This window comes from Promicromonospora sp. MEB111 (assembly GCF_030209445.1).
Taxonomy (GTDB): domain Bacteria; phylum Actinomycetota; class Actinomycetes; order Actinomycetales; family Cellulomonadaceae; genus Promicromonospora.
In genome coordinates this window covers 114,928-161,120 of record NZ_JARVSD010000006.1, presented here as the reverse complement: position 1 = coordinate 161,120, position 46,193 = coordinate 114,928, and the positions used below count along the sequence as shown (strand labels likewise).

The following is a 46,193-nucleotide window of genomic DNA, read 5'->3' as shown; positions in this document are numbered from 1 at the left end:
CCGCCATGGCCGGGCTGGACGCCCTGCGCACCCTCGAACCCGCCGTCACCACCGGTCCCACCCGGACGGGTGCGTGATGTCGAACTCCTTCCCCACCGCACGCCTCACCCTGGGGCAGATGCGCCGCAGCACCGGACGGCTCACCGCCGCCGGTGTGGCCATCCTGATCAGCACCGCCTTCGTCACCGTGACCCTCCTGGCCGGCGGCGTCATCAACGGCACCACCCACGACATGGTCGCGGCCGGGTACGCGCGGGCCGACGTCGTGGTGACCAGCCCGAGCACCGAGACCGACGGGATCGCCGACCGTGACGTCCAGGCCGTCGCCGCGCTCGACGGCGTCGCGGCCGTCCAGCCGGTCACGACCTGGTTCGGCGACCTGCGCAACGGCGGCAAGGGCGGCTTCCAGGCCTTCGCCCCGGTGCCCGCCGACCCGCGCCTGTCCCCGCTGGAGCTGACCGACGGCGCCTGGCCGACGGCAGACGGCGAGGTGGCCCTGTCCACGACGGTCGCCGAGCGGATGGAGGTCGCCGTCGGCGACACCGTGACGCTGAACCGGACCGTCTACCCCGACGGCTGGGCCGAGAGCCAGGCCGACGACCCGGCCGCGGAGCTCGGCGACCCGAAGGACGTCACCGAGACGCTGACCGTGACGGGCATCGCCGAGGACCCCTACGGCGCCTACACCTCCTACGGCGGCGCCGCCGCGGTCCCGGCCGCGACCCTCGACGCCTGGAACGCGGCCGAGCCCTACTCGGACCCGGTCACCGAGCTGCTCGTCGCGCTCGACACCCCGCTGGAGAGCGACGAGGTCCCGGCAGGGCTGCGCGAGTCGCTCCAGGGTGCCCTCTCCGACGGCGCGGGCGACGCGACCGTCCAGACGGTCGAGCAGGTGGCGACCGAGCGGACGGCGGAGCAGACCGGGGGCCAGGACCTCGTCTTCCTGGTGTTCGTGCTGACGTTCGCCGCCATCGCGCTGCTGATCGCGGCCATGGTCATCACCAACACGTTCCAGGTGCTCGTGGCCCAGCGCACCCGCACCCTGGCGCTGCTGCGCTGCATCGGCGCGGACGCCGGCCAGCTCTACCGCAGCGTGCTGCTGGAGGCCGCGATCCTCGGCGTCGTCGCGTCGGCGGCGGGCATCGTGGCGGGCGCGGCGCTGGCGCAGATCGCGCTGCTCGTCGCGCCGTCGTTCGACCTCGGCGTACCGCTGCCCACGACCATCGCCCTGACCTGGCAGGCGGTCGTGCTGCCGCTGGCCGTCGGCGTGGGCGTGACGGTCCTGGCCGCGCTCGCCCCGGCCCGCTCGGCCACGCGCGTCGCGCCGCTGGCCGCGCTGCGCCCCTCGGACGCGCCCACGCTGCGCGCCCGCACCGGCCGGGCCCGCCTGGTGATCTCGATCCTGTGCGTCATCGGCGGCTTCGCGGGCCTCGCGATCGGCGTGGCCCTCGGCATGAACGGTGGCCCGCAGTTCGGCCTGATCGCCGCCGTGGGCGGCGGTTCGCTCGCGTTCTTCGGCGTCGTGCTGAGCGCCGTGCTGTGGCTGCCGCGCGTCGCGGCGGGCCTGGGCGGCCTCGTGGCCCGCACCGGCCCGGCGGCCCGCCTGGCCGTCGCCAACACGCTGCGCAACCCGCGGCGGACGGCGGCCACCTCCACCGCGCTGCTCATCGGCGTCACGCTGGTCACCATGATGTCCACGGGGGCGGCGAGCGCACGGATGTCCGCGGACAGCCTGCTCGACGAGACGTTCCCGTACGACGTGAGCGCGTCGCCGTCCGACCCGAGGTACGTCGAGGACGTGCACGGGGCCGTCGCGGGCACCGACGGCGTCACCGACACCGTGCTGGTGACGAACACGACCGTCACGCTCGCCGGGGCGGAGGACATGTCGGTCGCAGGCGCCGACCCGCACGACCTGGCGGCCGTCGTGAACGTGGCCGAGGAGGCGGAGCGGCTGACCGAGGGCTCGATCCTGCTGACGCAGGACGCCGCGGACTCGCTGGACCTCGCCGAGGGCGACCGCACCACCGTCGAGGGTCCCGGCGGCGCCGTCGACCTGACGGTCGTCATCACCACGGCCGACCCGCTCAGCAGCATGATCACGGCCGCGGACCTGGACCGGGTCGTCGGTGAGGACGCGTGGAGCGACGTCTGGGCCCACATCGACGGCTCCGACCCCGCGGCGGTGCTCACGGACGTGCAGGACGCCGTGGCGGAGGTCGACGGCGCGGCGTTCGTGATGGGCCCGGCGGCCCAGGCCGCGCAGTTCCGGCAGGTCGTGGACGTGATCCTCGGCATCGTGGTGGGCCTGCTCGCCGTGGCCGTGGTGATCGCCCTGATCGGCGTCACGAACACGCTGTCCCTCTCGGTCATCGAACGCACCCGGGAGTCCGCGACCCTGCGGGCGATCGGGCTCGGCAAGGACCAGCTGCGTGCCATGCTCGCGGTCGAGGGCATGCTGATCGCCGGCGTCGGCGCGGTGCTCGGCATCGTGCTCGGGCTGGTGTTCGGCTGGGCCGGCGCGGCCACCGCCCTGTCGCTGATGGGTGACGTGCGGTACGCCGTGCCGTGGACGGACATCGCGCTGGTCCTGGCCGTGGCCCTCGTCGCCGGCCTCCTCGCCTCCGTGGTCCCGGCGCGGGCGGCCGTCCGCACGTCGCCGGTCGCGGCGCTCGGCGTGGAGTGAGCGCCCCTCGCTGACGACGGCGCCCGGGCACGGTACGACCGTGCCCGGGCGCTCAGTCGTCCGGCATGCTGCGGCGGTCCCCCACCGGGCCGGCCGCGAGCGGGAACGCGAGCGAGCCGGCGGCGACCCACCACTCCAGCACGTCGTGGACGAGCCGGCCCGCCGCGACGGACGGGTCGCCGTCGGACAGCCGGGCGGCCTCGTCCGGGGAGCACGCGAAGATCGACATCCCGCGGTACGACGGGTCGCTGCGGAGGTCGAACGGCCCGTTCACCACGAGCACGCCCCGGCGCCGCAGGTCGGCCCGGTAGGCGAGGTGGCGCGCCTGGAGCTCGGTGAGGGCGTCGTCCGTGATGTCGGGGGCGTCGGGCGGACGCCGCAGGACCACGACCGTGTACACGTCGAAGGCGTCGGGGACGTCGGGGTCGCTCGCCATGTCCTCAGGCTACTGAGGCCCAGCGCTCCCGGCCTCCGGCGGAGCCCAGTCCCCACCGCACGCCCCGGACCGCGACCGCCCCGGCGGGTCCGCCGAGGTTCCGGCTGAACCAGGTCTCGACGCCCAGCTCGGCGCGCGCCCAGGCGGGCAGCAGCGCCACCGACCCGGCGGCGAGCAGGCGGTAGGGGCCGCGGGCGGCCCGGGGCAGCGGCGGCTCGCGCAGCAGGAAGTGGGCGGTGTCGAGGGCCTCGGGCGTGGCGACGAGCTCGTCGCGGTAGGACCGCAGGCACTCGGCCAGCTCGGCGACCGTCTCCGGGACCACCACGGCGCCGAGCGCGCGGGCCACCCGGCCGGACTGCGCCACGTACTCGTCCGCCTCGGCCGGGCTGAGCGGCCGCTCGCCGTAGCGCTGGTGGGCGGCCAGGAACGAGTCGGCCTCGGCCACGTGCACCCAGGTGAGCAGGTGGGGGTCGCTCGCGCGGTAGGGCCGGCCGTCGGGCGCCCGGCCCCGCACCCGGTCGTGCACCGCGCGCACGCGGTCGACCATCTCCTGGGCGTGGTCCGCGGTCGCGAACGTGGTGGTCGCCAGGAACGTGGAGGTGCGGGCCAGCCGCCCCCAGGGGTCGCCGCGGTAGCCGGAGTGGCCGGCCACCCCCGCCATCGCCAGCGGGTGCAGCGACTGCAGCAGCAGCGCCCGCAGGCCGCCCGCGAACGTCGCCGAGTCGGCGTGCACCCGGCGGATCGGGCTGCCGGGCGCGAACCAGCGCGGGCCGGGCGTGAGGTGGATGCGGTCGCGCGCCTCGTACCCCCGGGGCCCGGCGACCCGCGTGAACAGGGCGTCGCCCACCCGGGCGCGCAGGCGCTCGACGGGGCTCGTGACAACGGGCATGCCGCCAGTATCCGCCCGGGACGTCCTCGGTCGGCCATGCGGTGCGGTATCAGCCGGCCGCGAGGTGGGGCATGAGGTCCAGGCGCTCCAGGATCACGCCCTCGCGCAGCGCCCACGGGCAGATCTCCAGCTCCGGCAGGTCGAACACGTCCATGCAGGCCTCCGCCACCAACGCGCCGGGCGCGATCTGGTGGGCCCGGCTCGGCGAGACGCCGGGCAGCCCGGCCAGGTCGGCGGGCGCCGTCCGGACCAGCTCGCCCATCCGTTCGCGCAGGTCGTCGAGCCGCAACGTCCTCGGCACGAGCGGCCCGTCCCCCGCGGGCGCGGCGCCGCAAATCCGGGCGAGCGACCGGAACGTCTTCGAGGTCGCGGCCGCGCGGTCGGGGCGGCCGGAGCGCAGCAGGTCACCGGCGTTGCGCGCGATGTCCGCGCGCAGGTCTCGGCGCAGGGCGCGCAGCGCCCCGGCGTCGGGTGCCGCGCCGAAGTGCGTGCGGGCCAGGCGCGCGGCGCCCAGCGGGAGCGACCAGGCGGCGTCGGGCGCCTCGTCGGCGCCGCCGGCGATCTCCAGGGAGCCGCCGCCGATGTCGAACACGGCGAGCCGGCCGGCCGACCAGCCGAACCACCGGCGCACCGCGAGGAACGTGAGCCGGGCCTCGTCCGCGCCGCTGAGCACCTCCAGGAGCACCCCGGTGCGCTCCTGCACGGTCCGGAGCACCTCCTCGGCGTTCACCGACTCGCGCACCGCGGACGTCGCGAACGCCAGCGTCTCCGCGCAGCCGCGGTCCTCCGCGACACGCACGGCCTGCGCCGTGAACTCCACGAGGGCGTCCACGCCCGCCGGGCCGACGGCGCCGGCGTCGTCCAGGTGCTCCGCGAGCCGCAGCGGCTCCTTGTACGACGACGCGGGCAGCGGCGCGGCGCCGCCGTGGGCGTCGACCACCAGCAGGTGACCCGTGTTGGAACCGATGTCGAGGACGCCCAGACGCATGGACCGAACGCTACCCGGCGTCCTGCGCCGGACGGGGTCCGGTCCACCGGTCCGCGAGCGCCTCCGCACCCCGGGCGAGCAGGGCGACGTCGGCCCCGACGAGCACGAACGACGCGCCGTCGTCCAGGTAGGCCTGGGCGACGGCGGGGTCGAAGGCGTTGACGCCCACGGGCTTGCCCGCGCTGCGCACGGCGTCGAAGGTGCGGTGCACGGCGGCGATGACGGCCGGGTGGGTCTGCTGCCCGAGCACGCCCAGGGACGCGGCCAGGTCGGAGGGGCCCACGAACACGCCGTCCACCCCGTCGACGCCGGCGATCCGCGCCGCGTTCTCGACGCCCTCGACCGACTCGACCTGCACGAACAGCGAGACGTGCCGGTCGGCGTCGGCGAGGTAGTCCTCGACGCGGTTCCAGCGCGCGCCGCGGGACAGCGCGCTGCCGACGCCGCGCACGCCGCGGGGCGGGTAGCGCACGGCCCGCACCACGTCGTGGGCCTGCTCGGCGGTGTCGACCATGGGCACCAGCACGTTCTGCGCGCCCAGGTCGAGGAGCTGCTTGAGCACCACGGGATCGCCCGACGGCGCCCGCACCACCGGGGTGACCGGGTACGGCGCGACCGCCTGGAGCAGGGCCGTGGTGGTCTCCAGGCCGATCGGCGAGTGCTCGCCGTCGATCAGCAGCCAGTCCAGTCCGCCGCCCGCGCAGATCTCGGCGACCACGGGGCTGCCGGAGCACACCCACATGCCGGCCAGCGGCCGGCCGGCGGCCTCGATACGGTCCCGGAACGTGGGCGGGAGGGTCAGACGAATCGGCACGAGACGGTCCCCAGCTCTCGGTAGTCGGCCAGCACGGTGTCCCCCGGCTCCACCCACATCGGTCGTGTGAAGGAGCCGGCCAGGATGATCTCGCCGGGCTCCAGCGCCGCGCCGTGCCGGGCGAGCTTGTTGGCGAGCCAGGCCACGCCGGCAGCAGGGTGGTTCAGCACCGCTGCGGCGACGCCCGACTCCTCGATGACCTCGTTGCGGTACAGCAGCGCGGCGACCCAGCGCAGGTCGGTCTCCCCGACGCGCACCGGGTTGCCGCCGTAGACCATGCCGCCCATCGCGGCGTTGTCGCTGATGGTGTCGACGATGGTGCGGCCGGTCAGCTCGATGCGCGAGGACAGGATCTCCAGCGCGGGCACCACGTACTCGGTGGCCCGCAGCACGTCGAACACCGTGGCGTCCGGCCCGGCCACGCGCTCGCCCAGCACGAAGGCGAGCTCCACCTCGACCCGCACGTTCGAGAACCGGGCATGCTCGATGACCGACCCGTTCTCGAACACCATGTCGGCGAAGATCGCGCCGTAGTCCGGCTCGGTGATGCCGGTGGCCGCCTGCATGACCTTCGAGGTGAGCCCGATCTTGCGGCCCACCGGGCGCCGTCCGGCCTCGATGCCGCGCCGGCGCCAGGTGTTCTGCACGGCGTAGGAGTCCTCGATCGTCATGCCGGGGTGGCGCGCCGTCAGGAGCGGCACGGTGGTGCGTTCGGCCTCCGCGCGGGCCAGCTCGTCGGCGATCGCGGTGACGGTCGCGTCGTCGAGCACGCGCTCCCCCGTCACAGCTGGTGCCCCAGCTTGTACTCGCCCTGCTTCCAGGAGGGCAGCACGTCGGCGTCGTCCTGCGCGCGGGAGGCGTCCTCCGGGCGCGTGTAGGAGAACCCGTCCGCGCCGATCGTCACGGCCATCTCGGAGGTGTCGGTGCGGGCGACGACCGGTTGCGGGACGCCGTCCAGGTCGAGCACGGGCGACGCCTCGGTGTACCAGGAGGGCACCACGGGGTTGCCCCACCAGTCGCGGCGCTGGTTGTCGTGCACGTCCCAGGTGACCACGGGGTTGTCGGGGTCGCCCGTCCAGTAGTCCTGCGTGTAGATCTCCACGCGGTGCCCGTCCGGGTCGCGCAGGTACAGGTAGAAGGCGTTGGACACGCCGTGCCGGCCCGGCCCGCGCTCGATGCGGTCGCTCAGGCGCAGCGCGCCGAGCTTGTCGCAGATCGCGATGATGTTGTGCTTCTCGTGGGTGGCGAAGGCGACGTGGTGCATCCGGGGGCCGTCGCCGCCGGTCATCGCGGTGTCGTGCACGGTGGGCTTGCGGCGCAGCCACGCGGCGTAGGTGGTGCCCTCGGCGTCCTGGATGTCCTCGGTGACGCGGAAGCCCAGGTCCTCCATGAACCTCACCGCGCGCGGCACGTCCGGGGTGACCTGGTTGAAGTGGTCCAGGCGCACCAGCGCACCCGGGGTGTGCAGGTCGTACCGCCACGCGAGCCGTTCGACGTGCTCCACGTCGTAGAAGAACTCGTACGGGAAGCCGAGCGGGTCCACCACGCGCACCGCGTCGCCGATGCCGCGGGTGAAGCCCTCCGGCGCGCGGCGGACCTCGCAGCCGAGCTCGGTGTAGAACGCGACGGCCCGGTCCAGCTCCTGCGGGCTGCGCACCCGGTAGGAGAAGGCGGCGACGGCGGCCACCGGACCCTGGCGCAGCACGAGGTTGTGGTGGATGAACTCCTCGATGCTGCGCAGGTACACGGCCTGCTCGTCCTCCTCGGTGACCACCAGGCCGAGCACGTCGACGTAGAAGTTCCGGGAGGCGGCCAGGTCGGTGACCACGAGCTCCATGTAGGCACACCGCAGGATGTCCGGCGGCGGCGCGACAGGGGTCGGAATCGGTTCGGTCGGGGTCGGTCCAGGCATGGCGTCAGGCTCCCTTGCCGAACGTGGGGTGGTGCGCCGCGCCGAGCGTGACGTGCACGGCCTGCTGGTGGGTGTAGAAGTCGATCGAGCGGTAGCCGCCCTCGTGCCCGAGGCCGGAGGCCTTGACCCCGCCGAACGGCGTGCGCAGGTCGCGCACGTTGTTCGAGTTGAGCCAGACCATGCCCGCCTCGATCGCCTGGCTGAAGGTGTGCGCGCGCCGCAGGTCGTTGGTCCACACGTAGGCGGCCAGCCCGTACCGCACGCCGTTGGCCAGCGCGAGCGCCTCCTCGTCGGTGTCGAACGGCGTGATCGCCACGACCGGGCCGAAGATCTCCTCCTGGAAGATCCGGGCCGACGGCGGCACGTCCGCGAAGACGGTCGGCGCCACGTAGTTGCCGCTCTCCAGGCCCGCCGGGCGCCCGCCGCCCGCCACGAGGCGGCCCTCGCCCTTGCCGATCTCCACGTAGCCCATCACTTTGGCAAAGTGCTCGGGGTGCACCAGCGCGCCCACCTCGGTGGCCGGGTCCTGCGGGTCGCCCACCACCACACGCTTGGCCTGGTCGGCGTACCGTTCGACGAACTCGTCGTAGACCGCGCGCTCGACCAGGATGCGGCTGCCCGCGGTGCAGCGCTCGCCGTTGAGCGAGAAGACGCCGAAGATCGTCGCGTCGATCGCGGCGTCCAGGTCGGCGTCGGCGAACACGACGGCGGGCGACTTGCCGCCCAGCTCCATCGACAGCCCCTTGAGGTGCGACGCGGCGTTGGCGAAGATCAGCTCGCCGGTGCGGCTCTCCCCCGTGAACGAGATGAGCGGCACGTCGGGGTGCCGGACCAGCGCGTCGCCCGCCTCCTCGCCGAGGCCGTTGACGAGGTTGAACACCCCTTCGGGCAGCCCGGCCTCCTCGAAGATGCCCGCCCACAGCGACGCCGACAGCGGCGTGAACTCGGCCGGCTTGAGCACCACCGTGTTGCCGGTCGCGAGCGCGGGCCCGAGCTTCCAGGACTCCAGCATGAACGGCGTGTTCCACGGCGTGATGAGGCCCGCGACGCCGATCGGCTTGCGGTTGACGTAGTTGAGCTGCCGGCCGGGCACCTTGAACGCGTCGTCCGCCTGGGCCACGACCAGGTCGGCGAAGAACCGGAAGTTCTCCGCGGCCCGCCGGGCCTGGCCCAGCGCCTGGGTGATCGGCAGGCCGGAGTCGAAGCTCTCCAGCTCCGCCAGCCGCGCGTCGCGGGACTCGACGAGGTCGGCGATCCGGTGCAGCACGCGGGAGCGCTCGCGCGGCAGCATCCGGGGCCACGGCCCGTCGGTGAACGCCGTGCGCGCCGCGGCGACGGCGCGGTCGACGTCGGCGGCCTGGCCCGCCGCCGCCCGCACGTAGACCTCGTTGGTCACCGGGTCGAGCACGTCGAACGTGCGGCCGTCGAGCGAGTCGACGAGCGCGCCGCCGATGTAGTGCTGGATGCGGCCCGGCAGGTCGGCGGGCACGTGGCGGGTGGGCTGGTCGGTCACGGTGTCTCCGGGGTTCGGGTCGAGTCGAGGAAGGCCTGCATGGTGGCCCAGCGGTGGTCGCGCGCGGCGATCTCGATCTCGAGCGGGTCGGCCCTGCGGCCGATCAGGTCGAGGATGTGGGCGTGCTCGGCCACGGAGTCGTGCGCCCGCCCCGGCACGAACGCGAACGTGGAGTCGCGCAGCCCCGAGAGCTGGGCCCAGCCGCGGTGCACCATGTCCAGCAGCAGCGTGTTGGGGCACGACTCGAACAGCACCGAGTGGAACTGCCGGTTCAGGGCTGTGAACGCGTGCGGGTCGAAGTGGTCCAGCAGCGAGCGCAGCCGGTCGTTCACCTCGGCGGCCCGGTCGAGGTCCGCGGCCGAGATGGCGGGGGCCGAGAGGCCGGTCGCGGCGCCCTCGACCACGCCGAGCGCCTGCATGGCCTCGACGTATCCCCGCTCGTCGATCATCGCGACGCGCGCCCCGACGTTGCGCTCGAAGGTCACCAGCCCTTCGGCCTCCAGCCGCCGGATGGCCTCGCGCACGGGGACCACGCTCATGTCGAGCTCGTCGGCGATGCTGCGCAGCACCAGCCGGTAGCCCGGGCCGAGGTCGCGGCGGGCGATCCGGTCGCGCAGGTAGGTGTAGGCCGCCTGGGACTTGCTGATCTCGCCGGCGAACGCGGTCTCGACGGCCGACGCGGTGCCGCTCTCGGCCGTCATCGCGTCGCCCGCCAGGCCTCGTAGCGCGCCCGCCAGGTCGCGTCCGGCGGGAACAGCCCGTCGATCGGGTGCCCCGCGGCGACCTGCTGCGCCACCCAGGCGTCCTGCTCCTCCTGGGCGACGGTCGCCGCGGCGACCTCGGCGACCAGGTGCGGCGGGATGACGACGACGCCGTCCGCGTCGCCCACCACGACGTCGCCGGGCAGCACGGTGGCGCCGCCGCAGGCCACGGCGACGTCGGTGTCCCAGGGCACGTGCCGGCGGCCGAGCACCGCGGGGTGCGGCCCGCGGCTGAAGACGGGCAGCCCCGTGGCGGCGACGGCGTCGTGGTCGCGCACGCCGCCGTCGGTGACCACGCCCGCGGCCCCGCGCACCTTGGCGCGCAGCGCGAGGACGTCGCCGAGCGTGGCCGACCCGGTCTCGCCGCGCGCCTCGATGACGATCACCTCGCCGGGGCCCACGGCGTCGAACGTGCGCTTCTGCGCGTTGTACCCGCCGCCGTGGGACGCGAAGAGGTCCTCCCGGTTGGGGACGAAGCGCAGGGTGCGGGCGCGGCCCACGACCGTGGCGCCCGGCACGGTGGGCCGCACGCCCTCGATGATCACGTTGTCGAGGCCACGCCTGCGGAGCTGGGCGGAGAGCCCGGCGACCGGTGCGCGGCGCAGCAGGTCGAGCAGCTCGTCGGTCAGCACGAACGGTTCGGGCTCGGGGGCCAGCCCTGCCGCCTCCCGGCTGCCCCACGCGTCGGCCCGCTGGGCGTCGTCCACCCGGGGGCCCGCGCCGACGTCGGTGAACGGCACCTCGCCCTGCACCACCGTGGTGACCAGGCGGCCGGACGTCGGCGCGCCGGGCGCCGTCGGGGCGTCGACCTCCACCTCGACCACGTCGCCGGGCACCACGACGCTGGACCCGGCGGGCGTGCCGGTGAGGATCACGTCGCCCCTCTCCAGCGTGAGGTGCTGGGACAGGTCGGCCACGATCCGGGCGAACGGGAACAGCAGCGCGTCCGGGCCGGTCGTGTCCTCCTGCACCAGGTCGCCGTTGACCCAGGTGCGCAGGCGCAGCCCGGCCGGGTCCACCGCGCGCGCGTCGATCAGCGCGGGGCCGAGCGGCGTGTACCCGTCGCGCCCCTTGGAGCGCACGTTGGAGCCCTTGTCGGCCCAGCGCAGGTCGTAGACGCCGAGGTCGTTCGCCGCGGTGACGGCGGCGACGTGCGCCCAGGCGTTCTCGACGGCCACGTGCCGGGCGGGCTCGCCGATCACCAGCGCCACCTCGCCCTCGAAGGCAAGCAGCTCGGTGCCCGCGGGCCGCTCGACCACGCCGCCCGTCGTGGCGAGCGAGCTCGCGGGCTTGAGGAAGTACGAGGGGGCGGCGGGCCGTCGTCCGCGCTGGTCGGCACGGGAGGCGTACGCGAGGTGGACGGCGACGATCTTGCCCGGCCGGCGGTCGAGCGGCGCCTGCGCTTCGGTACCCATGAGCTCCCTTGCTCTCTGGTGCTTCGTATCACAGATCGTATATGGTCTGGATGGGCCCGGCAACGTCGCCGACCACGGGCAGAACGGACGAACGATGCAGTTCCACCACCACGGCTACGTGACCGGAGACCCGCACGTGCTGCCGGCCGCCGGGTACGGGATCGACCGGCCCGCCGAGCTGCCGGACGAGGTCGACGTGCTGATCGTCGGCAGCGGGCCCGCGGGCATGATCGCGGCGGCGCAGCTCGCGCAGTTCCCCGGCATCCGCACGCACGTCGTGGAGCGGCGGGCCGGGCGCCTGGAGATGGGCCAGGCCGACGGCATCCAGGCGCGCAGCGTCGAGACGTTCCAGGCGTTCGGGTTCGCCGAGCGGATCACCGCCGAGGCCTACCGCATCACCGAGATGGCGTTCTGGAAGCCGGACCCCGCCGGCCCGCGCAACATCGCGCGCGCCGCCGTGCCGCCCGACGACCCCGACGGGATCAGCGAGTTCCCGCACCTGATCGTCAACCAGGCGCGGGTGCTCGACCACTTCGCCGAGGTGGCGGCCCGGGCGCCCGCGCGCGTGACCCCCGACTACGGCCTGGAGGTCACCGGGCTCACCGTCCCCGAGACACCCGCCGAGCCCGTCGCCGTGACGCTCCGCCACACGTCCGGGCCGCGCGAGGGCACCGAGCGCACCGTCCGCGCCCGCTACGTCGTCGGGGCCGACGGCGCGCACAGCGCCGTGCGGCAGGCCATCGGCCGCAAGCCGGTGGGCGACAAGGCCAACCACGCCTGGGGCGTGATGGACGTGCTGGCCGTGACCGACTTCCCCGACGTGCGCACCAAGTGCGCCATCCAGTCCCACGACGGCGGGTCCATCCTGCTCATCCCCCGCGAGGGCGGGTTCCTGGCCCGCTGGTACGTCGACCTCGGCGAGGTACCGCCCGGCGAGGGCGCCCGCGTCCGCGCCACCACGCTGGACGAGATCATCGCGCGGGCGAACCGCATCCTCCACCCCTACTCGCTGGACGTGAAGGACGTGCCCTGGCACAGCGTCTACGAGGTGGGCCACCGCGTCACCGACGGGTTCGACGACGTGCCCGCCGGCCTGACCGGCACGCGCACGCCGCGGGTGTTCCTGACCGGCGACGCCTGCCACACGCACAGCGCCAAGGCCGGGCAGGGCATGAACGTGTCCATGCAGGACGGGTGGAACATCGCCTGGAAGCTGGCGCACGTGCTCACCGGCCTGGCCCCCGAGGCGCTGCTGGCCACGTACTCGGCCGAGCGGCAGGTCGTTGCCCAGGAGCTCATCGACTTCGACCGGGAGTGGTCACGTCTCATGGCGACACGGCCCGAGGACCTGCCCGACCCGACCTACCTCGAGGACTTCTACGTCAAGACCGCCGAGTTTCCCTGCGGGTTCATGACGCAGTACCAGCCCTCCATGATCGTGGGCGACGCCGAGCACCAGGGGCTCGCGACCGGCTTCCCGGTCGGCAAGCGGTTCAAGTCGGCCCCCGTCGAGCGCGTGGCCGAGGGCAACCCCGCCCACCTGGGCCACCACGCCCGCGCCGACGGGCGGTGGCGCGTCTACGCGTTCGCCGACGCCGCCGCGCCCGCCGAACCCTCGGCGCTGCGCGACTGGGCGCACTGGCTCGGCACCGCGCCCGGCTCGCCCCTGCTGCGGCACACCCCGCCCGACGGCGACCCGGACGCCGTGCTCGACGTCAAGGTCGTCTACCAGCAGGACCACTTCGGCGTGGAGTTCGCCGACGTGCCCGAGGTGTTCCGGCCCCGGGTCGGCCCGTTCGGGCTGGTCGACCACGAGAAGGTCTACGCGACCGACCCGAGCCACGACATCTTCGAGCTGCGCGGGATCGACCGCGGCGGCGCCGTCGTCGTGGTCCGGCCGGACCAGTACGTGGCCGCCGTGCTGCCGCTGAGCGCGCGCGACGAGCTCAGCGCGTTCCTCGCCGGGGCGCTGCTGCCGCAGCACACCCCGACGACCCCGAAGAACGCCTGATAAATCCTGCGGGTGAATTCGTCCACCAATGGACGAAAACATCAGGATTTGCTTTCTTTATAGGTCGATTTCCGGTAGGCATGCGGGCGCCGCCACTTTCCCGTGGCCTTCTGCCTCTGCCGTCGCACACCCCTGTCGACGGCCTGACCTGGGAGAAAGCATGAGAACACCTACACCCCGTGCGCTGCGGCGTACGGTGGCCGCGATACCCGTGCTCGCGCTCACCGTCGCCGGGCTCGCCGCGACCGGAGGCACGTCGACGGCATCGGCCGCCAGCGATGCGCCCTCCATCGGAAGCTCCGAGCACTACATCAACTACGCGGACGTCGCCGCACAGCCCGAGATCGACGACGACGTCGAGCTCACGGCCGACGGCAGCACCGTCGTCCACCGGGCCAGGGGGAAGAACGGGGTCGGAGTGGACGCCTCCGTCCAGGCCGCCTCCGACGAGATCGACGAGAAGTTCGCCGGCGGCAACCCGGCGGCGGCAGGGAAGCTGGCGGAGCTCGAGAACGAGGCGGTCGTCACCGGCTCGAGCCCCCGGGACATCAAGCACTCGCGGTACAAGCGTGCTCCGCAGACCCAGGAGGCCAAGCTCCTGACGATCCTGGTCGAGTTCGACGAGAACGCGAACGACGACTTCACCGACCAGATGGTGCCCACCTACTGGGGCTCCTCGGAGTGCATGCCGGGCAACGTCCAGAACGGCCCGCTGCACAACAACATCCCGAACCCGGCCGACGCGTCGCAGCCGGACAACAACTCGATGTGGGTCGCGGACTTCTCGTCCGAGCACTTCAACAAGATGCTCTTCACCGACAGGGGCATCACCCAGCGTGTCCGCCCGGACCTCAGAGGGCCGGACGGCAGGCGTGGCATCGACATCTCCGGCTACACCATGAAGAACATGTACGAGGAGATGTCGCGCGGCGCCTACACCGTCTCGGGCGAGGCCACGCCGTGGGTCAAGGTGCCGCACTCCGAGGGGTACTACGGCGCGCAGCGCTGCTTCCTGAACGACGAGGGCGAGTGGGAGGCCGGCGCCTACCAGTCCATGAACGGCCACCCCGACAACCCGCTCGGGGCGGGCCAGCTGCCCATCGACGCCGTGGCGGCGCTCGCCGAGCTGCAGCCCGACTTCCCGTGGGCCGACTACGACATCGAGGACCAGGCCGACCGCGACGACGACGGCAACGTCTACGAGCCGGACGGCGTGATCGACCACGTGGTGCTCGTCCACGCGGGTGAGGACAAGTCGGGCGGCGGTGGCGAACAGGGCACCTACGCCATCTGGGCCCACTCGTCGGCCGTCGCGGGCGGCGCCGACATCCCGGGCACCGACCTGAAGCTCTCCAACTACATCGTGCAGCCGGAGGACTCCGGCGTCGGCGTGTTCGCCCACGAGTACGGCCACGACCTGGGTCTGCCCGACCTGTACGACACGGGCAGCGGCGGCGACTCCGACGTCGACTTCTGGGACCTGATGAGCTCCGGCTCGCACTCGGGCCCCATCTTCCAGTCGATGCCCACGCACATGGGCATCTGGGACAAGTGGGTGCTGGGCTGGGTGGACCCGGTCGAGGTCAACCCGGGAGACGACCGGACCACGATCAAGGTGGGCCAGGCGTCCCGCCCGCTGAAGGGCACCGAGGACGGCGTCAAGGTCAACCTGCCGGACAAGCAGATCACGCTGGGCACGCCGCACAGCGGCGAGAACATGTGGTACTCCGGTGCCGACCAGGACTGGGCCGACGCACGCCTCTCGCGCACCGTCGAGGTCCCGGCCGACGCCACGTTCTCCTTCTGGGCCGACTACGTGATCGAGGAGGACTGGGACTACGGCTTCGTCGAGGTCTCGACCGACGGCGGCGCCACCTGGGCGGAGCAGAAGATCGTCGACGACGCGGGCGTCGAGGTCACCACACCGGACGGGTACGCGGACCCGAACGGCCGCATGGCCGACTTCGGCGACAAGAAGTACGGCCTGACCGGCTCCACCGACGGCTGGGCCCACCTCAACGTGGACCTGTCGCAGTTCGCCGGGACCACGGTGGACGTCCGTCTGCGCTACGCCACGGACGCCGCCTTCCAGGAGCGCGGATGGTTCTCCGACGACTTCGAGCTCACGAGCGGTGACACGGTCGTGTGGAGCGACGACGTGGAGACGACGGACCCGGGCTGGACCGCCGAGGCGACGACGTTCGTCGACACCACCGGTGCCGGCTGGCACACCACGTCCGGCTCGTCGGTCCAGGCGCAGTACTACCTGGTGGAGTGGCGCAACCTGGACGGCTTCGACAAGGGCCTGAAGTACGGGTACGACTCCACCTACGCGGCGCCGCAGACCGACGCGTGGAAGGTCGAGAAGATCGCGTACAACGCGCCCGGCATGCTCGTCTGGTACCGGGACACCACGTACGGCAACGCCAACCTGGTGCTGAGCAACCTGTCGGCGCTCCCGAGCACCGGGCCGAAGGGCGGCCTGCTGCTGGTGGACAGCCACTTCGACCCGCTGCGCCGCGACGACTCGGCCACGCCGGACACGTCGGTGCTGAAGAACATCCCGTCCCGCGCGCAGTCGTCGAACGTGGCGTTCGGCCTCAAGCCGACGTACCCGTTCACCGAGTGCATCACGGGTACGGACACCACCGAGGAGTTCTGCACGGACTTCCGGGCCCAGGCGCCGGTGCGCACGTTCACCGACGACCACGGCTGGTACCCCGGCCTCGAGCTGAACGACAACGGCAGCCTGTACTACCGGGACAACGACGCGTCGACAGTGGTGCCGTCCGTCGACAACTCGCCCTACACGGTGCGGATGGTCGACGAGCGCGGACGGCTCCTGCCGGAGCTGTTCGGGCAGGACTTCGGCATCGGCGCCATCACGGGCACCGGGGACCCGGAGGACGACGGTGTCGGCTACGGCACCGTGATCCACCTCAAGAAGGCCCTCCAGAACAACACCTCGGCCCTCATCCAGATCACGCCGCCGCTCTCGGGGCGGTGACCCCACAGCAGTGATCCTGCCGTCCGGACAGGGACCATCCCCGTCCGGACGGCAGGAAGGCCCCGCCGCGTGGATATACTCCACATCGTCAAGGCGGACAGCACCGACAACACCGCCTGCGCTCGAAAAAGGGGCGCGCGACGGGCCCTTGGCCGGGCCCGCCCGGGACACATACGGACCGCACCACTCATCCGTCACTGTTTCCCTGGAGGCTCCGTGCCCACCGTGTCCGCACACGTCGCCCGTACCGTCGCACGCCACGTCGACCATGTCTTCGGCGTCATGGGCAACGGCAACGCCTGGTTCCTCGACGCGCTCGAACGCTCCACGACCGCGCGGTTCACCGCCGTCCGGCACGAGGCCGGCGGTGTGGTCGCCGCCGACGCCCACTTCCGCGCGTCGGGCCGCATCGCCGCCGCCACCGCCACCTACGGCGCGGGCTTCACCAACGCCCTGACGGCCCTCGCCGAGGCCGCCCAGGCCCGGGTGCCGCTGGTGCTCCTGACGGGCGACGAGCCGACGTCGGGGCCGCGCCCCTGGGACGTCGACCAGATCGCCCTGGCGGCCGCCGTCGGCGCGCGCACCTATACGGTGGGCCGCGCGGACGCCGCCGCCACCAGCGTGATCGCCATCGAGCACTCCCTGACCTACCGGGTGCCGGTGGTGCTGGCGATCCCCTACGACGTCGCCGCCCTGGACGCCGGGCCGATCCCGGACGCACCCGAACCCGTGCTCCCCCGGCCGCTGGCCCCGGCCGGCCCGTTCGACGCCGCCGCCATCACCGACCTGGCCCGGCACCTGGCCGACGCCGAGCGGCCCCTGCTGCTCGCGGGCCGCGGCGCCTGGCTCGCCGGGGCCGGCGCCGTGCTCGGCGAGCTCGCCGAGACCACCGGGGCACTGACCACCACCACGGCCCTGGGCCGCGGCGTCTTCCCCGACGGCCGGTACGACCTCGGCGTCGCGGGCGGCTTCGGCGCGCAGGGGGCGATGGACCTGGTCCGCGAGGCCGACGTCGCCGTCGTGCTGGGCGCCTCCCTCAACCAGTTCACGATGCGGTTCGGCGAGCTGTTCGCACCCGGCACGCGCGTGGTCCAGGTGGACATCGCACCCGCCGCCACGCACCGGCACGTCGGCGGGTTCGTCCGCGGCGACGCGGCCCTCGTGGCCCGCGCCCTGATGGACGAGCTGCACGCCCTGGGCGCCAAACCCTCCGGCTGGCGCGAGACGGTCGACGTCGCCGCCGCCCGCACCTACGAGACCGGCCCCGCGGACGGGATCGCGCCCGACGGGCGCCTCGACCCCCGCACCGTCGCGCACCGCCTCGCCGGCCTGCTGCCCGCCGACCGCGTGGTCGTCTCCGACGGCGGGCACTTCATCGGCTGGGCCAACATGTACTGGCCCGTCGCCTCCCCCGACCGCATGGTCATGGTGGGCACCGCCTACCAGTCCATCGGGCTGGGCTTCCCCAGCGTCGCCGGCGCGGCCGCGGCCCGGCCCGACGCCGCCGTGGTGCTCACCACCGGCGACGGCGGCGGGCTGATGGCGCTGGCCGACCTGGAGACCGCCGTGCGCACCGCGCGCGGCCGCGGCATCGCCGTCGTCTGGAACGACGCCGCCTACGGCGCCGAGGTGCACGTGTACGGGCGGCAGGGCATCACCGAGGAGCCGATGCTCATCCCCGAGACGGACTTCGCGGCTCTCGCCGGGGCCGTGGGCGCCGAGGGCGTGGTCGTGCGCTCGCTGGCCGACCTGGACCGGGTGGCGGCCTGGGCCGCCGAGCCGGTCACCGACCGGCGCTTCCTGCTCCTGGACTGCCGCGTGTCGGGGTCCGTCGTCGCGCCGTACCAGGAGGAGATCCTGGCCGCGAACCGCACCCGATAGCGCCCTGACCTCAACGAACGGGACCAAGGTCCCCTCCGCGTGGGCCCGGCGACCCTGCCGGCGGACGGCCGGCCGGCGGGATGGTGGAGACAGGCGCCGGAAGAGGTCCGGCGCATCCACCGGGAGGACATCATGAGCTCCGTCAGCCACAGCTCCGCCGAGTGGGCGCACGGGTCGGGCGCACGGGGAGAAGCCGCCGCCGCAGCGACCACGCACGTCACGAGCGAGGCCGTCGCCCGGTACGCCTTCGCCGGCGTCCGGCTGCTGCTCGCCGTCGAGTTCCTGTGGGCGTTCGGCGACAAGCTCTTCGGCTGGGGCCGCTCGACCCCCGCCGAGAACGCCTGGATCAGGGGCGGCTCCCCCACCGACGGATTCCTCGGCGGCGTCGAGGGCACCTTCGCCGGGTTCTTCAACCCCATGGCCGGCAACCCGGTCGTCGACTGGCTGTTCATGCTCGGCCTGCTCGGCATCGGCCTGGCGCTCGCCCTGGGCATCGGCATGCGGATCGCGGCCGGCGCCGGCGCCGTGCTCATGCTGCTGATGTGGATGGCATCGCTGCCGCTGGAGAACAACCCCTTCGTGGACTACCACCTCGTCGACGCGGTCCTGCTCATCGGCCTGGCCGCCTTCCTGGCCGGTGACACCATCGGCCTCGGCCGGTGGTGGTCGCGCCGGCGCATGGTCGAGCGCTTCCCCGCGCTGCGATGACGACGCACCCCGCGGTGCCCGTCCCGGCCGTGACCGGGACGGGCACCGCGGCTACGGTGGGGCACATGGACGTACGGGTGTTCCTCGTCGACGACCACGAGGTGGTGCGTCGCGGCGTGGCCGACCTGCTGGAGTCCGAGCCGGGCGTGCGCGTGGTGGGCGAGGCCGGGACCGCGCGGGAGGCACTGGCCCGGGTGCCCGCCACCGAGCCCGACGTCGTGGTCCTGGACGTGCGGCTGCCCGACGGCGACGGCGTCACGGTCTGCCGGGAGCTGCGCTCGCAGATGCCGGACCTGGCCTGCCTCATGCTCACCTCGTTCGCCGACGACGAGGCCCTCTACGACGCGATCCTCGCGGGGGCCGCCGGCTACGTGCTCAAGCAGGTGCGGGGCACCGACCTGGTCAAGGCCGTGCTGACCGTCGCCTCGGGCGGGTCGATGCTCGACCCGCGCGCCACGGCGCGCGTCATGGAGCGGCTCCGGGCCGACGCCCACCACGCGCCCGACCCGCTCGCCCAGCTCACCGACCAGGAGCGGCGCATCCTCGCGCTCATCGGGCACGGCCTGACCAACCGGCAGATCGGCAGCGAGCTGTTCCTCGCCGAGAAGACCGTCAAGAACTACGTCTCCAGCATCTTCGCCAAGCTGGGCCTCGAACGGCGGGCCCAGGCCGCCGTGCTCGCCGACCGGTTGGAGCAGGACAAGCGCCACCACCCGTGACGGCCTCGTGCGGCCCGGCCAGGGGCGGCGGGGTCAGGGCTCCGGCGTCTCGTCCCGGGGCAGCGGTACCCGCCACTCCAGGCGGGTACCGGTCTGCACGGCCGACGGGTTCACCGGTGTGACCACGAGCACGCCGCCCGACTCGGCCGCGCGCCGGGCGAGGTTGAGCAGGCCGCTGCGCGTCGCGTCCGGCGGGATGCCCACGCCGTCGTCGCTCACCGTGAGCACCACGTCGTGCCCCACGCCGAGGCACACCTCCGCGCGCGACGCGTGCGCGTGCCGGCCGACGTTCGACAGGGCCTCGCGCAGGACGGCGACGACGTGCTCGGCGACGTCGGGCGGGACCAGGGTGTCGACCGCTCCCTCGAACCGCAGCCGGGCCGTGAACCCGAGCGCGGCCGTCGTCGCGTCGACCTCCGCGATCACGCGGGCGCGCAGGCCCACCCGGCGGGCGTGCGCGCCGCCGGGCTGCTCCCCCGACTGCAGCCGGTAGATCGTCGTCCGCACCAGCGAGATGGTCTCGTCCACCTCGTCGACCGCCTTGGTGAGCTGCTCGGCGACCTCCGGGGTCGCGCTCCGGGCCACGCGCTCGAGCGACAGGCCCGTCGCGTACAGCCGCTGGATGGCCAGGTCGTGCAGGTCGCGCGCGATGCGCTCCCGGTCGCGCAGCAGGGAGACCCGTTCGGCGTCGGCGCGCCCCTCCGCCAGCTCCAGCGCGACGGCCGCCTGCGCGGCGAACGCGCCCAGGGCCTCGACCACCACCGACGAGAACGGCAGCCGGCCACGGAGCCGGCCCGCGGCCAGGACGCCCCGGGCGCTGCCCGGCTGGCCGAGCGGCCAGACGGCGAGCGGGCCGAGCTCGCCGGGGAGGTCCAGCGCCAGGCTGGCGCGCTCGTCCGCCGTCGCGTCGTCCGTCACCATCAGCACGCCCGTGCGCAACGTGAGGGTGGCGAACGTGCCATCGGCGGCGAGCACCGACCCCACCTTCGCCTCCGTGTCGAGCCCGGAGGCCGACTGCAGCACCAGGCGGCCGGTCGTGGGGTCGGGCACCGCGGTCGTCGTCACGTCCGCGTCGGCCACCTCCCGCGCCTCGCTGGCGATCAGGGTCAGCACGTCGTGCGGCGAGGACCCGGCCAGGACGTGGCGCGAGATCCGGTCGTTGGCCCGCGCCCAGCGCTCGCGCAGCCGCGCCACGTCGTACAGCCGGGCGTTCTCCACCGCCACGCTCGCCGCGGCCGCGAGCGCCTCGAGCACCCGCTCGTCCTCGGCGGTGAACTCGCCCCCGCCGCGCTTGTCCGTGAGGTAGAGGTTGCCGAACGGGGAGCCGTGCACCCTCAGCGGCATGCCGACGAAGGTGCGCATGGGCGGATGGTGGGCGGGGAACCCGACCGACGCGACGTGCGCGGACAGGTCCCCCAGCCGCAGCGGCACGGGGTGGCGGATCATCTCGCCGAGCACGCCGCGGCCCGTGGGGTACGGGCCGATCGCCGCCACCTCGTCGTCGGTCAGGCCGACCGTGAGGAACCTGGCGATCCGGTTGTCGGCGCCGAGCAGCCCGAGGGCGCCGTAGCGGGCGTCGACGAGCGAGACGGCGGCCTCGACGATGCGGTGCAGCAACGACTCGAGGTCCAGGCCGCGGCCGACGCCGACGACCGCCTCGAGCAGCACGTCGGTGCGGTCGCGTGGAGCACTCACCGGGTCCATCGGCACCTCCCGGGGCCACGCTAGCGCGCGGGCGCGGGGAGCGGCACGCGGGACCTTCGTCCCGGGACGGCGGGGTCTCCCGGCTCTGCCGGGCGCAGCCGGCGGCTGGTGTGCTGGTGGTGAGCACAGGAAGTGCGAGGGGTAAGGAGCACGATCATGACCATCACCTGGTACCGGGGCATCGTCGTCGGCGTCGACGGGTCCCAGGAGAGCCTGTCCGCGCTCGACTGGGCGGCCCACGCCGCTGACGTGCACGAGGCGCGTCTGACGGTGGTGGCGACCCATGCCACGCCGGCCGCGCCCGTACCCGGGTTGGGCGACCCGATCCGGGACGGCCGCGACGAGGCCCAGCGGGCCGCGGGAGCGGCACGCGCCCGGCTCGGCGGGCGCCGGCCGGGCGGCCGCGACGTCGAGGTGCTGGTCCTGCCCGGCACCGCGGCGCACGTGCTGAGCCAGCGGTCGCGGACCTGCGACCTCGTGGTGGTGGGCCGCCGCGGGCTGGACTCGTTCGACCGGGTGCTGCTCGGCTCCACGTCGTCGGCGCTGGCGGCGGCGTCCCCGGGGGCGGTGGTCGTGGTGCCGGCGGGCGCGACGACCGGCGACCCGCGCCGGATCCGCGTGGGCATCGCCCGGGACGACGAGCCCGACGTGCTGGGCGCGGCGTTCACCGAGGCCGCCGCACGCCGCTGCCCGCTGGAGGTGGTGCACGTGACGGGCACGGACCCGATCAGCTCGGCGCTCTACCAGGCGGACCCCGTCGCAGCGACGTGGCACGAGGCGGCCCGGGCCGAGGTGGCCGACCAGGTGGCCCGGTGGTCGGAGAAGTACCCGCAGGTCACGTCCACGACGGCGATCCGGCGCGGCGACCCGGCGGGCGCGCTGCTCGAGGACCTGGCCCCGGACGACCTCGTCGTCGTGGGCGGGCGCCGGCACCCCTCGGTGCTGGGCCGCATGCTGCGCAGCGTGCCCGACGCCGTGCTGCGGGCCGCGCCGTGCCCCGTCCTGGTCGTGCACACCCGCCCGGTGGGGTGACCGGGGCGGGCCGGGCGGCAGCCGGAAAAGCGCACGTTTGCGGGAGGTCTTGTCATGGGCTTCCGGATCGGCGCGGCCCGGCCGTAGCGTCAGCACCGTGAGAGCACGAGCTGGGGCCGTCGTCTGCGCGGCTGCGTTGCTGTTGGCCGCCTGCTCCCCGGGCGGGAGGACGTGGCCCGAGGTGCTGGAGCGGGACTACCCGCCCGCGCCGGCGCAGCGGGTGCCCGTGTCCGGCGAGAACGGTGGGTCCGGGGCCTCCGGCGGGGACGGGAGCACCGTCCCGGTCGCCGACCTGGCCGACCCGGAATGGCTGCGCGACACCGCGGAGCGCACGGGGATCCCGCGGCGGGCGCTGGCCGCCTACGCCGGGGCGTCGCTCCGGCTGGCCGAGACCCTCCCGGAGTGCGGCCTCGGCTGGAACACGCTCGCCGGCATCGGCGCGGTGGAGTCGATCCACGGCAGCTACCTCGGGGCGAGCACCGATGCCGACGGACTGGTGAGCCCGCCGATCATCGGCATCGCACTGGACGGCAGCGAGGGGGTCATGGAGATCCTCGACACCGACGAGGGCGAGCTCGACGGCGACGTGCGGTGGGACCGCGCCGTCGGCCCGATGCAGTTCATCCCGACCACCTGGGGCGACCACGCGCAGGACGGGAACCTGGACGGCCGGGCCGACCCGCACCAGATCGACGACGCGGTGCTGACCGCGGCGCACTACCTGTGCGAGAGCGGCGGCGACGTGACCACCGACGACGGCTGGACCGCGGCGCTGGGGGCCTACAACCGCTCGGTGTCCTACGCCCACGACGTGGCGGACCTGGCGACGTCCTACGGCGCGGAGCCCGACGGCGCGGAGCCGGACGGCAACGCCGGGCCGAGCGCCTAGCGGCTCGGCGCGGGCGGCAGGTCGCGACCGATCAGCCGGACGATCGCCAGCTCCGTGGCCTGCGCCATGTCGACCGAGCCGGGCTCCAGCAGCCACTGGAGCTGCAGGCCGTCCATGGTCGCCACGATCACCCGGGCGGTCGTCGCGGTGTCCACGTCGTCCGCGATCTCACCCAGGGACCGGGCCTCCTCCAGCGCCTCGACCACGAGGGCGAGCAGCCCCTGGTACCGGTCGCGGAAGTACTCCTGCGCCGGGTGCTCGGCCGTCACGCTCTCCGCGGCGAGCACGGTGTAGAGCCGCACGATCCCCTCGCGCGTGGTGTTGCGCCGCGTGGTCTCCACGAGGTGGCGCAGGAACGCCAGGCCGCGGGGGCGCTCGTTGCCGAGCTCCTCGATGTCGGTCGAGTCGCGCAGGTCGAGCACGCCGGTGAGCAGCCCGGCCTTGGACGAGAAGTAGTGCAGCACGCCGGCCTGGGTCAGCCCGACCCGCGCCGAGATCTCCGCGAGCGACGCGCTCTGGTACCCGCGCTCCGCGAACGTCTCCATGGCGATGCGCAGGATCTCCGCCCGGCGCTCCGCGGGCGGACGCCGCGTCCTGGTGCTCCCGGCTTCTCGTGTCATCCGAGCGAGTCTACGGGTACGAGGAACCCCTACCTACCGAGTGCTTGGTAGGTAGGGATAGGGTGGCGCTCACTGTCCACCCACCGAGGGAGTCGCAATGACGCGCACCACCCGCACCGGGCCCGTCCGGACGGCGCTCGCCACGCTGAGCGCCCTGGCCGTCGGCGCCGTCGGCATCGGCCCGGCCGTGAGCTCGGCCGCCGCCGCCCCGACCAGCGCACACGTCTGGGTCACCACCGCCGACGGCAGCCGCAGGCTGACCGACGGCGGCACCATCGCGTTCGACACCGGCCCGCAGGCCACCGACATCCGGGTGAGCCCGGGCCAGGTGTCCCAGCGCTTCACCGGCGCCGGGGCGTCCGTCACCGAAGCGTCGGCGTCGCTGATCAGCGGCCTGCCCGCCGGCACCCGCGACACGCTGCTGCGGTCGCTGTTCTCCCGCGCCGGCGACGGCATCGGGCTCAACTACCTGCGCCAGCCGCTCGGCAGCACGGACTTCAACTCCGGTGGCTTCTACACCTACGAGGACACGCCCGGTCAGTTCGGCATCGCCCGCGACCAGCAGCAGATCCTGCCCGTGCTGCGGCAGGCCCTGGCGATCAACCCGAACATCCGGTTCATGGGCAGCCCGTGGTCCCCGCCGGCCTGGATGAAGTCCGGCGGCTCGCTGAACGGCGGCAGCCTGCGCGTCGAGAACTACGACGAGTACGCCGACTACCTGGTCCGCACGATCCAGGCGTACGCCCAGCAGGGCGTGACGCTGAGCGACCTCACGGTGGCGAACGAGCCGCTCTTCGCCACGAGCTACCCGTCGATGAGCATGTCGGCGGCCGAGCAGGCGCAGTTCCTCCGGGTGCTCGACGCCCGGCTGACCAGCGCCGGGCTGGGCACGCAGATCTTCGCCTACGACCACAACTGGGACCGGCCCGACTACCCGCTGGAGGTCTTCTCGGGCACCCAGGGCATCTCCCGCGTGGTCGGCGCGGCCTTCCACTGCTACGGCGGCTCCCCCGAGGCACAGGCCCAGGTGGTCGCGGCGGGCAAGCGCGTGTACTTCACCGAGTGCTCCGGCACGGACAGCGACGACGCGGCGAACACCTTCGGAGACACCCTGGTCTGGCACGCGGAGAACCTCGTGGTGCGCAACATGCGCAACGGCGGGGAGACGACGATCAGCTGGAACCTCGCGCTCGACCAGAACGGCGGCCCGCACCAGGGGCACTGCGGCACCCGCTGCAACGGCGTCGTCCAGATCGCCGGCGGCACCGTGACGCGCAACGCCGAGTTCTACGTGCTGGGCCACCTGACCAGGTTCATCGACGCCGGGGCGCGCCGCATCGGCTCCACCAGCGAGCAGTCCGGCGGCCTGCAGAACGTCGTCTTCCAGAACCCGGACGGCACCCGCGTGGCGTACGTCGTGAACGCCTCCTCCGGCAGCCGCACGTTCTCGATCACCGACGAGGGCCGCTCCCTGACCCACACCCTGCCCGGCCGGGCCGTGGCCACCTACACCTGGGACCCGCAGTCGACCACCACCCCGGCCGACCCGGACCCGGCCTCCTGGTACCAGGTCAGCTCGTCGGCGGGCGGCAAGTGCCTGGACGCCGCCGACTGGGGCACCGCCGACGGCACCGGCCTGCAGCAGTGGACCTGCGGCGCCGCCGCACAGGCGAACCAGCGCTGGCGCTTCACGCCCACGTCGGACGGCTGGTATCAGGTGGCCAACCAGCACGCCGGCAAGGTCTGGGACGTGGCCGGCGGTCCGGGGGCGGTCGCGAGCGGCACGGCCGTGCACCTCTGGTCGTACGTCGGCGGCACCAACCAGCAGTGGCGGCCGACGACGACGGGCGGCGGCGTCACCTTCACCGCCCGGCACAGCGGCGCCTGCCTCACGCTCGGCTCCGCCACCGGCGCCGACGGGACCCGGTTCACGCAGCAGCCGTGCACCGGCTCCGCGGCGCAGACCTTCCGGCTCACGCGGGTGGGCTGAGCCGGGCCGGTCCATGGCCGCGCGCCAGTAGAGTCCTGCGCATGGAACCCGCACCGGAGCGCACCCAGGACGACCTGCTCGCGTCGGTCCTGGGCTACGACCGTCTCACCGGCCGCACCGGCGGCTGGCTGGCCGCCGGTGCGGCCCTGCTGCTGCTGGCCGTCCTGTTCGGGCTCGGCCCGGCCTCGTGGCGAGCGCTCGACCGTGCCTCCTGGCTCGGCACCCCGGGCGGGAACGGCACCCCGCTCGCCGTGGACGGCAGCACGGCCTATGTCGGGCTCTATGCGGCCGCGTACGTGCTCTTCGTCGCCCCGGCGCTCGTGCTCGCCGCCCTGGTGCTCGCACACCGGTGGCGGCACGGCCCCCGGGCCCGGCTCTCGAGCGCGATGTTCGTCGCCGTGCACGCCGTCGCCGTGGTCCAGGCGGCGTTCGTCAGCCTCACCTTCGGCGACCCCACCACCAGCCGCGACCTCGGCGACCGGGCGCTCGACGCCGGCCTGGGCATCTGGGCGGCGGACACCGTCGAACGCGGCTGGCTGGTGGGTCTCGCCGCCCTGGTGCTCGTCGTCCTGGCCGCCGTCGCCGCCGGCCGGGTACGCCACAGCCGCCAGGTCCTCGTCTTCCTCGTCCTGCTCGTGGTCGCGCTCGCCGCGCCGTGGCTGGCGCTCGGCACCGACTACGTGCTGCCGCCCACCGGCTGACGCACCATCAGGCGCGCACCACGGCACGCACGCGCACGCCCAGGGTCACCGCGAGCACCACGGCGGCGACCGCGACCGCCGCGGCCGCCGTCGGCGCGGAGGCGGGCGTACCGTCCCACCGCGCCACCGCGATCCAGGACAGGCCCCAGGCGATGGCCAGGGCCACGGCGATGCGGCCGTCGCCCCGCACGGCCAGGGCGACGCCGACCGCCCCCACCGCCACCAGGACCGCGACCGCCCACCCTTCGGGCGCGAGGCCCCCGCCGTCGAACCCGGCGCTCGTGAGCGCCGCCGCGACGTTGGCCGCGGTGGCCACGCAGACCCAGCCGAGGTAGACGCCGAGCACCCCGTCCACCAGGACGCGGTCCAGCGGTCCGCTCGCGCGGGTGCGCAGCAGGATCACGAACACGCGGCCCAGCAGCACGAGCAGCGCCCCGATGACGAGCACGCTCATCCAGAGCCAGCCGGCCTGGACCACCAGGATCCACGCCGCGTTCAGCAGCATCGTCCCCGCCACCGGCAGGCGCAGGCGCCGCTGCCGCGCCTGCGCCCGCGGCGTGGGGCCGTCGAACCACTGCAGCACCGTGTACCCCGCCAGCCCCACGTAGACCACGGTCCACACCGAGAACGCCGCCGACGCCGGCGCGAGCAGGGTGGCGTCGGTGTCCAGTGCTCCCCCGGCCGCCGAGGAGACCGGCGTGCCGCCGAACACCCCCACGCCGATCATGGAACCGATGACGCAGACCACGAAGCTGACGGTGACGACGATCCGCTCGACGCGGTCGCGGGACTTCTCCTGCATGGTGCGGCCCTCCTCGGGACGGGCCGGGCGGCCCCCTGTACCTGCCCCAGCAAGCCACCGCCCGGCCGATATGCCTAGCCTATCTAGTAATCTGCTCAGCTTCCTGTTCTGGAGAAAGTTGGTGTCGTGACATGTCCCGTGTCCTCGTGACCGGAGCCACCGGGTACATCGGCGGGCGGCTGGTGCCCGAGCTGCTCGCCGCCGGGTACGACGTGCGCGTGCTCGCCCGCCATCCGGAGCGCGTCGCCTCGCGCGAGTGGTCCGACGACGTCGAGGTGGTCGAGGGCGACGCCACCTCCCGCGCAGACCTGCGGCGGGCGCTCGACGGCGTCGACGTCGCGTACTACCTGATCCACGCCCTCGGGGCGGGGCCGGGGTTCGCCGAGCGCGACCGCGCCACCGCCCGTGGCTTCGCCGTCGTGGCGCGCGAGACCGGCGTCGGGCGCGTCGTCTACCTGGGCGGGCTCTACCCCGAGGGCGAGCGGCTCTCACCCCACCTGGAGTCCCGCCGCGAGGTCGAGCAGATCCTGCTCGACGGCGGCGCGCCGACCGTCGTGCTGCGGGCCGCCGTGATCCTCGGCTCCGGCAGCGCGTCGTTCGAGATGATGCGCTACCTCACCGAGCGGCTGCCGGCCATGGTGGCGCCGCGCTGGATCAACAACCGCATCCAGCCCATCGCGGTGCGCGACGTGCTGCGCTACCTGGTCGGCGCGGCGCACGTCCCGGCCGGCGTCAGCCGCGGCTTCGACATCGGCGGCCCCGACGTGCTCACCTACAGCGAGATGATGCAGCGCTACGCCGCCGTCGCGGGGCTGCGCCCGCGAGTGATCCGGGCCGTCCCCGTGCTGACCCCACGGCTGGCCAGCCTCTGGGTGGGCCTGGTGACCCCCGTGCCTCCGGGAATCGCACGACCCCTGGTGGGGTCGCTCGTGCACGAGGTGGTGGCCCAGGAGGACGACATCAAGGAGTACGTGCCCGACCCGCCCGAGGGGCTCATCGACTTCGACGGGGCGGTGGCGCTCGCACTCGCCCGGATCCGGGACCTCGACGTGCGCACGAGCTGGCTGTCCGCCTCCGTGCCCGGCGCACCGTCCGACCCGCTGCCCGACGACCCGGACTGGGCCGGCGGGAGCCTGCTGGTCGACGACCGGTCGAGCGTGGTGGACACCACGAACGAGGCGCTGTGGACGGTGATCGAGGGCATCGGTGGCGCCCACGGCTGGTACTCCTGGCGCCTGGGCTGGGTGGCCCGCGGCGCCATGGACCGGCTCTTCGGCGGGCCCGGGCTGCGGCGCGGACGCCGGCACCCGCACCACCTCGCTCCCGGCGACGCGCTCGACTGGTGGCGGGTGGAGAAGATCGTGCCGGGCCGCCTGCTGCGGCTGCGCGCCGAGATGCGCCTGCCCGGGCTGGCCTGGCTGGAGCTGTCCGTCGAGGACGAGACCGCCGAGCGGCCGACGTTCCGCCAGCGCGCCGTCTTCCTGCCGCGCGGGCTGCCCGGGCAGCTCTACTGGTGGGCGATCAGCCCGTTCCACGGCATCGTGTTCGGCGGCATGCAGCGCAACATCGCCCGCGCGGCGGCGCACGCCGCCGCCGGCTCATGACGCCGTCGGCGTCCGCGGGTGGGAGTCGTCGCGCCCCGGCGTCTCCGGGGTCGCGCGGGAACGACGACGCCGGCCGCCGAGCCGCGACGTGCCGCCCGGCATGCTCGCGTCCCAGGCCCGGGCGATGCCGAGGTGCCGCAGGTGGCTGTCGGTCACGGTGACGCCGTCGGGCCCGATCCAGTGCTCGACGCCGAAGCGCTCGTCGGTCGCGGCGTCCCAGCGGCGCATGAAGGGCGTGCCGTTGTCCGTGATGACGACCGACCCGTAGGTGGCGGGCAGGGGCTCGGCCGGCAGGTGGATCACGGTGTAGACACCCGCGAGGTCGGACGGGCCCACGGACGACACGCTGTACCAGTTGCCGTCCCGGTCCCGTTGGATCGCGTAGCCGCTCGCGTCCAGGGCGATGCTGAGGTGCGGCAGGTCGGCGTCGAGGAGCTCCTGGCTGTTCTGGTAGACGGTGCCGACCTGGGCTGCCTGGGTCATCGCGCGGGTCTCCTTGACGTCGGATCGGGGATATTCACCCATCCAAGCGGATTAGTCGCGATTTGGCTGGTCCAAGGGACAGCCCAGGGCGGCGGGTCAGCCGATCAGCCGGAAGATCGGGAAGACGCGCCCTTCCGCCGTCTTCTCGTAGTCGGCGAAACCGCTCGAGAACCCCTTGAAGCGAGCCCACATCGTGTCGCGCTCCTCGCCCGCCAGCTCCTCGACCTTCGCCCGGACGGTCACGACCGGCTCACCCGGCACCTCGACGTCGACCTCCTCGGCGCGCCGCAGCCCGTAGACCCACGCCGGGTTCCTGGGCGAGCCGCCGGCGCTCCCGACCACGTACCGGACGCCGTCGTCCTGGATCGCGGCGAGCGGGGCGATCCGCACGCTGCCGTCCTTCCTCGGCACGTGCACGAGCACGAGCCCCTTGCCGAACCGCACGGGCTCGTTGACCTCGCCGCCGTTGGCGCGGAAGGTGTCGACGATCTGCTGGTTGAAGTCCATGCCCGGGGCAACGCGAGCGGAACCGAGGGCATTCCGCCGGTTGTGGTCCCGCACCAGGTCAGCCGGCGTCGAGAGCCGGGGGTTGCGTAACGATATATCTTTGATCTATCTTTAGAGCGTCGGTCGAGCGGCAACGTTCCCGATCGGCGGGTCTGACGAGACGCCGTAGTGCGCGATCGCGCACCGCCTCGCCCCGCCGCGACACGTAGGAGACACACCATGCGTACCCACGACAACAACCCCCAGGACCCCGGACGGCGCGGCCGCGGCCGCGGCTTCCTGCCCTCGTTCGACCGTCCCAGGTTCGACGGCCTCGGCCCGGGTTTCGGCCCCGCGTTCGCGATGGCCGGCGGGCCCGGCCTGCCGGACGACCGCGACTACCGCGACGACGCCGACGAGCGCGGCACCCGGGGCCAGCGCCCCGGGCGTGGCGGCTTCGGCCCGCGCGGACCGCACGGCGGCCACCACGAGGGCGGACGACGAGGCCCCCGCGGCCCGCGCCGCGCCGGCCGCGGCGAGATCCGCGCCGCGATCCTGCTGCTCCTGGCGGAGCAGCCGATGCACGGCTACCAGATCATCAGCGAGCTGGCGGAGCGGACCGACGGCCGCTGGCGCCCCAGCGCCGGCGCGGTCTACCCCGCGCTGTCCCTGCTCGCCGACGAGGGCCTCGTGGCCCTCACCGAGGACCGCGGCCGCAAGCTCGCCACGCTGACCGACGAGGGCACCGCCTACGTCGAGCAGCACAAGGACGAGCTCGGCACCCCCTGGGAGCAGGTCGGCCACGGTCACGGACGCCAGCTGCGGCACGAGCTGCGCGCGCTGGCCGACGCCGTCGAACAGGTCGCCCGCACCGGCACCACCGATCAGGTGGCCACCGTCACGGCGGTGCTCGACAAGGCCCGCCGCGACGTCTACCTGACCCTCGCCGGAGAGGCGCCCGCCCAGGACCGCTGACCCGCACACCCCGACGGGCGGCGCCGCGCGACAGCGCGACGCCGCCCGTCTCCGCGCGTCCCGGTAAACGCCTCGTGAACTACCGCTGCCCGGAGAGCGGTTACGCAGCACCCTTGACAGAATGACCGCATGACCGCACTTGAGGACCTCCTCGACGACTACCTGCTCAGGTCGGAGTCGGAGACCGACCGGGACGAGAAGTTCGAGGAATTGATGAAGGCATTCCTGCGCTCCGACGCGGAGTGGGCCGGCGCGTTCGACACGGTGTGGTCATGGGACGAATGGCCCGGCCACGAGGGCCCTGGCAACGGGATCAGCCTGGTCGCGCGCGAGCAGGACACAGAGAACCTGGTGGCCGTGCGGTGCGCATTCCACGATCCGGCACGGCCTTTGTCGAGGCCGGATGTCGCCGCATTCCTCGCGGCGTCGAACAAGGCCCCGTTCACGACCCGACTCGTGGTGGCGACGACCGATACCTGGGACAAAGAACTGGAGGATCTGATCCAGGACGAGAAAATACCCGTCAATCGAATCGGGCTGACCAGGATGCTGGATTCATCCGTCGACTGGGCCCGCTTCGGACCGGCGGCCATGGCCGCCGGATAGGCCGCACAACCCCGATCGAACCCCGGCGAAGCACCCCCCATATCGCTCCGCACGCAGGGTGAAAAATGACCAGGACTCCATGTTTTTGCATGGAACTTCCACCCGGAACTCCGCGAGGAGAAACCCGGGCAATGCTATGTGAAGGAGCGATATGCAACTCACCACCACCGCACCCGACGGCGATCTCCTGACGCCCGTCTGCCGCGCCTACGGCGAGGACGTCGCCGACGGCTGGTACGCCCGGACGGGCGGGGGCGGCGGAGAATACGCGGCCGTCGTCGACCAGCCTGCCCTGCCCGGGGCGCTGGAGACCGCCGAGGTCCGCATCTGCCGCGGGGCCGCGGTCGACCTCACGGACCGGTGGGCGTTCTTCGACGACCTCGCCCCCGCGACGGCGTTCGTGCGCGCCGGCCGGCTGTCCAACATGATGCCGTCGTGGGACCTCTTCGAGGCCGCGGAGGTCCGGGCGTACTGCCCCGAGCACCACCGCGAGGAGGCGGCCCTGCTCCTGGGGCGCCAGGTGCACGAACGGTCCGAGCTGCGCGAGCTCGTCGCCCGGTTCGTCGCGTCGTTCAGCGCGGGCGCGCCCTCGACCCGATGAGTCAGCACCTGAGGCAGGTCCCGCCCGGGGGCGGGACCTGCCTCAGGCCGTTGATCAGCCGCGCGGATCCTCCCGCACCGTGAGCGAGCTGAGCACCGGGTCACCGTCACCGAGCTCGCCGACCAGCTCGACCGTCAGGTCGCCGCCGGGGTGCGCAACGGTGGCGGTGTGCGTGTCGGCGGCGAGCCTGCCCACCGAGGCCTGCACGTCGTGCTCGTAGAGCACCGCCTCGCCGTCCACCAGCACGTCGAACGCGCGCCCTCCGACCGGGACCCGGTCGAGCTCGGCGAAGCCGAGGCCGACGCGGTAGGTGCCGGCGGGCACGTCCTCGAACACGTAGGAGAACGTGGGGCCGGTCCGCTGGGTACGGAAGAGCTGGTCGTCCACCGTGCCCGCGATGTCGGCCCGCGTGGACCGTGCCTTGCCGCCGACATACCCCCACGTCGCGCTGTGCCGCCTGGCGTCGAAGGCCTGGTCGGCGGACCAGACGGTCCCGTCGGCCCCCGTGAGGCCCCGGCCGCCCACGTCGACGCCCAGCCAGTAGGCCGACGACCCCAGGGTGACGGGCAGCACCCGCTCCGGTACGCGGCCGGCGTCGGACGCCACCAGGACGTCGCCGGTGAGCTCACCCGGCGTCGTCCCCGAGGTGTCCACCGTCGCCCTGACCGTCGTCGACTCGCCGATCGCGAGCACCGTCGGGCCCTCCAGCGCAGGGCCGGCGAGCGCCAGCCAGGGCAGGTCCGCGGCCCCGCCCTGCCCGCGCTCCTGCTCCGTGAACGAGACCTTCAACGGCGCCGAGCCGGTGTTGGTCACCTTCACCTCGGCGGTCGCGGTCTGGTCCGGGCCGAGGAGCCAGTCGAGCTCGTCGCCCGAGACCTCGGCCACGCCCGTGGCCAGCTCGGTGTCCAGCGTCCCGGCCTGGCCGCGCTCGCCGAGGGTCACCGTGCCGGTGGCGGCCACGTAGTTCGGCGACCAGACCTCGACCGTGCTCTCACCGAGCACGGCCTGGGCCTTCCAGAGCCCCTCCCTGGTGGTGGTGATCGTCCGGGTGCCGCCGTCCGGCGCGGTGAGCGTGACGACGGCGCCCGCGACCGGCTTGCCGTCGTTCGCGTCGGTGACCGCTCCCTCGATCGTGCCCGACGCCGGCAGGGTGTACTCCAGGCCCGTGCCCGCGGTCAGCCTGGGCTGCTCGTAGGACCAGACCTGGTGCGCCCCGGTCAGGCTCTCCACCCCGATCGTCGCCGAGGAGCCCTTGGTCAGCGGGTTCTCGCCGCCGACGCCGTCCCCGTAGCCGATCTGGATGCGGCCGTCCGCGACGAGGGTGACCGAGAAGCTGACCCGTTCCCCGGGGGCGTTCTGGAAGGTCACGTCGCGGTACTCGATGACCTGCGCGTCCAGGCCGTCCACCTCGGTCACGCCGAGGTAGATGCCCGCCGCGTCGTCGACCTCCAGGTCGTCCCAGAACGGGTAGAGGGCGTCGACCGGGGCCGACGACGGCAGGTCGGTGTTCCCCCAGCTGCTGCGCGCGCGGTCGAAGGTGAGCATGCCGGCGGGCGACACGCACACCCCGTCCCACGTGGTGTCGTAGAAGGGGAAGTCGAAAGTGAAGAAGAGCGGTCCGCACCCGCTGGTGCCGGTCCACGGAGCCTGCACCGTGCCCTCCCGGTACAGGCCGGTGGTGACCTTCTCCTCGTAGGTGCGGCCGGCGGGTGCCACCGGGACGTCCTCCGGCTGCTCCGGCTCGGCCGGCTCCTCGGGTGCCTCCGCCTCGCGCGGGTCGAGCGTCACCAGCAGCGACGCGACGCTCGGGGACCGCAGGCCGTTGGTCCCCCGCAGCTCGACGGTCAGCGGGCCGCCGTCGTGCTCGACGACGGCGGTGCGCACGTCCGCCGTCCGCTGGCCGGCGGTGCCCGCCGGGTCGTAGGCGTAGTGCGTCAGGGACCCGTCGACGAGCACGTCGAACACGCGCTTGCCGCGTGCCGCCCGCTCGATCTCCGCGAACCCGAGGTCGACCCGGTACGTGCCGGCCGGGGCGTCGTCGAACACGTAGGTCAGGTCCCGGCGCTGCGGCGTGCGCTGGGTCTGGAACAGCGCGTCGTCCGAGGTGCCGGCGATGGCCGAGCGGGTGGAGACGGTCCTGGTCCGGCCCTCGTAGCCCCAGCCGCCGTCGCGGTGGGCCCGGTCGGCCGACCAGGCGAAGCCCGCGCCGTCGGTGACGTCCGGCCCGCCCGCGTTCACGGCCACCTGGTACCCGGTGGCCGTCACGGTGACGGGCACGTACTCCTTGGACTGCCGGCCCGCGTCGGACCGCACCACGATGTTCGCGGCGAGCGTCCCGGGCTCGACGCCCTCGGTGGAGACGGAGACGTCGACGGTGGTCGACTCCCCCGGTGCGAGCGTGCCGCGGGTGGTGGACAGGGACAGCCACGGCAGGTCGGTGACCTGGTCGTCCTCGACGTCGACGAGCAGCACCTCGTCCGACATCTGGTCGGTGGCCCACAGGGCACCGCTGACGTCGGTGGCGAGACCGCCGCCCTGGTACGGCCGGGCACCGGGGAACCACCAGGCGTTGACCAGCGAGCAGTCCGCCGGGTCCACCTGGAGCAGCCGGCTGCGCCCGCTGGAGCGGTCGGTGTACCAGATGGTGTCGGACGCCTCGTTGTACGCCAGGCCCATGACCTGGGGCAGGGGCGGCGCACAGAAGGACAGCAGCGCGCCCGGCGTCTCGTGCGAGGTGCCGGCCACCGTGCCGATCATGCCGTTGACCCGGCCGCCCACGTAGAACACGTCCCGGCCGGCGTCGTAGGCGAGACCTGTCAGCTGCAGGGTGGACCAGTCGCCCTTGATCTCCCGCGTCTTCTCGCCGGTCTCGGTGTCGAAGCAGTGGATGTAGCTGGCCGGGCTGTCCTCCATCTGGCACATGTCGCCGGTCAGCGTGTCGAAGGCCATGTCGAAGGCTCGGTAGTCCGCGTTCCAGTCGGCCGCGAACGTCTTGCCGGCCTTCTTGCCCGTGACGGTGAAGGCCGTGTTGGTCCTCGCGTCGTAGTCGTGGACCCACACGTCGCCGTCGTAGCCGAGGCCGGACGGCTCGCCCTCACCGTTCCCGGCGGGCTTGAACCGGGTGATCACGTCGCCGCCGGCGAGCGTGTCCGTGGCGAGCGTGTCGGCGGCCGTGTCGCCCGTCCCGCCCTCCTTCCCGGCGCCGCCGTCCGCGTTCGACGCCGTGTGCCGCCCCGAGGCGCCGGCCTCCCAGGCGGCCAGGTCGATGCTGCTCGCGGTGCCCGTCAGGGTGCTCGTGGTCGCGCCGGTCGCGTCCAGCTCGGGGTGGCGGCCCACCTCGGCCAGGTCGAACGTGACCGGGGCCGAGCCGGTGTTGGTCAGCGTCAGCGAACCCTTGCCGTGCTGGTCGGTGCCGAGCACCGTGTCCAGGCCGTCGGCGGCCAGGTCGGCGATGCCGGTGGCGAGGCGCGCGTCGACCTCGGCCGCGTCGTACAGCTCGTCGAGCGAGAACTCGTAGGACCGCATGCCGTAGTCCGGCGCGGAGACCGTCATCGTGTAGTCGCCGGTCGGGAGCTGGCGGTGCACCAGCCCGGTCCCGTTCGTCACGACGCTCTCCACGAGGCGACCGTCCCGGACGAAGTCGACGTCTGCGCCCTCGACCGGCAGCCCGTCGTTCTCGTCGACGACGGTGGCGTCCAGGTAGCCGAAGTCGGGCAGGTCGTAGGTGACGACCATCCCGTCGCGCAGCACGGGGGCGTCCTGCGAGAACCGGATGCCGTCCACGCCCGCCCAGCCCTGGATGCCGGTGGTGGCGGTCGAGCCCGCGCTGAGCGGACCGTTCTCCCCCACGCCGTCGCCGTAGGCGATGATCACCGTGCCGGAGCGCGTGATCGTGACCGAGAAGCTGATCCGGGCCGTGGTGACGTTGTCGACGGCCTCGGCCTGGACGTTCCGGTACTCGACCACGAACGCGTCCTGGCCGTCGACGGTGGTCGTGCCCGTGTAGACGCCGCCCTGCTCGTCGATCGTCAGCGGCCGGCTGATCCAGAACGGGAAGATCGCCGCCCCGCCGCTGCCCGGCCCCGCCGTGTCCGAGGCGCTGGTCGTGATGACGCCGCGCTGGCCGATGTTGAGGGTCTCGTGCGTGCCGTTGTAGAAGGCGATCGGGAACGGCAGGGCCACGTCGACCCACACGCCGTCCGTGATCTCGACCCGGTCGGTGCCCCGGCGGTACTCGCCCTCGGACACCGCGCAGGTGTACCCGCCGAGGTCGACCACGCGGTCGACCGTGACGGTGAGGGACTCGGCGCCGTCCACCGCGAGCGCCGTGGTCGCGGGCGACAGGCAGGCGTTCGGGCGCACGTCGAGCGTGTAGTCGCCCTCGGGGACGGCCGGGACGGTGAAGGTCCCGTCGGCGCCCGTCCGGACCGGGTCCAGCGGGGTGTCGTCCACGGTCACGTCGGCGTTCGGGACGGGCGCGCCGTCCGGGTCCACCACGGTGCCGGTCACGTCGTGCCGCGGCGCGGCGGTGAGCGTCGCGTCGAGCGTGCTCGTCTCGTCGACGGCGACCGTCGCCTCCCCGGAGGCGGACAGGTAGCCGAACGCGCTGGTGGTGACCTCGTAGTCGCCCGCGATCACGCTCATCGAGTAGGTGCCGTCGCGGCCCGTGACGGTGCGAGGCGAGTGGCGGCCCTCGGCGGCGACGGTGGCGCCCGCGACGGGCTCGCCGTCGGTGTCGGTCACCGTACCGGCCAGGGTGCCGGCGCCGCCGGACGCGAGGGCCTCCTGCACGAGCGCGAGGGCGTCGATCCTGCCCTCGCCCCAGACGTTGTTGTCCTCTGCGGTGCCACCGCAGGTCAGGTCCTCGGTGTCGTGCGCGGTGCCGTCCAGCAGGGTCTTGGTGCTCTCGATGTCACCGACCAGGCTGGGCACGGCGCTCCACAGCAGCGCCACGACGCCGGCCACGTGCGGGGCCGCCATCGACGTGCCGGAGCCCGCGCCGTAGCCGCCGCCGGGGAGCGACGAGAGCACGTCGACGCCGGGCGCCGCGATGTTCGGGTTGATCTTGCCGTCGGTGCCCGGCCCGCGTGACGAGAAGTACGCGATGTCGCCCGCGGCGTCGTACGCGCCCACCGAGTAGGTGTGCGGGTAGCGCGCGGGGAGCCGGCCGGACTGGCAGCCCAGCTCGCCCTCGTTGCCCGCGGCCCAGACGCCGAAGATCCCGGCTGCCTCCCACGCCTCGGTCTCGTCGGCCATCCAGTCGGCGAACGGGAGGGTCTCCTCCTGCGACTGCGGGATGCCCCAGGAGTTGTTCACCACGTGCGGACGCATCGCGGGGTCGGGGTCGCTGCCGTCGGCACGGGTGGGCGCCAGGAGCCACTGCGCGCTGCGCAGGTAGTCGGCACGCTCCATCGAGTTGGCGCACCGGTCCACGCAGTTGGTCGCGATCCACCGGGCGCCCGGCGCGACGCCGATCTGGTGGTCCGCGCCGTCGTCGCCCACCATCGTGCCCATCGTGTGGGTGCCGTGGCCGCCCACCTGGTTGATGATCGGGTCGCACGGCGAGCCGCCGCACAGGCCGGGACGGTCGAACCAGTTGTAGTCGTTCTCGACCGAGCCGTCGGGCTGCGTGCCGCGGTACGTGGCCCGCAGCGCGGGATGCTCCAGGTCCACGCCCGTGTCGAACCCGGCCACGGTGATGCCCTCACCGGTGAAGCCGAGGTCCCAGACGTCGTCGGCGTTCATGGCGTCGACGCCCCAGGTGACGGAGCCCTCCGCGGCCTCGGCGGCCTGCGTGGCCCGCTCGCCGGCCGCCGTGCGTCCGGTCGGGTCCGCCGACTCGGTCGGCGGGTCCACCAGCTCCATCGCGATCTCCTCGTGCACGAGGGCGACGTCGCTGCTGGCGGCGACACGTTCGGCGAGGGCCTCGGTGCCGTCCTGGACGTGGATCGCGTTGCTGATCCAGAACGTCTGGTAGTCGACACCCGCGGCCTCGAGCTGGGCGATGACGCCGGACTGCGACTCCTCGGCGTTCTCGACCAGGGCGTCGTACACGTACTGCCCGCGCGCGCCCCAGTCGGCGATGTCCTTGGCGGGCTCCAGGTCCGGCCGGTCGGCGAGCTGTACCCAGAAGTCGGCGCGCACCTCCTCGGCGAGCGTCTTCGCCACCTCGTCGGTGACCTTCTCGGCCGCCTCGTCCCGGCTGGCGGGCGGCGTCGGGTCGGCGGCGGGTGCGGCCCCCGCCGACGGCACGGCCCACAGGGCCGTGGTGAGGACGGTGGCGACCGACAGGGTCGCCGCCACCGCCCTGCGCGGATGGGGATGAGCTGGGGGCACGTTCACTCCATGGTTCGTGGCCGGGGCTTTGCCCCGCCGTGGGGTAATGAGCGCAAATCTGCGCCCCCGACGACGACGGCCACAAGGTCAATCACGCTGCTGACCAGCGCAATTGCACAGATGAGAAGTTCGGCGGCTCCCGAACGTGCGAGGTCAGGCGACCAGGTCGCCCGCGTGCCGCAGCACCTCCCCGCCCTGGACCGTGTCCGCCAGAGTCCCGGCAAGCGCCGGGTCGGCTCCCGCGATCCGGAAGGTCGCCGACTCCCCGGGCAGCAGCGTGACGAGCGCGTCGCCCACCGCGGCCCCGGCGTCGAGCCGGTCGGCGTGCAGCGTCAGGTCCCGCACGAACGTGTCCGTGGTGACCGTGACCTCGACGTCGCCGCCGTCGAGCGGCACCGCCTTGACGTCGAGCCGCGGACGCGGGTAGGCGAGGTCGCGGTCCACGGTGAAGTACCGCCAGGCGCGGGCCGCGCCGTCGACGTCGGCCACCAGGAGCTCGGCGGCGGCGTCGCCCGGGGTGCCCAGTGCCGGGTCGAGGGGCAGGGTCGTGCCCGCCACCGATCCGACCTCGAACGTGACCGGCTGCTCGGCGAGCACGCGGCCGTCCAGGCCGACGCGGCGAACCGTCGCCGACCCCGCCCATGCCTCGACGCCGTCGTTGACCAGGACGAGCGCGAGGCCGCCGTCGCGCGGCTGGATCGTCGCGAGCCGCGGCGCGAACGCGGCGCGCACCGCGAACCAGGCGGGCCGGCGCCGCCCGGCGGAGTCGACCACCGCCCACGACGCGACCGGCCAGCAGTCGTTGAGCTGCCACACGATCGAGCCCATGTTCAGCGGGCGCAGCGAACGGAAGTGCTCGATCGCGAAGGTCAGGGCGCGCGCCTGGTTGAGCTGCATCGCCCAGTGCCAGTCGGCCATCCCTGTGGGCTCGTCGAAGTACGGCGCCAGGCCGCGCGACAGCTTGAGGGAGCCGTCGACCGCCTTCTGGTGGTGCAGCACGCCGGCCGAGTCCGGCAGCAGGGGGTCGTCGTGCACGGCGTCCGTCAGCGTGCGCCAGGCGGGCGGGCCCTGCCAGCCGAACTCGGAGACGAACCGCACCCGGTCCTGAAGGAAGACCTGGTAGCCCTGCTCGTTCCAGCCGTCCCACAGGTGCACCACGCCGCGGGAGCGGTCGTTCGAGTACACCTCCGGGGTGCCCGAGTACGGGCTGCCGGGCCAGTAGAAGGCGTGCGGGCTGACGTCGGCGACCACCCGCGGCAGCACGTCCAGGTAGTACCGCTCGCCCCAGGGCCGGTCGCCGAGGCGCTCCTTCCAGCCCCAGTCGTCCCAGCCGAGCCAGTTCTCGTTGTTGCCGTTCCAGATCACCAGCGAGGGGTGCGACATCAGGCGGACGATGTTCTCGCGCGCCTCCGCCTCGACCTCTTCCAGCATCCACTCGTGCTCCGGGTACGGCGCGCACGCGAAGGCGAAGTCCTGCCAGACCAGGAACCCGAGCTCGTCGCACTGCGCGTAGAAGTCGTCCGACTCGTAGAGGCCGCCACCCCACACGCGCAGGATGTTCGCGTTCGCCTCGGCCGCGTCGCGGAGCCGGGCGGCGACGTCGTCGTGCGTCACGCGGTGCGGGAAGCAGTCGTCGGGGATCCAGTTGAAGCCGAGCGCGGCGACCGGGCGCCCGTTGACCACGAACGCGAACGACTCGCCGTCGGCATCCCGGTCCCGGCGCACCTCGACGGAGCGGAAGCCGACCCGCCGGTCGTCGCGGTCGAGCGCCTCACCCGTGACGCGGTCGAGCAGCTCGACCTCCAGGTCGTGGAGCGGCTGCGCGCCGGCGCCGCGCGGCCACCACAGGTCGGCGTCCGCCACCGGGACCTCGACCACGAGCCGCGCCGAGGTCTCCGCGGCGGGCACCACGACGCTCCGCTCGGCGCCCGCCACCCGCACGACCAGGGCGACGTCGTGCGCCGTCGCGGTCCGTTCGAGCTCCACGCCCACCTCGACGACGCCGCGCCAGCCGGCCCCGGCGCGCTCGGCGCGCACCTCGACCCGCGTCTCGGCGAGCCGCGCGACCGACCACGACTCGATGCGCACGGGGCGCCAGATGCCGGCGGTGACCAGCGTGGGACCCCAGTCCCAGCCGAAGTTGCAGGCCATCTTGCGGATGTGCGCCGACGGCGAGTCGAACGCGCGCCGCGTGTCCTCGTCGAGCTCGTCGAAGGGACCCCAGGGCGCGTCGAACACCACCGCGACCTCGGCCGCACCGGCGTCGTCGGCCGGATCGAGGGCGACGCGGTAGGAGCGGAACATGTTGCGGGTGCGCAGGCGCTCCGCGCCGTCGACGTACACCGTGGCGAGCGTGTCGAGGCCGTCGAGCACGAGGTCGGTGCGCTCCGCGCCCGGCGCGACGGGCAGCGAGGCCGCCGGCAGCGTCGTCTCGTAGCGCCAGCGCGAGCGGCCGATCCACGGCGTCAGCAGCTCGTTGCGGTCGAGGTACGGGTCCTCGATGAGCCCGGCGGCCAGCAGGTCGGTGTGGACGGTGCCGGGGACCGTGGCCGGGACGGGCAGACCGGCGAGGACCGCGGGGTCCGCGTCGGGTCCGGCGGTGTCGAGGTGCAGGGTCCAGGGACCGGGCGCGGCGGTGCGCGTGAGCATGGGGGCCACCAGGGATTCTCGGATCGGGCAGAGCGGGACGAGCGTTCCAGGAATTTCTTTCCGCTGTCAAGCAAGTCCCGCCCGGCCCTTGCGCGGAGGGTCCGGGCTGTGGTTATTTGATCGCGTCAAAAAAGGACGTATCGCCCGCCGGGCTGCGTCCAGCGCCTGGAACAGTGCCGTTCCGCACGTCGCCAACGCGCATCCTCGTCAAGGATGGAGAGCAGCACCCATGACAAGCCCCCGACGCCTGCTACGGCAGGCGCTGTGCGGACTCGCCCTCGTCGGCCTCGTGGCCGCCGGCTCCGCCGCTCCCGCGGTCGCCACGGCCCCCTCGGCCGAGGCCGCCGCCGACCCCGCACCCACGCCCCCGGCGCCCGTGCCCCGCGTCGAGCCCGGCGACCTCGCCACGGCGCCGTACATGGGCTGGAGCAGCTTCAGCATGCAGGTCTACAGCGGCGACGGCCGCTGGATCGACGCCGACCAGCTCATCGCCCAGTCGGACGCCATGCACACCAAGCTGCAGCGCTACGGCTACGACCGCATCAACGTGGACGCGGGCTGGAACGACGGCGTCGACGAGTACGGCCGCCCCACCCCCAGCACGTCGCTGTACCCGGACGGCCTCCAGGCCGTGATCGACCACGTGCACGACAACGGCCAGAAGTTCGGGCTGTACTTCATCCCGGGCATCGGGCCCGAGGTGTACGAGGCCGACCTGCCGGTCTGGAACGCGCCGGGCTGCAGCACCGGTGACATCGTCAAGCAGCCGCTGACCCGCGCCGACTACTGGGGCATCGGCTGGGCGCTCGACTTCGACGACCCCTGCACGACCAAGTACATCGACTCCATCGGCGCCCTGCTGGACGACTGGGGCGTCGACTTCGTCAAGTTCGACAGCGTGACCCCCGGCTCCGGCATCTCCGACCTGTCGCTCGACGCCCGCCGCGACGTCGCGGCCTGGTCCGACGCGCTGCACGGCCGCGGCATCTGGTTCGAGCTGTCCTGGGCGCTCGACCCGGCCTACGCGGACTACTGGAAGGAGAAGGCCGACGGCTGGCGGGTCGACTGGGACGTCGAGTGCTACTGCGAGAACGAGGCCCTGACCACGTGGCCCAACATCGCGCGCCTGTTCCCCAAGGCGGAGCAGTGGTGGCGGCACACCGGTCCGGGCGGGTTCGGCGACCTCGACTCGCTCAACGTCGGCAACGGCCGCATGGACGGCCTGACGCAGGACGAGCGCCGCACCGCGACCAGCCTGTGGGCCATCTCCGCGGCCCCGATGTACACCGGGAACGACCTCACGCAGCTCGACACGTTCGGCCTGAGCCTGCTGACCAACGAGGAGGTCATCGCGATCAACCAGGCCGCGATCCCGGCGCACCCCGTCTCGACGGCGGGCAAGCGGCAGGTCTGGTACTCGCTGCAGGACGACGGCTCGTACGTGGTCGGGCTCTTCAACCTCGGCTCGACCGACGCCGACATCACGGCCGACTGGACGGACCTCGGGCTCGCCGACGGCGGCCACAAGGTGCGTGACGTGTGGGCACGCAAGAACCTCGGCTCGTTCACCGACGGCTTCACGGCCACCGACGTGCCGCCGCACGGCGTGCGGCTGCTGCGGGTCACGCCCGCCGGTCGCGCGGCGTCGACGGTGAACGACGACGTGCTCCAGGTGGGCTACGGCGGCGACTGGCAGCGCAACGGCAACCAGGAGGTCGCGGCGACGTCGCAGGACCTCGCGGTCTCGGTCGTGGCGGACGGCGACGAGGCGCCCGCGCCGGGCGACACCGACGCCCGCGTCGAGCAGCTCAACGACGACGCCGCCGAGATCTCCTACTCCGGGAGCTGGAGCCACAGCACCGGCCGCGGGCTGGGCGACCACGAGGACGACGTGCACTGGACCGAGAAGGACGGCGACGCCTTCGAGCTGACCTTCCGCGGCACCGGCGTGACGTACGTGACCGAGCGCGACGAGTCGCAGGGCGAGGTGGCGGTCTACCTCGACGGCGAGCTCGTCGAGACGGTCGACGCGTCACTGCCGGCCGGGACGCCGCGCGAGAGCCAGCAGGCGGTGTGGACGACGTCGGACCTCGCGGACGGCGAGCACACGCTGCGCGTGGAGAAGAAGTCCGGGCGGTTCATGCTCCTGGACCGGATCGACGTGGAGCAGGAGAACCTGGTGACGCCGAACGCGATCGTGGTGCCCGACGAGCAGGCCGAGGCGACCCGCGTCGAGCTGGCCCGCGACCCGGGTGAGCTCACCGCGATCCGGCACGGCGACACCGTCCTGGAGCGGGGCACGGACTGGACCGCCGACGGCCAGGCGGTCGTGCTGTCGGCCGGGTTCCTCACGGCCCTGCCCGCGGGCGACACCGCGCTGGCGTTCGCGTTCCGCGGCGACGCCGCCGACGACGTGCACACCGCCGGTGGCGAGGCCTGGACCGACCTCACGTTCACGGGAACCGGGGTGACGTGGATCGCGCCGACGGCGCCCGACCAGGGTCCCGTGCACGTCTACGTGGACGGGGTGCTCAAGCAGACCGTGGACACGAGCTCCGCGGCCCGCCGCACGCAGCAGGAGCTGTACTCCGTCTCCGGCCTCAAGCGCGGCAGCCACCGCATCGTGGTGGTGAACGGCTCGGACGCGCCGATCCGGAGCGACGGCTTCCGCTTCTCGCGCTGACACCCCCGACGTGTCAGACGCTCAGGTCCCCCGAGGGCCTGAGCGTCTGACCCGTTCACTCTGCTGTGAGCTCCAGCACCATGCCCGACGCCGGCTGGAGCACCGGCAGCGTCAGGCCCGCGCCGGCGAGGATCGCGCCGGACGCCCGGAAGCCCTCCGCGCCGCGGGCCCGCGCGATCCAGGCGGGCTCCTGGCCGTGCACGGCGGCCGTGCCGAACGCGTCCGGCACGCGCACCACGTAGACCCGGTCGCGGTCGAGGCCCGGGAACGGCACCCGCGCCGTCTGCGGCCCGGCCGAGCTCGCCAGCCGCACCCACGCGAACAGTGCCCGCGCACGGTCCTCGGACACGGTGCCGTGCAGCAGCGTCTGCTCGTCGGCGAGGTCCGCGTGCACGCGCACTCCCCCGTGCAGCAGGTCCCGCCGCGACGTGACGAACGCGGCCCAGGACGTCAGCCGCTCCATCTCGTCCTCGGTGCAGCCGGTGATGTCCCACTCGATCCCGGGCGCGGCGAACGCCGCCGTCACCAGCCGGAAGGACAGGTCGGTGACGCGGTTCGTGGTGTGCGCCCGCTCCGCGCCCACGTGCGAGCCCAGCAGCTCCGGCGGCAGCAGCAGCTCGCTCCAGAGCTGGATCTGCTGGCGCTCCACGGGGTCGTTGCAGTCCGAGGTCCACACCCGCTCGGTGCGCTCCAGGATGCCGAGGTCGATGCGCCCGCCACCCGACGCGCAGCTCTCGATCTCCAGCCCCGGGTGCCTGTCGTGCAGCTCGTCCAGCAGGGCGTAGAGCGCCAGCGTCTGCCGCCGCACGCCCGGCCGGTCCCCGGCGGCGCCGCCGCGCACCACCGCCTCGTGCAGCTCCCGGTTGTGGTCCCACTTGATGTAGGCGATCTCGTAGCGCTCCACCAGCTTCGAGATCGACTCCAGCAGGTACGCGTACGCGTCGGGGTGCGCGACGTCGAGCACGTACTGGTTGCGGAAGCTGGAGCCCACCCCCGCCGACGGCGCCAGCAGCCACTCGGGGTGCAGGCGCGCCAGGTCGGAGTCGAGGTTGACCATCTCGGGCTCGAACCACAGCCCGAACTCCATCCCCGCCTCGCGCACCCGCGCCACGAAGGGGTCGAGCCCGTCGGGCCAGACGTCCGCCTCGATCTGCCAGTCGCCGAGACCCGCCGTGTCGTCCCGCCGGCCGCGGAACCAGCCGTCGTCGAGCACGATCCGCTCCACGCCCACGCGGGCCGCCCGGTCCACGAGCTCGCCGAGCCGGCCCAGGTCGTGGTCGAAGTAGACGGCCTCCCACGTGTTGAGCACCAGGGGCTGCGGCGCCCGGCGCGGACGGCGGGCGCGGGTACGGCGGTGGAACCGGTCGGCGAGGCCGTCCAGCCCGGCGTCCGACCACGCGAACAGCACGTCCGGCGCCGCGTAGCTCTCCCCCGGGCCCAGCCGCACCTCGCCGGGGCGCAGCAGCTCGCCGCCGCCGAGCACGGCCGCGTGCGCGCCCGCGCCCTCGGGCAGGCGCTGCACGATCCAGCGCTGGTCGCCGCTCCAGGCCACGTGGGCCGCCCAGACCTCGCCCGTGCGGTGGGCGAAGCCCGGCGTGCCGACGGCGACCAGGTAGGGCGAGTCGAGCCCCGGCTTGCCCCGGCGCACCTCGCGCAGGTGCGTGCCGTCCACCAGCGGCAGCCGCTGCGGCTGCCGCTCCCGGCTCCAGCGCCCGCTGAAGTCGAGCACCTCCGTGGCGCGCGCCGGGAGGGGCAGCAGCGCCACGACGTGCGCGAGGTCGTAGGCATCCGCACTCTGACCGCCCGCGGTCACCGTCCACCGCACCCGCAGGACGCCCGTTGCCTCCAGCTCCACCTCGGCCGCCAGCGCGAGGTCCGCGACCGGCTCGCGCAGGTCCAGGCGCACCGTGCCGCCGACGCCGTCGGCCGGCACCTCGACGCGCGCCCCCACCAGCTCCGGGCGCGGCGTGGTCGCCGTCCCGGCGCGGTGGCCCTCGAGGCCCGGCAGACCGGACCAGGTGTCCCGCTCCACGGGCAGGAGCGTGAGCGCGCGCGGCGCCTCCGGGGAGTTGGCGACCCGCGCCGTCAGCCCGGACTCCCGCAGCGCGGCGACGCCGTCGGGGCCGACGTCGCCGAGGTCCTCGCCCCAGTGCAGCACCCGGGGCATCTCGCCCGCGAGGTCGAGCACGAGCGACACCCCGGCCGCGCTCAGCACCGCGTATTCATCACCAGCAGACATCTTCACCACCCCGAATCGACTTTCTTGACAGCGGAAACTTAGTCGCCCTACGC

Annotated in this window: 32 protein-coding genes; 15 read left to right on the top strand and 17 right to left on the bottom strand. The window is 73.6% G+C overall.

Annotation, left to right across the window (positions count from 1 at the left end):
- The first annotated feature begins 76 nt into the window (after window positions 1–76).
- Complete coding sequence (locus QRN56_RS06850) at window positions 77–2,686, top strand: ABC transporter permease (protein ID WP_285102052.1); 2,610 nt, start codon at window positions 77–79, stop codon at window positions 2,684–2,686.
- Between the two features lie 52 nt (window positions 2,687–2,738).
- Here the strand turns inward: QRN56_RS06850 and QRN56_RS06845 are convergent, their stop codons facing one another.
- From QRN56_RS06845 to QRN56_RS06805, 9 genes are read right to left on the bottom strand one after another with little or no spacing between them, the layout of a single operon-like run.
- Window positions 2,739–3,122, bottom strand: coding sequence for a YciI family protein (locus QRN56_RS06845; RefSeq protein ID WP_285102051.1), 384 nt, complete (start codon window positions 3,120–3,122; stop codon window positions 2,739–2,741).
- 4 nt (window positions 3,123–3,126) lie between these two features.
- A complete protein-coding gene (locus QRN56_RS06840) occupies window positions 3,127–4,011 on the bottom strand; it encodes an oxygenase MpaB family protein (protein WP_285102050.1) in 885 nt (294 codons plus the stop codon).
- 49 nt (window positions 4,012–4,060) lie between these two features.
- A complete protein-coding gene (locus QRN56_RS06835) occupies window positions 4,061–4,999 on the bottom strand; it encodes a Ppx/GppA family phosphatase (RefSeq protein WP_285102049.1) in 939 nt (312 codons plus the stop codon).
- A 10-nt stretch (window positions 5,000–5,009) separates the two neighbouring features.
- Complete coding sequence (locus QRN56_RS06830; RefSeq protein ID WP_285102048.1) at window positions 5,010–5,813, bottom strand: HpcH/HpaI aldolase family protein; 804 nt, start codon at window positions 5,811–5,813, stop codon at window positions 5,010–5,012.
- Window positions 5,798–6,583 (bottom strand): 2-oxo-hept-4-ene-1,7-dioate hydratase, encoded by a 786-nt coding sequence (hpaH, locus tag QRN56_RS06825; protein ID WP_285102060.1) that lies wholly within the window; start codon window positions 6,581–6,583, stop codon window positions 5,798–5,800. The genes QRN56_RS06830 and hpaH overlap by 16 nt, the downstream gene beginning before the upstream one ends.
- An 11-nt stretch (window positions 6,584–6,594) precedes the next feature.
- Window positions 6,595–7,725: a 3,4-dihydroxyphenylacetate 2,3-dioxygenase gene (gene hpaD, locus QRN56_RS06820; protein WP_285102047.1), complete on the bottom strand. Its 1,131-nt coding sequence runs from the start codon at window positions 7,723–7,725 to the stop codon at window positions 6,595–6,597.
- 4 nt (window positions 7,726–7,729) lie between these two features.
- Window positions 7,730–9,238 carry a 5-carboxymethyl-2-hydroxymuconate semialdehyde dehydrogenase gene (gene hpaE / locus QRN56_RS06815; protein WP_285102046.1) on the bottom strand — a complete coding sequence of 503 codons (1,509 nt, stop codon included), beginning with the start codon at window positions 9,236–9,238 and terminating at the stop codon, window positions 7,730–7,732.
- Window positions 9,235–9,939, bottom strand: a complete 705-nt coding sequence (locus QRN56_RS06810) for a GntR family transcriptional regulator (protein ID WP_285102045.1) — start codon at window positions 9,937–9,939, stop codon at window positions 9,235–9,237. The genes hpaE and QRN56_RS06810 overlap by 4 nt, the downstream gene beginning before the upstream one ends.
- Window positions 9,936–11,414, bottom strand: coding sequence for a fumarylacetoacetate hydrolase family protein (locus QRN56_RS06805; RefSeq protein ID WP_285102044.1), 1,479 nt, complete (start codon window positions 11,412–11,414; stop codon window positions 9,936–9,938). The genes QRN56_RS06810 and QRN56_RS06805 overlap by 4 nt, the downstream gene beginning before the upstream one ends.
- 94 nt (window positions 11,415–11,508) lie before the next feature.
- Between QRN56_RS06805 and QRN56_RS06800 the strand changes: the two genes are divergently transcribed.
- The 5 genes from QRN56_RS06800 to QRN56_RS06780 all read left to right on the top strand — a co-directional run bounded on the left by QRN56_RS06800 (window position 11,509) and on the right by QRN56_RS06780 (window position 19,740).
- Window positions 11,509–13,425 (top strand): FAD-binding monooxygenase, encoded by a 1,917-nt coding sequence (locus tag QRN56_RS06800; RefSeq protein WP_285102043.1) that lies wholly within the window; start codon window positions 11,509–11,511, stop codon window positions 13,423–13,425.
- A gap of 160 nt (window positions 13,426–13,585) precedes the next feature.
- Window positions 13,586–16,432, top strand: a complete 2,847-nt coding sequence (locus QRN56_RS06795; RefSeq protein WP_285102042.1) for an immune inhibitor A domain-containing protein — start codon at window positions 13,586–13,588, stop codon at window positions 16,430–16,432.
- Window positions 16,433–16,648: 216 nt separating this feature from the next.
- On the top strand, window positions 16,649–18,313 hold the full coding sequence (locus tag QRN56_RS06790; RefSeq protein WP_285102041.1) for a thiamine pyrophosphate-binding protein: 1,665 nt from the start codon (window positions 16,649–16,651) through the stop codon (window positions 18,311–18,313).
- Between the two features lie 132 nt (window positions 18,314–18,445).
- Window positions 18,446–19,021, top strand: a complete 576-nt coding sequence (locus tag QRN56_RS06785) for a hypothetical protein (protein WP_285102040.1) — start codon at window positions 18,446–18,448, stop codon at window positions 19,019–19,021.
- A 65-nt stretch (window positions 19,022–19,086) separates the two neighbouring features.
- A complete protein-coding gene (locus QRN56_RS06780) occupies window positions 19,087–19,740 on the top strand; it encodes a response regulator (RefSeq protein ID WP_285102059.1) in 654 nt (217 codons plus the stop codon).
- 33 nt (window positions 19,741–19,773) lie between these two features.
- Here the strand turns inward: QRN56_RS06780 and QRN56_RS06775 are convergent, their stop codons facing one another.
- Window positions 19,774–21,444 carry a sensor histidine kinase gene (locus tag QRN56_RS06775; RefSeq protein ID WP_285102039.1) on the bottom strand — a complete coding sequence of 557 codons (1,671 nt, stop codon included), beginning with the start codon at window positions 21,442–21,444 and terminating at the stop codon, window positions 19,774–19,776.
- 156 nt (window positions 21,445–21,600) lie between these two features.
- Between QRN56_RS06775 and QRN56_RS06770 the strand changes: the two genes are divergently transcribed.
- Together QRN56_RS06770 and QRN56_RS06765 are read left to right on the top strand one after the other, a co-directional pair.
- Window positions 21,601–22,476, top strand: a complete 876-nt coding sequence (locus QRN56_RS06770) for a universal stress protein (RefSeq protein ID WP_285102038.1) — start codon at window positions 21,601–21,603, stop codon at window positions 22,474–22,476.
- 97 nt (window positions 22,477–22,573) lie between these two features.
- Window positions 22,574–23,365 (top strand): lytic transglycosylase domain-containing protein, encoded by a 792-nt coding sequence (locus QRN56_RS06765; protein ID WP_285102037.1) that lies wholly within the window; start codon window positions 22,574–22,576, stop codon window positions 23,363–23,365.
- On the opposite strand, the gene QRN56_RS06760 is transcribed toward QRN56_RS06765, so the two are convergent.
- Window positions 23,362–23,985 (bottom strand): TetR family transcriptional regulator, encoded by a 624-nt coding sequence (locus QRN56_RS06760; RefSeq protein WP_285102036.1) that lies wholly within the window; start codon window positions 23,983–23,985, stop codon window positions 23,362–23,364. The genes QRN56_RS06765 and QRN56_RS06760 overlap by 4 nt on opposite strands.
- Before the next feature lie 97 nt (window positions 23,986–24,082).
- Here QRN56_RS06760 and QRN56_RS06755 point away from each other — a divergent pair, with 97 nt between their 5' ends.
- Window positions 24,083–25,975, top strand: coding sequence for an RICIN domain-containing protein (locus QRN56_RS06755; RefSeq protein ID WP_285102035.1), 1,893 nt, complete (start codon window positions 24,083–24,085; stop codon window positions 25,973–25,975).
- Between the two features lie 41 nt (window positions 25,976–26,016).
- On the top strand, window positions 26,017–26,676 hold the full coding sequence (locus tag QRN56_RS06750; RefSeq protein ID WP_285102034.1) for a hypothetical protein: 660 nt from the start codon (window positions 26,017–26,019) through the stop codon (window positions 26,674–26,676).
- A 7-nt stretch (window positions 26,677–26,683) separates the two neighbouring features.
- Here QRN56_RS06750 and QRN56_RS06745 read toward each other — a convergent pair whose 3' ends face one another.
- Window positions 26,684–27,478, bottom strand: coding sequence for a TspO-related membrane protein (locus QRN56_RS06745; protein WP_285102033.1), 795 nt, complete (start codon window positions 27,476–27,478; stop codon window positions 26,684–26,686).
- A 131-nt stretch (window positions 27,479–27,609) separates the two neighbouring features.
- Here QRN56_RS06745 and QRN56_RS06740 point away from each other — a divergent pair, with 131 nt between their 5' ends.
- Complete coding sequence (locus QRN56_RS06740) at window positions 27,610–29,082, top strand: SDR family oxidoreductase (protein ID WP_285102032.1); 1,473 nt, start codon at window positions 27,610–27,612, stop codon at window positions 29,080–29,082.
- Here QRN56_RS06740 and QRN56_RS06735 read toward each other — a convergent pair.
- The gene (locus tag QRN56_RS06735; RefSeq protein WP_285102031.1) at window positions 29,077–29,565 is read right to left on the bottom strand and encodes a hypothetical protein; all 489 of its coding nucleotides are present in this window, start codon (window positions 29,563–29,565) and stop codon (window positions 29,077–29,079) included. The genes QRN56_RS06740 and QRN56_RS06735 overlap by 6 nt on opposite strands.
- Window positions 29,566–29,661: 96 nt before the next feature.
- On the bottom strand, window positions 29,662–30,072 hold the full coding sequence (locus QRN56_RS06730) for a nitroreductase family deazaflavin-dependent oxidoreductase (protein WP_285102030.1): 411 nt from the start codon (window positions 30,070–30,072) through the stop codon (window positions 29,662–29,664).
- A 219-nt stretch (window positions 30,073–30,291) separates the two neighbouring features.
- Here QRN56_RS06730 and QRN56_RS06725 point away from each other — a divergent pair, with 219 nt between their 5' ends.
- The 3 genes from QRN56_RS06725 (at window position 30,292) to QRN56_RS06715 (ending at window position 32,233) form a co-directional block, all read left to right on the top strand.
- Entirely contained in the window at window positions 30,292–31,026 is a 735-nt protein-coding gene (locus QRN56_RS06725) for a PadR family transcriptional regulator (RefSeq protein ID WP_285102029.1), read from the top strand.
- A 129-nt stretch (window positions 31,027–31,155) separates the two neighbouring features.
- Entirely contained in the window at window positions 31,156–31,632 is a 477-nt protein-coding gene (locus QRN56_RS06720; protein ID WP_285102028.1) for a restriction endonuclease, read from the top strand.
- Window positions 31,633–31,783: 151 nt separating this feature from the next.
- Window positions 31,784–32,233 (top strand): hypothetical protein, encoded by a 450-nt coding sequence (locus QRN56_RS06715; RefSeq protein WP_285102027.1) that lies wholly within the window; start codon window positions 31,784–31,786, stop codon window positions 32,231–32,233.
- 54 nt (window positions 32,234–32,287) lie between these two features.
- On the opposite strand, the gene QRN56_RS06710 is transcribed toward QRN56_RS06715, so the two are convergent.
- Window positions 32,288–38,569 carry a S8 family serine peptidase gene (locus QRN56_RS06710; protein ID WP_285102026.1) on the bottom strand — a complete coding sequence of 2,094 codons (6,282 nt, stop codon included), beginning with the start codon at window positions 38,567–38,569 and terminating at the stop codon, window positions 32,288–32,290.
- 153 nt (window positions 38,570–38,722) lie between these two features.
- Entirely contained in the window at window positions 38,723–41,218 is a 2,496-nt protein-coding gene (locus QRN56_RS06705; protein WP_285102025.1) for a glycoside hydrolase family 2 protein, read from the bottom strand.
- 229 nt (window positions 41,219–41,447) lie between these two features.
- On the opposite strand from QRN56_RS06705, the gene QRN56_RS06700 reads away from it, so the two are divergent.
- The gene (locus QRN56_RS06700) at window positions 41,448–43,901 is read left to right on the top strand and encodes a glycoside hydrolase family 27 protein (protein ID WP_285102024.1); all 2,454 of its coding nucleotides are present in this window, start codon (window positions 41,448–41,450) and stop codon (window positions 43,899–43,901) included.
- A gap of 55 nt (window positions 43,902–43,956) precedes the next feature.
- Here QRN56_RS06700 and QRN56_RS06695 read toward each other — a convergent pair whose 3' ends face one another.
- The gene (locus tag QRN56_RS06695; RefSeq protein WP_285102058.1) at window positions 43,957–46,140 is read right to left on the bottom strand and encodes an alpha-galactosidase; all 2,184 of its coding nucleotides are present in this window, start codon (window positions 46,138–46,140) and stop codon (window positions 43,957–43,959) included.
- Window positions 46,141–46,193: the final 53 nt, after the last annotated feature.

Bases quoted from the DNA above. Each gene is read 5' to 3' on its own strand.
- QRN56_RS06840 (WP_285102050.1), bottom strand. From the start codon at position 4,011: ATGCCCGTTGTCACGAGCCCCGTCGAGCGCCTGCGCGCCCGGGTGGGC.
- QRN56_RS06805 (WP_285102044.1), bottom strand. From the start codon at position 11,414: ATGGGTACCGAAGCGCAGGCGCCGCTCGACCGCCGGCCGGGCAAGATC.
- QRN56_RS06695 (WP_285102058.1), bottom strand. From the start codon at position 46,140: ATGTCTGCTGGTGATGAATACGCGGTGCTGAGCGCGGCCGGGGTGTCG.
- QRN56_RS06735 (WP_285102031.1), bottom strand. From the start codon at position 29,565: ATGACCCAGGCAGCCCAGGTCGGCACCGTCTACCAGAACAGCCAGGAG.
- QRN56_RS06720 (WP_285102028.1), top strand. From the start codon at position 31,156: ATGACCGCACTTGAGGACCTCCTCGACGACTACCTGCTCAGGTCGGAG.
- QRN56_RS06785 (WP_285102040.1), top strand. From the start codon at position 18,446: ATGAGCTCCGTCAGCCACAGCTCCGCCGAGTGGGCGCACGGGTCGGGC.
- QRN56_RS06810 (WP_285102045.1), bottom strand. From the start codon at position 9,939: ATGACGGCCGAGAGCGGCACCGCGTCGGCCGTCGAGACCGCGTTCGCC.
- QRN56_RS06705 (WP_285102025.1), bottom strand. From the start codon at position 41,218: ATGCTCACGCGCACCGCCGCGCCCGGTCCCTGGACCCTGCACCTCGAC.
- QRN56_RS06770 (WP_285102038.1), top strand. From the start codon at position 21,601: ATGACCATCACCTGGTACCGGGGCATCGTCGTCGGCGTCGACGGGTCC.
- QRN56_RS06775 (WP_285102039.1), bottom strand. From the start codon at position 21,444: ATGGACCCGGTGAGTGCTCCACGCGACCGCACCGACGTGCTGCTCGAG.
- QRN56_RS06795 (WP_285102042.1), top strand. From the start codon at position 13,586: ATGAGAACACCTACACCCCGTGCGCTGCGGCGTACGGTGGCCGCGATA.
- QRN56_RS06750 (WP_285102034.1), top strand. From the start codon at position 26,017: ATGGAACCCGCACCGGAGCGCACCCAGGACGACCTGCTCGCGTCGGTC.
- QRN56_RS06715 (WP_285102027.1), top strand. From the start codon at position 31,784: ATGCAACTCACCACCACCGCACCCGACGGCGATCTCCTGACGCCCGTC.
- QRN56_RS06850 (WP_285102052.1), top strand. From the start codon at position 77: ATGTCGAACTCCTTCCCCACCGCACGCCTCACCCTGGGGCAGATGCGC.
- QRN56_RS06745 (WP_285102033.1), bottom strand. From the start codon at position 27,478: ATGCAGGAGAAGTCCCGCGACCGCGTCGAGCGGATCGTCGTCACCGTC.
- QRN56_RS06800 (WP_285102043.1), top strand. From the start codon at position 11,509: ATGCAGTTCCACCACCACGGCTACGTGACCGGAGACCCGCACGTGCTG.
- QRN56_RS06780 (WP_285102059.1), top strand. From the start codon at position 19,087: ATGGACGTACGGGTGTTCCTCGTCGACGACCACGAGGTGGTGCGTCGC.
- QRN56_RS06730 (WP_285102030.1), bottom strand. From the start codon at position 30,072: ATGGACTTCAACCAGCAGATCGTCGACACCTTCCGCGCCAACGGCGGC.
- hpaD (WP_285102047.1), bottom strand. From the start codon at position 7,725: ATGCCTGGACCGACCCCGACCGAACCGATTCCGACCCCTGTCGCGCCG.
- QRN56_RS06755 (WP_285102035.1), top strand. From the start codon at position 24,083: ATGACGCGCACCACCCGCACCGGGCCCGTCCGGACGGCGCTCGCCACG.
- QRN56_RS06725 (WP_285102029.1), top strand. From the start codon at position 30,292: ATGCGTACCCACGACAACAACCCCCAGGACCCCGGACGGCGCGGCCGC.
- QRN56_RS06700 (WP_285102024.1), top strand. From the start codon at position 41,448: ATGACAAGCCCCCGACGCCTGCTACGGCAGGCGCTGTGCGGACTCGCC.
- QRN56_RS06760 (WP_285102036.1), bottom strand. From the start codon at position 23,985: ATGACACGAGAAGCCGGGAGCACCAGGACGCGGCGTCCGCCCGCGGAG.
- QRN56_RS06740 (WP_285102032.1), top strand. From the start codon at position 27,610: ATGTCCCGTGTCCTCGTGACCGGAGCCACCGGGTACATCGGCGGGCGG.
- QRN56_RS06835 (WP_285102049.1), bottom strand. From the start codon at position 4,999: ATGCGTCTGGGCGTCCTCGACATCGGTTCCAACACGGGTCACCTGCTG.
- QRN56_RS06845 (WP_285102051.1), bottom strand. From the start codon at position 3,122: ATGGCGAGCGACCCCGACGTCCCCGACGCCTTCGACGTGTACACGGTC.